Raw genomic sequence first — 57,102 nt, forward strand, 5'->3', positions numbered from 1 at the left:
CGCCTTGTCGTCTGCCGTCGGCTCCACACCGAGAATCTTGTAATAGTCTTTGAAGTCCATCGCGGGAATCACCATCCGTTATCGAAATCGCGCCACCTGCCACAGCATGCACTTATTTGCAGCACAGGGCTTGACCGATCTCAAGGTTGTGACCGGGCAGCGCATCAGAAGTTTATCGGCAGCAGGCGGGACGACTTGCAGTCGTTGCGCGGCTGTCCGGTTGATGCAGGGTAGTTTGGGGGTGATGCGGCATCTTTCAAGGCGCTAAATGGCAAGATTTAGCGGATAGTCGGCCTTCGATTCTGTGCCGCACTGACATACACTGCGCGGCCGTTTTTTAACCGGAACTTGAAAGACATGAACAACGCATCTCCAGCCCGTGCCGTTGGTATCGATTTTGGCACGTCCAACTCTACTGTCGGCTGGCTGCGCCCCGGCGTGGAAACGCTGATCGCGCTGGAGGACGACAAGATCACCCTGCCCTCGGTGGTGTTCTTCAACATGGAAGAACGCCGCCCGGTGTACGGCCGGCTGGCGCTGCACGAGTACCTGGAAGGCTACGAAGGCCGCCTGATGCGCTCGCTCAAGAGCTTGCTGGGCTCCAAGCTGATCAAGCACGACACCAGCGTTCTCGGCACGGCGATGCCGTTCAAGGACCTGCTGGGGCTGTTCATCGGTCAATTGAAGAAGCGCGCCGAGACAGCCGCCGGTCGGGAATTCGAAGAAGTGGTGCTGGGTCGTCCGGTGTTTTTTGTCGATGACGACGAAATGGCTGACCAGGAAGCAGAAAACACCCTGGTAGACGTGGCCCGCGCCATCGGCTTCAAGGAAGTGTCGTTCCAGTACGAACCGATTGCGGCGGCGTTCGACTACGAGTCGACCATCGAAAAAGAAGAGCTGGTGCTGATCGTCGACATCGGCGGTGGTACCTCCGACTTCTCGCTGGTGCGCCTGTCACCGGAGCGTCGCACCCACGACAACCGCCACGACGACATCCTCGCCACCGGCGGCGTACACATCGGCGGGACCGACTTCGACAAGCAGCTGAGCCTGCAAGGCCTGATGCCGCTGTTCGGCTACGGCAGCCGGATGAAGAGTGGCGCCTACATGCCCACCAGCCACCACATGAACCTGGCGACCTGGCACACCATCAACTCGGTGTATTCGCAGAAGTCGACTCTGGCCCTGGGCAGCATGCGCTACGACATCGAAGACACCGGCGGCATCGATCGCCTGTTCAAGCTCATCGAACAGCGCGCCGGGCACTGGCTGGCGATGGAAGTGGAAGAAACCAAGATCCAGCTGACCCACGCCGACAGCCGTCACGTGCCGCTGGACCGTATCGAAGCCGGCCTGAGCGTCGAACTGAGCCGCGCCCTGTTCGAATCGGCCATCGACAACCTGCTGGAGCGCGTGCGCAACAGCGTCACCCAGTTGCTGGCTGACGCCAATGTGCGGGTGGATCAGGTGGATACGGTGTTTTTCACCGGGGGTTCGAGCGGGATTCCGGCATTGCGCAACAGCGTCTCGGCGATGCTGCCGAATGCGCGGCATGTGGAAGGGAACATCTTTGGCAGTATCGGCAGCGGTCTGGCGATCGAGGCTGCAAAACGCTATGGCCCGCTGGGCTGATCCGATCCTCTGTGGCGAGGGGGCTTGCTCCCGTTGGACTGCGTAGCAGTCCCATTTTTAGGGCCGCTTCGCGCCCCAGCGGGAGCAAGCTCCCTCGCCACAATCAGATCAACCGCCCATCAAACCATCCCCACCTGCTTCAACTCGCTTTTCAAATACGCGTAATAAATCGGCCCAGCCACCACCCCCGGCAGGCCGAACGCGGCCTCGAACACCAGCATTGCCAACAGCAACTCCCACGACTTGGCACTGATCTGCCCGCCGACGATGCGCGCGTTGAGGAAGTATTCGAGCTTGTGGATGACAATCAGGTAACCCAGCGCCGCCATGGCCACCCAGATCGACAGCGACAGGCCGACGATGGTGATCAGGGTGTTCGACATCAGGTTGCCGATCACCGGCAACAGGCCAAGCAGGAACGTCAGGACGATCAGGGTTTTGGTCAGCGGCAAACTGATGCCGAACATCGGCAGCACCACCGCCAGGAAGATCCCGGTGAAGAAGGTGTTGAGCAGGGAAATCTTGATCTGCGCGAACACGATGTTGCGAAAGGCCTGGACCAGCAGATGCAAACGATCGAACAGCGCGGCGGCCAGGGGCTTGCGCTTGGTCAGGTCGGGAATACGCTGCAAAGCGATGATCGCCCCCAGCACCATGCCGATCAACAGCGTCACGAACATGTGCGCCGCGTCCTTGCCCACCAATTGCAAATCGCTCAGGTGCTTGCTGACCCATTCGCCAATCGCCACGCGAAACTCGGCGGCGCTGGCCGGCAGATAGGCGTCGATGAACGGCGGAAGCTGACCCCGGGCGCGATCGACCACGCCCATGAATTTGTCCAGGGAAGCCCCGGGATTTTCCGCTTCGTGCAACAGGAAACTGATGGCGCCGGCGAAGATCAGCGTCAGCACACTGACAATCAACGTCCCCAGCAGTGCCACCGCCAGCCAGCGCGCTCGCCGGCCTTCGATCAGCCGCTGCAATTGCGGAGTGAGCATGTTGACCAGTTCGAACACCAGCAACCCGGCCAGCAGGCTGGGCAGCAAACGCAGCGGGATCACCAGCAGCAGTCCGCCAAAGATAATGACCCAGCTGATGATCAGCAAAACTTGACGCTGAGAAAACGTTGGCATACTGCCTCAAAACGAACGGCGTAAAAGGATTGGCAGTCTGCCAGCGATCCGGTGTCAGCACTAGGGATTGTGTGGGGCGAACGTGGTCGGGGGTTGATCTGCTTTTTGCAGCGCCGGTTCCGGCTCCATCGCGGGCAAGCCCGCGCCCACGAGTCTGCGGTTGATCAGGGAAATCGAGTTCAACAGAGAAACCTGTGGGAGCGGGCTTGCCCGCGATGAGGCTTCACAGCCCCCACAAATCCCGCTGAATGTTTATTTCTTCTTCAGACAATCACTCATGAACGCCTTGCGCTCATCGCCCTTCAAGGCTTTGGTGGCCGCATCGGCGTTGCAGGTTTTCATTTTCTCTTGCTGCGGGGTCAAGGCAGTGCCGGCATCGTTGGCGGCCGGGGTGGCTTTGAGACAATTGCTCATGAAGGCCTTGCGCTCATCGCCCTTGAGGGTTTTTGCGGTCGCCTCAGCGTTGCAGGTGGTCATTTTGTTCTGCTGGTCAGTTGCGGCGAAGCCTTGGGAACAGAGCAGCAAACCGACCATCAACAAAGGGGCACGCATGATCTTCATGGAGTTTTCTCCTTATCGCCGCACCGAGCGATGCGGCATTCACCCAGAGTGTAGTCAAGCGTTGTTACACCTTCCTCCGGGTGGTCATTGGCCGGTTGCGCGAGCCGCTCCCTCAAGCGTCTGGTGTTCTGCGTGCGGCTGAGGAGCGGCGCATGGATCGCCGATAATAGTCAGGCGAACAACCCGCTTGACGCTGGAACATCGCAATAAATGCCGAAGCCGTGCTGTAGCCCATGTCGAAAGCAACTTCCTGAATACTGCGATGACTGTCCAGCGCTTCAATCGCGGCCAGAAATCGCAGCCGCTGGCGCCACTCACCAAAGCTCATGCCCAACTCGCGGACAAACTGCCGCGCCAGTGTCCGTTCGCTGACGTGAACCTGCGCCGCCCAATGCGCCAAAGGCCGGTTGTCACCCGGTTCGGCTTGCAGGGCTTCGCAGATGCCCAGCAGTCCCGGCGTGCAGGCATAGGGCAGGTAACATTCATGCACCGGCGCCTGTTGCAACTGGTCCACCAGGACCTGGGCCAGGCGTTTATCCGCGGCGAGCTCGGGAATCTTTACGTCACGGGCGGCGAAGTCCTTGAGGATCGACTTGAGGATGTCACTGATGGCGAGCGTGCAGGCCTGTTGCGGTAGATCATCACAGACCGCCGGCGCCAGGCAGACCGCACGGTAATTGATCGGCTGATGGCTGTAGAAACTGTGCTCGACTTCGGGCGGCACCCACACCGCGTATTGCGGCGGCGAGAGGAAACGGCTGCCGTCGACATCCATGTGTAAGACCCCGTGGGCCGCATATTCCAGCGTGCCCCAGGGATGCCGGTGCGCCGAAGCGTATTCATGGGTGCCGAAGTCGGCATAACGGAAGTACACCGGGGCCGGCAGTTCGCTGAAATCCAGCAGGTCGATGTGTTTACTGGTCATGCTGTCCGGAATCAAGGGCGGGTTGTCTGGATCGGAGTATAGGCTTGCATCCAGACAGTGGATAATTGCGCTTCATTAACGTTCTGGTTTTTCTCGATGCAATACGCTTATCCCCTGCTGGCCATTTTTATCTGGGCCGGCAACACCGTGATCACCAAAATGTCGGCCGGGGCGATTTTCCCCGCCGAGATCGGTTTCTATCGCTGGCTGCTGGCCGGTTTGCTGTTCACGCCTTTCATGCTCAAGCCTGTGATTGCCCATTGGCCGCAGATTCGCCCGAACCTGGGCAAGATTTTCATCCTCGGCGTGCTCGGCATGGCGGTTTATCAGAGCCTGGCGTATTTCGCCGCGGCCCTGACCTCGGCCACCAACATGGGCATCATTCTGTCGTTGATGCCGTTGATGTCCCTCGCCATGGCGATCATCAGTCTCGGCCAGCGCCTGACCGCCGGCGCACTGGCCGGGGCGGTACTGTCGTTCGCCGGGGTGTTGGTGGTCGTGTCCTCCGGCAGCCTCGGCTTGCTGCTGGAACATGGCGTGAACCTGGGCGACGCGATGATGCTGGTCGCCACGCTGGCCTACGCGGTATACAGCACCTTGCTGAAGAAATGGCAGCTGAAATTGCCGCCGCTGGTGTTGTTGTATTTGCAGGTGCTGGTGGCGGTGGTGGTGCTGTTTCCGCTGTTTCTTGCCTCGCCGAAAATCGGTCCGACCTTGCACAATATTCCGCTGGTGCTGTACGCCTGCCTGTTGGCTTCGATGGTCGCGCCATTGGCGTGGATGCAGGCGGTGGTGCGCCTGGGGCCGAGCCGGACGGTGATGTTTTTCAATTTGCTGCCGGTGATGACTGCGCTGATCGCGGCCGTGGTGCTGCATGAGCAACTGGCGCTGTATCACCTGGTGGGCGGGGTGCTGACGTTGGGCGGGGTGATTGTTTCGGAACGTTGGACGACGGTGTTGGGGCGCGCGTAATACTTTTGTGGCGAGGGCGCTTGCTCCCTCGCCACAGGCGGCCTAGAGCCCTGCTGCATTCAGCCGGGCCGCATGCTCGACGAACAATCTGATCGGCTCGGCGCCCTTACCCACCAGCCCCAGTGACTGGTTGACGATGTCGAAATGATCCAGCGGATACTCATCGCCAATCACCGTTCCCAGGTGCGAGCTGTAGCGGCCAACCATTCCGTCGCAATGCCCGGCCTCACGCACGAAGGTTTTGGCGAACAGCCGGCAACTGCGATTGGTGCCATCGAGCAGGTTGCGCCCGCGATCGGTCTTGCCCGGTTGCAGGGTCCCGGACCAGGAGTAGTAACGCACCCCGTTCACCTCCTCCGGACCGTGCCCGCCCCACGTTTCGGGCAGGCCCTGTGGATAACGCTGGTTGAACAGCGCGACGCCCTCAGTGGTGAGTGAATGGTGGGAGCCATGAATGTCCACCGGCAATTTCGGCCCGCGATAACCGGTGTCCAGCCAGCACATCACGGCGCTGATGATGCGCAGCAAAAAGGTCAGCAAGCGGCCTTTGGTACTGTCATGGGGATAGTGTCGGTGCAGGTAGTCCGCCAGTTCCGAACCATGGTTCGGCCCCGCGACCGACGTCACCGAGGCGACCAGGTCCGGGCGCTTGGCCGCCGCGTAACGGGCGGTCAGCGAGCCCTGGCTGTGGCCGATCAAGTTGACTTTCTGCGCCCCTGTCTCGCGCAGAATCTCTTCGATCCGCACCAACAGCTGCTCACCCCGCACTTCATTGGAGTTGAGCGGCGAAACCTGGATAGCGAAAACGGTCGCACCACCACGGCGCAACGCATCGACGATGCCGTACCAATACGGATAAAGCACCAGACGGATAAACCCGAGCATTCCCGGGACCAGCACCATTGGGTAGCGCGGGGCAGAACCTTGCGACATGGGCGGACATCCTTGTGATCGAGAGGTGACGCAAGGCGTGATGCAAGACATCCGCCAAGCATCGCCAGCGAAGATGACAACTCGACGACCAGTCTATGACATCCGCCCTACTTCAGCCCAACCACGCCCGCGACAATCAGCCCCACTGACAACAACTTGACCGCCGTCAGGCTTTCACCCAGTAGTGCAAAGCCGAGAAACACCGTGCCCAGCGAACCGATGGCCGTCCAGATCGGGTAGGCAATGCTCACCGGCAACTCACGCATGGCCAGGGTCAAGAAGTAGATCCCGCCCACCGCGGCCACCACGGTGATCAGCGATGGCCAGGGCCGGGTGAAGCCTTCGGCGTACTTCATGCCCATGGCGAACGTGACTTCGAACCCGGCGGCGATCAGTAAAAACAGCCAGGCCATCTAGAATGCCCTGGCCAGCGCGAGCAAGCGCTGTTCGGCCTCGGCGGCGGACACCGCGAAAGTGCGCGCCTCGGACTCTTCGCCCTCGGCCGCAACCACCGTGACGTCCGTGATGCCAATGAAACCCAGCGCCGTGCGCAGCAAGGGATCGGCGTGATTCATCGCTTCCAGTTCGCCGCCCGGACCAAAACCGAAGCCGCCGCGACTGGTGACGATCAAGGCCTTTTTACCCTGCACTAGCGGCTCGTATTGGGCGATACCGTTGTCGAGGGTGTGATTGAAGGTCAGGCCGAGCCGCACGATCTGATCGATCCAGGCCTTCAAGCCACTGGGCACGCTGAAGTTGTGCATCGGCGTAGAAATCACCAGTAGATCGTGGCCGAGCAATTCCCCGACCAGCTCATCGCTGAACGCCAGGTCCGCCTGCATCGACAATGGCCGGGCGTTGGGTTCGGGATAAAACGCGGCAGCCACAAATGCTTCGTTGACCGGCGGAATGAGCGCCCGCCCGACTTCACGACGGGTCAGCTGCACCTGCGGATTACGCGCCTGCAACGCCGACAGGAACACCTCGGCCAAGCGCCGCGAGTGGGAACGCTCACCCCGTGGGCTGGCATGAACAGCAAGAATTTTACTCATCTGAATCTCCTCAAGGGCTAGACTGAATACACTTGTGGCTTGCAGCTTGAAGCTCTCAGCTGCTTTCATTCAAATGAGCAAAAATCAGTCCGGATGAATCCATTTCATCCATGGAGCATTCAATGTTTGCCTCGTTGCCGCTGACCGCCCTGCGCGCCTTTGAATCCGCCTCGCGCCTGCTGAGCTTCAAGGCCGCCGCCGAAGAACTGTCGGTGACACCGACGGCGGTGTCTCATCAGATCCGCTCGCTGGAAACCTGGCTCGGCGTGCCGCTGTTCGAGCGCCTGCCCCGCAGAGTGCGCCTGACGGAATGCGGCGAACGGCTGTTCCACAGCCTGCACGGGGCTTTTCTCGATGTGGCGCAAAGCGTCGACACCCTGCGACCGCAGCGCAGCGGCACCAGTCTGACGATCTCCACCACCGCCGCCTTCGCCGCCCTGTGGCTGGTGCCACGGCTGGGCCGCTTTTACGCTCGGCACCCGAACATCAACGTTCGCCTCGACACCCATTGCGACGTCATCGACCTGCATCAGGACGCCAGCGTCGACCTGGTGGTGCGCTACAGCCTTGATGACTACCCGAACCTGTACGGTTTGTGCCTGTTCGATGAGTTCTTTGGCGTCTATGGCTCGCCCGAGCAAGTGGCGCTGGCGTCAACCCGCGTACCGACGCTGATCAGCGTGCACTGGCACAACTCCAAGCTCTATGCCCATGGCTGGGAGGCCTGGTGCGCACAATCCGGCGAGACATGGCTGAGCGGCCAGCCCGCCGTGCGTGAATACGACGAAGAGCATTACGCCCTGCAAGCGGCCATCGCCGGGCAAGGCCTGGTGCTGGCGAGCAATATTCTGGTGTCGGAAAGTGTCGCCAACCGGTTGCTGTTGCCTTATCGGGGCGATGTGCAAGTAGATGGCGCCGGTTACAGCGCCCTGTGCGTACCCGGTCGCGAGCGGCATCCGCCGGTGCGGGCGTTTTTTGCCTGGTTGCGTGAAGAGGCGTTGGCGTCGGGGCATGCGCTGGCATGAAAGGCCGCTATCGCGAGCAGGCTGGCTCCCACATGGGTTCTGCGAACACAGATCCCCTGTGGGAGCGAGCCTGCTCGGGCGGCGTTCCGACGATGAGGCCCTGACAGGCGCCCGATTATTTTGTTGGCTTGACGGTGACCGGTGCCTTGCCCGATTTCATCTGCTCCAGCAACGGCGCGCATTGATTCGGCTCGCCGCCGCTCGGCGCCACCAGCGCCAGCAGCCCCGCCGCCGGAGCAGCGATCACGCCCAGCGCAACCATTCCGGCGCCGCGCAACATCAGCGGCACCGCTTTCACGCCTGCGTCGGGCTTGATGAACTTGCCACGCACGTACAGCGGTGAACGCAGCGAGATCAAACGCCAGCCTTTGGATTCCGGGGTAATGGTCAAGTCCAGTTGCTCGGTGGCCATGTTCGCCGTGCCATCGATATAGATGATCGCGTTCTCGGTATCGAAGACGAACAATCGCGTCGTCGCCAGACCGTTCTTGATGTCGAAGTCGGACGCGGCGCAATTGATCTTCACTTCCTTGTCACCGAAGATTTTGCCCACCACATAGTTGCCCACGTTCAACCCCGCGAGCTCCATCAACTCGCGGCTGATGGCGCCGTCGTTGATCAGCATTTTCAGGTTGCCGTTGGCACTGCCCAGCAGTTTGGCCACTGAGTTGCCGCGACCGGTGATGTCGGCATCGCCGTTGAGCTCACCGAAACTGGTTTTCATCGGCTCGAAGGTCGGGAACAACTGCTTGAGCTTGAAGCCGCGCGCGGTGAGTTTCGCCCGGCCTTCCAAGGGCTCGGTGCGACCGTTGAGGCGGATCTGCGCATCCAGCTTGCCGCCCGCGACGCCAAAACGCAGCGGTTCAAGACTAAGGACACCGTCGGTCAGCACCAGATGGGTGTAGAGATCATTGAACGGCAATTTCTCGCTGTGCACGATGCGCTTGCCGGTGAACTCGACGTCGGCGTCCATATCGCGCCAGCGTTCAGTCTTGAACGCTTCGACCGGCAACACCTTGTCCGTCGGTTGCTTGCTTTCGCCACCACGGGCCTTTTGCTCGGTATTGGAATCGGCACCGATCAACGGGGCGAGGTCGGCAAACAGCAATTGATTGGAAAGCAGTGAGCCACTGAGTTTTGGCCGAGGCTGGCCGGCGACGTAAGTCAGGTTGCCGTGAATGTCACTTTCGCCAATCTTGCCGTTGAATTCTTCATAGCGGAACACCGCACCGCCAGGCTCGTTCAGCTTGGCGATCAGGTGTCCGTCGGTGGCATACGGCGGGGTATCCGGCAGGGTCACGCCCGTCAGCGGGTAGAGATTACCCAGGCTGGTGCCGGCCAGTTTGAGGCGCAGGTCCAGGGCGCCAAGGTTCATCGGGTCGGTCAGGGTGCCCGCCAGCTCGACACGGGTATCACCGATTTTCGCCTGTGCCTGCAGGGGAAACGGCCGGTTCGCATCCTGCAATGCCAGCAGTCCGCCGATTTTGCCCTGGCCCGCGAGTTTCTGGCCGTGATATTGGCCTTTGACCTTCAGGCCAAACGCATAGTCCATGGGGGCTGCACCCTCGTCCGAGGCTTTTTTCGCGGCGTTGTCGCCGACGATGTCGCTGAAGGGAATCGGCTTGCCCAACGGGTCGATCAGCAGGTCGAGCTGCGTCTTCAGGTTTTGATCGTCAAGAGTGACATGGCCCTTGTCGAAGCCTATCGCACCGATGTCCACAACCCACGGCGAAGGTTCGGCGTTCGGGTCTTTAGGGTCGAACTTGAACACCCAGTTGGCACGCCCATCAGCCAAGCGCTGCAGCTCGGCATTGGGTTCAGTGAGATCGATGCGCGGGATGACCACACGCTGCCCCAATAAGGCCAACGGCGAAATGCGCAATTCGACTCGCTTGAGGCTGGCCATCTGCGGCGTTTTCGACCAGTCCGGGTTGCCAAGGGTCAGGTCTTCGGCCACCACATGCGGCCATGGCACCCAGGCCCGCCAGCCGCCTTCGTCAAGCTCGCGACGCCAGACCACCGCCAGGTTGCCGTTGATGGCGAATGGCCGATGCAATTCTTCGGAGACTTTGGCATTGAGGGGTGGCTTGATCCGGTTCCAGTCGAAAAACACGATGATCAGCACCAGCACCGCCAGCAATACAACGAGGGTGGCCATGGTCCAGGCGATAATTCTACGGGGGCGCGTCATTGCACAAAACTCCTGATACGACTGAACGCCCCGACGGCGACGCCCATAAGAAACGCCAGGCCAAACCGGCCCGCTATGAAATCTACGACTGAAAAACGGCCGGCAGGTTTAATCGAATAACCGATTTTGCCGCAGTCCAACCCCCGATTGCCGCCCTCTACCCTCCTGCCACGTTACCGGCCCCGCACTTTTGCGTGGCGCGAGTGAGTCGAAAATACCCACCTCGGTGCAAAAGCAACGGCCGCAAAGCCCCGATTTACAAGGCCTGCAGAGAACAATCAATTCCGTTGATTATTAACATTGCGTTTATGAACTTTTATATCGACTTATCGAGAGTAGCATTGCCCTCGTACCCAATTTATCGCCCCCCTACGGAGCACCCCATCATGAAACGCCAATTACTGCTTAGTCTTACCCTCTCCATGCTGGCCAGCACTGCTTTTGCCCTGCCAGCCGCAGAACAGGCTACTCCACAAGCCAAAGACCACCATTCGGTATTCAGCCAAACCGTCGCTGCCGATGGTTCCGACCGCACTCCAGGTCAAACCCTGGCTGAAGGCGGTAACGACCGCCTGAAAGAAAAAAACCTGATCACTGAAGACGGCTACGACCAAACCCCACAAGGTCAAGCTGTTGCTGCTGACGGTTCCGATCGCACCCCAGGCCAAACCCTCGCTGCTGACGGTTCCGACCGCACCCCGGGCCAAACCCTCGCTGCTGACGGTTCCGATCGTACCCCAGGCCAAACACTGGCTGCTGACGGTTCCGACCGCACCCCTGGCCAGACACTGGCTGAAGGCGGTGGTGACCGTGTGATCGAACGCAACAGCGCTATGAGCTGAGCCCATGGCGGCCCTGAAAAAAAGCCCAATCACCGGATTGGGCTTTTGACTTTCTGGATGTAGCACTTGTAGAAGTCGAATAACTTCCCCGTTCGATCTCCCTATCCCCGTTCGACGCCAGCGAAGCCGATTTGCTAGAGTGCGCCGCTGTCCTACTTCAGAAAACACCCTTGCGATGCTGCCCCGCGCCGAACAGAAGCAACAAACCCGCAACGCCTTGATGGACGCTGCCCGTCATTTGATGGAAGGCGGCCGGGGATTCGGCAGCCTGAGCCTGCGCGAAGTGGCGAAAACAGCCGGGATCGTGCCCACCGGTTTCTATCGGCATTTCGCCGACATGGACGAACTGGGCCTGGTGCTGGTCAGCGAAGTGGGTCAGACCTTCCGCGAAACCATTCGCCTGGTGCGGCACAACGAGTTCGTCATGGGCGGCATTATTGATGCGTCGGTGCGGATCTTTCTCGATGTGGTCAGCGCCAACCGTTCGCAATTTCTGTTTCTGGCCCGCGAGCAGTACGGTGGCTCGCTGCCGGTGCGCCAGGCGATTGGTCGCCTGCGCGAAAACATCAGCTCGGACCTGGCGGCGGACCTGTCGCTGATGCCCAAGCTGCAACACCTCGACATCGCCGGTTTGAGCGTCATGGCCGACCTGATCGTCAAAAGCGTGTTTGCCACCCTGCCGGACATTATCGACCCACCGGCCGAGGCACTGCCTGAACACCTGACGCCCCAGGCGAAGATCACCCAGCAATTGCGCTTCATCTTTATCGGCCTGAAACATTGGCAGGGTCTCGGCAGCACCGAGTGATGCCCTAAAAGATCGCAGACTGCGATCTTTTTTTGCGCCGCAAATTGGTGCATTCCAAAACCGCAACGCACCAACATCACCCAAAACCTATGCCCCACGCGCGCCAGTCCTACCTTTCCGACAGGCATTTCCTACACTTCCCCCGATTGGCAAGCCCCTTGCTCTAGCCTCAGCATTGTCCATTGCTGGAAGCTTTCCGATGCTGGTGATTCATCGCAGAATCGACCCTCAACCCGTTTGGGCCGCCGAGTTGCACCTGACGTTCGAAGCCAGGAGCAAAAGCCGTTTGCGCTGTTTCAGTGCCGAGGGTGAAGACGTCGGGTTGTTTTTGGAGCGCGGGCAATCGCCGTTGTACGACGGCGAGTGTCTACAGGCCGAAGACGGCCGCATCGTCCGCGTCTGTGCCCGCCCCGAACAGCTGCTACACGTCACCTGCGCCAATGCCTTCGAACTGACCCGCGCCGCGTATCACTTGGGCAATCGCCACGTGGCCCTGCAGGTCGGTGACGGCTGGCTGCGCCTGCTCGACGATTACGTGCTCAAGGCCATGCTCGAACAACTGGGCGCCCACGCCGAAAGCATCGAAGCCCCGTTCCAGCCGGAACACGGTGCCTACGGTGGCGGCCATCACCACTCGCGTCACGGCGATGAAGATTTCAATTACCCGCCCAAGCTGCATCAGTTCGGCGTGCGCCTGTGAATCCCGCATGGGCGTTGCTGCGTTTGGCCAGTCCGCAATTGCCGATTGGCGGCTACAGCTATTCCCAAGGGCTGGAAATGGCGGTGGAGAATGGCCGCGTCCACGATTCTGACAGCGCGCGACGCTGGATCAGCGATCAATTGCTGCTCAACCTCGCCCGCTTCGAGGCCCCGCTGCTGCTCGCCCATTGCGCAGCCGCCGCCGAGGAAAACTGGTGCGAACTGCTGCAACGTTGCGAAGAACACCGCGCCAGCCGCGAAACCCGCGAACTGCATCAGGAAAGCCGGCAGATGGGTTATTCCCTGCAACAGCTGCTTAACGGCCTGCCAGAACTCGATGCAGCCGCCCGCGCCTTCCTTGAGCAACGCCCCGAACCCCACCTGGCCTTGGGCTGGGCGCTGGCCGCCCGTGCCTGGCAAATCAGCCCGCAGGACGCGCTGGCCGCCTGGCTCTGGAGCTGGCTGGAAAACCAACTGGCGGTGCTGATGAAAACCCTGCCGCTGGGCCAGCAAGCCGCCCAGCGCCTGACCAGCGAACTGCTGCCGCTGCTGCAACAAGCCCAGCAGGACGCCAGCCAGATCAACCCCGAACACTTTGGCAGCGCCGCGTTTGGCCTGTCCCTGGCGTGTATGGCCCACGAGCGCCAGTACAGCCGTCTGTTCCGTTCCTAGGGCCTGTTATTTTGGAGAACCACATGAACACACAACCTTTGCGCGTCGGCATCGGCGGCCCGGTCGGCTCCGGCAAGACCGCCCTGACCCTGGCCCTGTGCCTGGCCCTGCGCGACCGTTACAACCTGGCCGTTGTGACCAACGACATCTATACCCGCGAAGACGCCGATTTCCTGGTGCGCAACGAAGCGCTGGCACCGGAGCGGATCATTGGCGTGGAGACCGGCGGTTGCCCGCACACGGCGATTCGCGAAGACGCCTCGATCAATCTCGAAGCCGTGGACCAGCTCAACCGCCGCTTTCCGGGGCTGGACCTGATTCTGGTGGAGTCCGGTGGCGACAATCTATCGGCCACTTTCAGCCCGGAACTGTCGGACCTGACCATCTACGTGATCGACGTTTCCGCTGGCGACAAGCTGCCACGCAAGGGCGGGCCGGGTATCTGCAAGTCCGACCTGCTGGTGATCAACAAGATCGACCTGGCACCACTGGTGGGCGCATCGCTGACCCTGATGGACAGCGACACCACACGCATGCGCAACGGCAAGCCATTCGTCTTCAGCAACCAGAAAACCGGCCAAGGCCTGGAAGACATCATTGCCTTCATCGAACGCCAAGGCTTGCTGACGGCAGCCTGATCGACATTTATCAACAAGGAAGCTTATCCATGACACTGAAACGCATCCTGGCCGCCGCGGCCCTGCTGCTGACCCCGACCCTCGCTTTCGCCCACCCCGGCCACGGCGACAATGGCTTGATCGCCGGCATCAGCCACCCCATCGGCGGCCTCGACCACTTGCTGGCGATGCTCGCTGTCGGCCTGTGGGCGGCACAACAAAAAGGCGCCGCGCGCTGGGCGCTGCCGTGCACCTTCGTCGGGACCATGTTGCTCGGCGGCCTGTTGGGCTTTGAAGGGCTGAACCTGCCGGCACTGGAAAGCGGGATTGCCGCATCGGTGTTGGCGCTGGGCCTGGCGGTTGCGCTGGCGGTGCGTCCGCCGTTGAGCCTGGCGGTGGCTGCCACAGCGATGTTTGCCTTGTTCCATGGTGTGGCCCATGGCCTGGAGCTGCCAGACATGTCCAGCCCGTGGGCGTATGCCGTCGGGTTCGTGGCGGCGACTGCCGCGTTGCATGCGGCGGGTTATGCGTTGGTGCGGGTGTTGCCTCAGGCGGCGGCGCCGTTGGTGCGACTGGCAGGTGCGGCGTCGGCGGCGACCGGGGTCTGGTTGTTGGCCAGCTGATTTCTTTAGCGCCCGTTAAGGCTTCATCGCTGGCCAGCCAGCTCCCACAAGGGTTTGCACTTAACCTGTGGGAGCTGGCTGGCCAGCGATGGCGGCCTGACAAACAACACAGCTCTCAGGCCTGATAACATGTCGCGCAATCGCCCCTGCCGTGACGACGCCAGCCAATGCCGCATGTTCCCCGCTCCGCCTCCCAGCCTGAATTGACCAACCTGTTCGCCTCGGTGCAACAGCACTTCCAGGGCGTCATCGTGCCGCTCTGGCAAGGTCCCGGCTGGAATGCCGACATGGCATTGCCCTACGAAGCGCTGGACGCCGGGCACCAGCCGCTGCCACCGCAACGCTATCGGGCCATGGCCTGCGCGCGCCAGCTGTATCTGTTCGCCAGCCTGATCGGCCAGGTACCGGGCGCCGAAGAACGCGCGGCGGCGCTGTTCCGTTCCTTGCAACGGCACTTTCACGACGCCGAGCATGGCGGCTGGTTCTACAGCATCGATCCGCAGGGAGCGCCGCTGGATCAACGCAAAGACCTCTACACCCACGCCTTCATCCTGTTCGCCTGCGCCCATTACTGGGACAAGGTTCGCGAGCCACTGGTGGAATCGGTGCTCAACGCCGCGCTGGAAGTGATCGCCCGGCGTTTTTCCACAGGTGATGGCTTGTACGAAGCCAGCCTCGACAGAGACTGGTCGTCACTGGGCAGCGGCCCCCTGCAAAACCCGTTGATGCATTTGGCCGAAGCCTTCCTCGCGACCTTGTCGGTACGTGAAGACATTGCCGTGGAACGCGGGCTCGTCGAGTTATGCACAGCCATGCAGAAACGCTTTATCGATGCGCAACACGGCGTGTTGATGGAAAAGCCCTTGGGCGCTGTGGATAACTGGTTTGAGCCGGGGCACCAGTTCGAATGGTATTTCCTGCTGGAATCATCGGCGCTGCTGCGCGGCTCGAAATTGCATGCCTCACTGGAACGGGCCTTCGCCTTTACCGAGCAATTGGGCGTCGATCAAGCATCCGGTGCGGTGCGAGCCATGCTCGACCTCGGCCCTGACGGCGGCTCGCGAGATGCCACCCAGCGCATCTGGGCTCAGGCCGAATACCTGCGGGCGCTGACACTGCGTCCACACAGCGAAGCGGCGGTGTTGCGCCAGTTGCAGGCCTTGCAACAGCATTTCCTGCATGCCGGTGGCTGGCATGAGTGCCGCGACGCTCACGGCGCGGTCAGCCGTCGGGACATGCCGTCAACCACGCCTTATCACCTGGCGACCTGTTATTGCGGGTTGGCTGATTATCTGCGTTGACTTCCAGATAGCTATCGCGGGCCAGCCCGCTCCCACGGTGATTTCTTGCGTATGCACACCGCAAATCCTGTGGGAGCGGGCTTGCTCGCGATGGGCCGTTATGCGGTCTTAAGACTTGCGTTCGATAGCAAACCCGGCCCAGGTCTGGCTCACCGGCATCAGCTCCAGGCTGTTGATATTGATGTGCGCCGGGGCATTGAGGACCCAGAAAATGGTGTCGGCAATGTCTTGTGGCTGGATCGGCTCGGCACCAGCGTAGGTCGCGTTGTAACGCTCCTGATCACCGGCAAAACGCACCAGCGAAAACTCGCTTTCACACAGGCCCGGCTCAATGTTGCTGACCCGCACGCCCGTGCCTTGCAGGTCGCAGCGCAGGTTCAGGGAGAACTGTTTAACGAACGCCTTGGTGGCGCCATACACGTGGCTGCCCGGGTACGGATAGTTACCGGCGATGGAACCCAGGTTGATGATGCCCGCACCGCGACCGTGAGCGATCAGGCGCGGCAGCAGCAGGCGAGTGCTGTACATCAGGCCTTTGACGTTGGTGTCGACCATGGTGTCCCAATCATCGAGATCGCACTTGGGCGCCGGGTCAACACCCAGCGCCAGGCCGGCATTGTTGATCAGCCCGCGCAGTGTGGCGAAGGACGGCGGCAGGTTGGCAATGGCCTCTTCCATCGCCTTGCGATCCCGAACATCGAGCACCAGGCCGTGCACTTCGGTCTGCTTCGACAGCTCGGCGCACAGCGCATTGAGGCGTTCTTCACGACGGCCGGTCAGCACCAGTTTCCAGCCAGCCTCGGCAAAACGACGGGCACAGGCTTCACCAAAACCGGAAGTCGCGCCGGTAATAAACAGGGTGTTGGACATCGTGTTCTCCTTGCTTCGGCTGATCGCCAGCCATTGGAATAGAAAATCAGCAGCCAGCATGCCCGGCCACGCCCCTACCGGCAACCACGTCCCCCAGCGGCAGTTCCCACAGGGGTACATTCTGCTCAAAAATTGATCAGCACCGGGAAAGCCATACAGATCGTGGCTTGCAGCCATGTGCGCGCACGTTATCCACAGGCCGGTCCACAGTCTTTGGGGGCAAGTGGAAAAGCTGCAAGCCGCTATCCACAAGGCTTTGCGCCGGGTTTTGAAACTTTTTTGCTTGACCCTCAAGCACCTGCTGTGTAGCCCTTGGCCATTTTCATGACTGACAGGTCAAACCGGCGATGGCGCCAAGCCAGTAACCACGGCCTTCAGCCGAGTCTTTCCAGAGTTTAATCACAGACTTATCCACAGGCTTGTGCAAGCCAAATACTGTGGATTTCACCAGCAACAAAAAGGTTGACAACGCGCTCTTTCAGCCAAGTAAAAACGCCTGATCAAAAAACAACCACACCGCTGCAAGCCACGGTTTAAAAGGCTTTCAGGCAGCTACTCCCACGTTATTCACAGCCAGCTCCACAGTAACCGGGGACAAGTCAAAACTGTGACAAAACAACTATTTGCAGCGGCTTTATGTCGCGGCTTGGTAGCTTCTGAATATTGTTTTCCACAATTTCCTTTACCTCAGATCGCCGCTCTTGCAGGAGCAACCTTCGGCAATTCCTGAAGGGCTAATGCGGGCCATAAAAAACGCCCTGATTTTGTCAGGGCGTTTTTTATTGCAGGCTACCAGTCAGTGCCCGCCGAGATAAGCGCTACGCACATCCTCGTTGACCAGCAACTCCTTGCCGGTGCCCGACATGCGAATTTCGCCGTTGACCATCACATAGGCACGATCGGACAAGCGAAGGGCATGGTTGGCATTCTGCTCGACCAGGAAGATGGTCATGCCGGTTTGCGCCAGTTCCCGCAAGGTGGCGAAGATCTGCTTGACCACGATGGGTGCCAGGCCAAGGCTAGGCTCGTCGAGCAACAGCAGTTTCGGCCGGCTCATCAGCGCGCGGGCGATGGCGAGCATTTGCTGCTCACCGCCGGACATGGTCATTGCACGCTGGGTACGCCGCTCTTCAAGTCGCGGGAACAACTTGAACATACGCTGCATGTCTTCCTTGGCGTACTTGTCGCCAATCGGAATCGTGCCCATCAGCAGGTTTTCCTCGACGGTCATGTCGGGGAACACCCGCCGCCCTTCCGGCGATTGCGCGATGCCGTTGGAGGCGATGTAGTGCGACGACTTGTGGGTTATGTCCACGCCCTGATAGAGGATCTTCCCGTCCGCCGCACGCGGCTGACCGAAGATCGACATCAGCAGGGTCGACTTGCCCGCGCCGTTGGAGCCGATGAGGCTCACGGTTTCCCCTTCATTGATGTGCAGCGAGACTTTCTTCAGGGCCTGGATCGGCCCGTAAAACACGTCCAGTTCCTGGAGTTCGAGGATGGGTTGGGTCATACCACTTCCTCTTCATCGGCGCCCAGGTAGGCGGCAATCACTTTCGGGTCGTTGCGGATGTCGTCGGGGCCGCCCTCGGCGATGACGATGCCGTGGTCCAGCACCACAATGTGGTCGGAAATACTCATAACCATGCCCATGTCGTGTTCGATCAGCACCACGGTCAGATCGTGCTCGTCGCGCAGCAGCCGGATCATCGCGCTCAGCGCTTCGGTTTCCTGAGGGTTGAGGCCGGCAGCCGGTTCGTCGAGGCAGATGATCTGCGGACGGGTGCACATGGCCCGGGCAATCTCCAGACGGCGTTGCTGGCCGTAGGACAACTCACCGGCGAGGCGGTTGGCGCAGTCCACGAGATCCACCACTTCCAGCCAGTAGAACGCATGGTCCAGCGCATCGCTTTCGGCCTTGCGATAACCCTTGGTGTTGAGAATGCCGGCCAACAGGCTGCGGTTGACCCACATGTGCTGGGCCACCAGCAGGTTTTCCAGCACCGACATTTCCTTGAACAGGCGAATGTTCTGGAAAGTCCGCGCCAGCCCGGCACGGTTCACCAGGTGGGTGCCGCCAAACATCTTGTAGTACAGGCGACTGGCAAAGGATTTCGGCGAGACGAAATCGGTCAGTTTGAACGACTCGCCCAGTAACTTGATGACGTTGGTCTGCTCGCCACGCACATTGAGTTCGATCTTGCCGCCGGAGGCCTTGTAGAACCCGGTCAGGCAGTTGAACACCGTGGTCTTGCCCGCGCCGTTGGGGCCGATCAGGGCGAAGATCGAATTGCGTTTGACCTTCAGGCTGACATCGCTCAACGCCTTGATGCCGCCAAAGTGCATCATCAGCTTTTCGACACTGAGTACGACTTCGCTCATGGCGCTACTCCTTTACGCGGGGTCACACCGGTACGACTGATCCGAATCAGGCCGCGGGGGCGCCAGATCATCATCAACACCATCAGGATGCCGAACAGCAGGACGCGGTATTCGGCGAAGCCACGCAGCAACTCCGGGGCGACGGTCAACACGAAGGCGGCAATCACTACCCCGATGGTCGAGCCCATGCCGCCGAGTACCACGATGGCGAGGATCAGCGCCGATTCGAAAAAGGTGAACGAGGTCGGGTTGACGAAGCCCTGGTAGGTGGCGAAGAACACACCCGCCAGACCGGCCGTCGATGCACCGATGGTGAACGCCGAAAGCTTGACCAGCACGTGGTTCAGGCCCATGGAACGGCAGGCGATCTCGTCTTCACGCAGCGCTTCCCAGGCACGACCGACCGGCATCTTCACCAGACGATGCTTGATGTACAGCACAGCCAGCACGACCAGGAACAACACCGCGTAGATGACGTAGTACTTCACGTCGGGGTTGTAGGCGATGCCGAAAAACTCATGGAACGGTACGCCACCGTCTTTGGCTCGCTTGCCAAATTCCAGGCCGAAGAACGTCGGCAGTGGTGCCGGCATGCCGTTCGGGCCGCCGGTCAGGGACAGCCAGTTATTAAGGATCAGGCGGATTATTTCACCGAAGCCCAGGGTCACGATTGCCAGGTAGTCACCGTGCAGGCGCAACACCGGAAAGCCGAGGATGCAACCGGCCAGCCCCGCCGTGATCGCTGCCAGCGGCAACACCGTCCAGAAACCCAGGCCCAGATACTGATAACCGAGTGCCAGGCCATAGGCGCCGATGGCGTAGAACGCCACGTAACCCAGGTCGAGCAGGCCGGCCAGGCCGACCACGATGTTCAGCCCCAGGCCCAGCAGCACGTAGATCAGCCCGAGGATGACCACGCCCAGCAGGTAGGAGTTGGAGAAAAACGGGAACACCACGGCGATGACGATCACCAGCGGGATGATCCAGCGCAGGCGCGACTTGTAGTCAGGCGCCAGTACATGAACCCCGGAACCGGAGGATTCAAACCCTTCAAGGATTTTCAGGCCCTTGGGGGTTTGCAGGAACATGCTCAGGGCGAATCGACCCGCCATGACAATGGCGACAATCCAGGCCACCCGGGTGGTTTCCAGGTTGAAGCCGTAGCCATCGAGAACGACGCCGACAATCGGCCCGAACACAATCAGGGCAATGAGGCCGGCAAGAATCGCGTCAACCAGACTTTTTTTGATATCAATGGTTTTTTTAGTGGTTGAAGACATCGCTTACACCTTCGACACAAGAGGACGGCCGAGCAGGCCTTGGGGCCGAAAGACCAGAACGAGAACCAGCAGAGAGAAACTGAAAACGTCTTTGTAGTCCGAGTTCACCAGGCCGGAAAACAGCGACTCGGAAATCCCGAGGATGATCCCGCCGAGCATGGCGCCAGGCAGCGAGCCAATCCCGCCGAGCACCGCAGCGGTGAATGCCTTGATCCCGATGATGAAGCCGGCATAGAAGTCGAATGTGCCGTAGTTCATGGTGATCAGCACGCCGGCCAGGGCCGCCATCGCTGCACCGATGATGAACACGTAGGAAATCACCCGGTCGGTGTTGATCCCCAGAATCGAAGCCATCTTGCGGTCTTGCTGGGTCGCACGGCACATGCGGCCGAGCTTGGTGTACTTGATGATGTAGGTCAGCGCGGCCATGCCGACAAACGCGGCGACCAGAATGAAGACCTTGGTGTAGGTCAACTGCACGAAACCTGTACCGACCTCGACACGCCAGGCTCCCGTGAGCAACGTCGGAACACCTTGTTGCTTGGCGCCCTGGGCAATCTGTGCATAGTTTTGCAGGATCAGCGAAATACCGATGGCGCTGATCAGCGGTGCCAGTCGGGTGGAGTTACGCAGGGGTTTGTAGGCGACACGCTCGATGACCCAGCCATACACCGCCGTGACGACGATGGTGAAGATCAACGTGCCGAGCATCAGCAGCGGGAAGGATTCGATACCGAAGTAAGCCAGCAGAGCCAGACTGATTGCCGCGAGGTAAGCGGAAATCATGTAAACCTCGCCGTGGGCGAAGTTGATCATGCCGATGATGCCATAGACCATTGTGTAGCCGATGGCGATCAGGCCATAGACCGACCCGAGGGTCAGGCCGTTGACCAGTTGCTGCAGGAAAATACCATCCATAACGCAATCTCACGCAATGAGAACCTGCACACCGGTGGGGGTGCGATTCTTCTAAGGAAAATACAGATTTACGTCGGAGCAATGTCAATCACGATCAGGCAAGCCACTACCCATCTGCAGGAGCTGGCTTGCCAGCGATAGCGGTGTATCAGCCAACATTGATGTCGACTGATCTGGCCCCATCGCGGGCAAGCCCGCTCCTACAAGTGGTCAACGTGGTTCAGGTGATCGAGTCAGCCCTTACTTCTGTTTTTCCAACTGGTGGTATTTGCCGTCCTTGTCCCACTGGTAAACCACGTAGTCGGACACTTTCAGGTCGCCCTTGCTGTCCCAGGCCTTCTCGCCCATGACGGTCTTGACCGGGTTTTTCTTCAGCCAGGCAGCCGCTTCTTCGCCCTTGTTGGACTTGGCGCCGTTGAAAGCGGCAGCCAGGGTTTGCACCGAAGCGTAGGCGTACAGGGTGTAGCCTTCTGGCTCGGTACCGGCCTTGCGGAATGCGTCTACCACGGCCTTGCTGTCTGGCAGCAGGCGTGGGTCGGCACCGAAGGTCATCAGCACGCCGTCAACGAATTGCGGACCGCCAGCGGTGGTCACCAGTTCGTCGGTCACGATGCCGTCGTCGGACATGAACTTGACGTCTTTCAGACCTTGCTCACGCAGTTGGCGAACCAGAGGACCGGCTTCCGGGTGCAGACCACCGAAGTAAACTACGTCGGCGCCGGCGCCACGGATTTTGGTCACGATGGTGCTGAAGTCTTTCTCGCCGCGGGTCAGGCCTTCATACAGCACTGGCGTTACGCCGCGCTTGACCAGTTGCGCCTTGGTGGCGTCGGCCAGGCCTTGGCCGTAGGTGTCCTTGTCGTGCAGCACGACGACTTTCTTGCCCTTGAGCACGTCGACGATGTAGTCGCCGGCCACGATGCCTTGCTGGTCGTCACGACCGCACATACGGAACATGGCGCTCAGGCCGCGCTCGGTAACCTGCGGGTTGGTGGAGCCTGGAGTGATGGCGATGATGCCCGCTTCGTCGTAGATCTCGGAGGCCGGGATGGTCGACGAGGAGCAGAAGTGACCGACCACGCCGGCCACTTTCTGGTTGGTCAGGTCCTTGGCGACCGTCACGGCCTGTTTCGGTTCGCAGGCGTCATCGCCCTTGACCAGTACGATTTTCTCGCCGTTTACGCCGCCCGCTGCGTTGACCGCATCGGCGGCTGCCTGTGCACCCTTCATGTACTGCTCGCCAAATGCCGCGTTGGCGCCCGTCATTGGACCCGCTACGCCGATCTTGATGTCAGCCTGAGCAAACGCAGAAACACCCAACGCAGTTGCCACTGCGAGGGCCAGAAAGCCTTTCTTGTAAAACGTCTGGGACATGAGGTGGTGCTCCATGGTTTTTTTTAATTGGCACTGCGACTTCACTGAATGCTCAGAGCAAGGGCCGTGCCATCGGTTTTTTATTCTGAAAAAAGTCGCTGCTTTATTGTTATTTCGACTGTTTCGGGCCCATTTTCATTGGGCGTGCAACCGTCTAAACCGCAGAAGGTGAAACCATTATTTTTTTGAGGCGCAACCCACCAGCGCCATCATTGCAACCGCGACACTAAACGGCGTGCAACCAGCCTGTAACAACGCGCGTCACCGAACTGCACACTGCTGGTGCGGTACTGCTACAACCCGCACCATTACAGGCTAGCCGTTGCGCCGAAAAGCGCCGCTCCCAGCAACAAATTTCAACAATCAGATCACAATGCGCAAGCACTGGCCCGCGTGATACAGCGAAAAACCCGCCTCATACAGACAACTGCGCAACCCTGCCCCGGCCAATGGCTGCATGGGCGCAAAGGGAATCGGTAGCGCCTGAGGATTTCCGTTACACAAGTAATCGGCAAACGCTTTGCCGACCACCGTTCCCGTGGTCACGCCCCGACCGTTGTAGCCGGTGACTGCCACTAAACCGGGCGCCGGTTCGAACAGGCGCATCAAATGATCGGGGGTAAATGCGATGCAACCGGTCCAGGTGCACTCCCATTCCACCGGTTTGAGGTAGGGAAAATAATGCTGCTGCACCCGGTCGGCCCAGGCCTTGAGAAACCAGGCTGGCTTCTGATTGCCGTTCCCCAGACTGCCAAGCAGCAAGCGCCCGTCCTTGTCTCGACGAATGCTGCTGAGCACTTGCCGGGTGTCCCAGGACCCCTGGCCACCGGGCAAAATCTGCTGCGCTGCGTCTTCGGTCAGCGGCACCGACGCCACTTGGTAGTAATAACCGGGGAAGAAATTGCGCCGCAGTTCGGTCCAGGCGCCTTCGGTGTAAGCGTTGGAAGCGATCACCACTTGCTCGGCCAGTACCGAGCCCTGCGCGGTTTGCACCGACCAGCGCTGGCCCTGACGTTCGAGTCGGGTCACCGGGGAATGATCGAATAATTGACCGCCGAGGCCGATGGCCGCCTTGGCCAGCCCCGTGGTGTAAGCCATCGGATTGATCGTGCCAGCACGGCGATCGAGCAACGCGGCAGCAATTTTCCGGGTGCCCGTGGCTTGTTCACAGGCTTGGCCGGTAAGCAATTCAACCGGCGCGCCACGGCGTTTCCATTGTTCTTCACGACTGCGCAGATCTGCTTCGCCACGGGCGTTGTGCGCCATGTGCAGCGTGCCTTCGCGACGCAGCTGGCAATCGATGTTGTACTTATCCACAAGGCTGAAAACCAGGGACGGCGCCGCCCCCAGCATGCGGTTGAGCTGGCTGCCGACCTCTTCGCCGAAGCCGGCCTCGATTTCGTCCGGTGGAATCCACATTCCGGCGTTGACCAGTCCGACGTTGCGACCCGACCCGCCATGGCCGGCGCGATGGGCTTCAAGCACACAAACGGTCTTGCCTTGTTCCAGCAAATGCACCGCCGCCGACAGCCCGGTAAACCCGGCGCCGATGACGCAGACATCGACCTTTACTTCCCCCTTGAGCGCCGCGTTGTCGGGCCTTTGCGGCGTCAGTTTTTCCCACAGACACTCTTCGCGTAACGGCATTGCCAGACTCCAACAGAAACCTAACCAACACACAGTTCAAATGTGGGAGCGAGCCTGCTCGCGAAGGCGGCGACACATCCAACATCAATGTGACTCAAAGACCGCTTTCGCGAGCAGGCTCGCTCCCACAGGGGATCCCTGTACGACCGAGCATCAGTCGAACGTAATCCCCTGCGCCAACGGCAACTCCAGCGAGTAGTTCACGGTGTTGGTCTGACGGCGCATGTAGCCGCGCCATGCATCGGAACCGGACTCACGACCGCCACCGGTTTCTTTCTCGCCACCAAACGCGCCACCGATTTCCGCGCCGCTCGGGCCGATGTTGACATTGGCGATGCCACAGTCGCTGCCCACCGCCGACATGAACTGCTCGGCTTCACGCACGTCGGTGGTGAAAATGCACGAGGACAGGCCTTGCGGTACAGCGTTATTCAGACGCAGGGCTTCGTTGAAATCGCTGTAACCGATCACGTACAGAATCGGCGCGAAGGTTTCATGGCAGACCACCTCGCTCTGCTCCGGCATTTCGACGATGGCCGGCGATACGTAGTAGGCATTCGGGAACTTGTCTTCGAGCTGACGCTTGCCGCCGAACACCTTGCCGCCTTCGCTCAACGCCTGCTCCAGCGCGTCCTGCATGTTCTCGAAGCTGTTTTTGTCGATCAGCGGGCCGATCAGGTTGCCTTCCAGTGGGTGGCCGATGCGCACTTTGGAGTAGGCGGCTTTGAGGCGGGTGACGATTTCTTCTTTGACCGACTCATGGGCAATCAGGCGACGCAACGTGGTGCAACGCTGACCGGCGGTGCCGACGGCGCTGAACAGAATGGCGCGAACGGCCATGTCCAGGTCGGCGCTTGGGCCGAGGATCATCGCGTTGTTGCCGCCCAGTTCCAGAATGCTGCGGGCGAAACGTGCGGCGATTTTCGGCGCCACTTCGCGGCCCATGCGGGTGCTGCCGGTGGCGCTGACCAGCGCGACACGCGGATCATCGACCAGGGCTTCGCCAGCATCGCGACCGCCAATAATCACCTGGCTCAGGTGCGGGGGGGCGTCGCTGAAGTTCTTCAGCACGCGATCGAACAGCGCCTGGCAAGCCAGCGCGGTCAGCGGGGTTTTCTCCGACGGTTTCCAGATCACCGGGTTACCGCAGACCAGTGCCAGCGTGGCGTTCCAGGCCCAGACGGCGACCGGGAAGTTGAACGCGCTGATCACGCCGACGACACCCAGCGGATGCCAGGTTTCGCGCATGTGGTGGCCAGGACGCTCGGAAGCGATGGTCAAACCGTACAACTGACGGGACAGGCCGACGGCGAAATCGCAGATGTCGATCATCTCCTGGACTTCACCCAAGCCTTCCTGGGTGATCTTGCCCGCTTCCCAGGACACCAGCTCACCGAGATCGGCCTTGTATTCACGCAGAATGTCGCCCAGTTGACGCACCAGCTCGCCACGGCGCGGCGCCGGAACCTTGCGCCACAACTCGAACGCATGATCTGCGCGACTGATGTGCTGCTCGACTTCAGCGGCACCTTCCCAGTTAACGGCGGCAATGCGACTGCCGTCGACAGGCGAATGCACAGGCACCTTGCCGTTCTGGTACAGGGCCGGGTTCACACCAAGACGATCAAGCAATGCGGCAACCATGGGTCACTCCTCAAGCAAAAAACGGAACGTGTGCAGCCGGACAATCGCGGCTGATCAGACTTGTAGTTTTAGCTCCCCGGAGGTTACTCAACAAACGACCATTAAGAGAGATATCATTCCGTTTATTCATGCTGTGCATTGCCGGCAATAAAGAGACAAGAACAAAAGGACCGCCCATGCTGAACAAACGCTATTTGCCATCGATCGCTGCCCTGCAGTGTTTCGAAGCCGTGACCCGGCATTTGAGCTTCACTCGGGCCGCCGAAGAACTGAACCTGACCCAGAGCGCCGTCAGCAAGCAAGTGGCGCAACTGGAAGAACTGTTGCAGCACCTGCTGTTCCGTCGCGTACGTCGACGCCTGCAAATGACCCCGGCGGGGGATTTGTACCTGGTGGAGGTCCGGAAAATTCTCACGCAGGTCGAGATGTCGACCCATTACCTGCGTTCCTACGGCGGCGAGACAGAAGTCCTGCGCGTCTCGACGCCGTCGACCTTCGGCGCGCGCTGGCTGGTCCCACGCCTGAAAGGCTGGCGCCTGCGTCATCCCTCGATCCATCTGGACCTGTGCAACGAACAGGAAGCCGACGATTTGCTGCAAGGTCGCAGCGACCTGGCGTTCTATTTCGGCCAGGGTTCGCGCCCTGGCACCGAATGCCTGAAGCTGTTCAGTGAAGAGCTGGTTCCGGTGTGTGCCCCCGGTAGCTTGCCCGACACGCCATTCACCGACCCGACGCAACTCACCGAGCTGGTCCTGCTGCAAAACGCGTCCCGGCCTCAGGCGTGGCATGACTGGTTCGACAGCCAGGGCTATCACACCGAACACAGCTACCACGGCCCGCGTTTCGAAACCTTTTATATGTGCATCCGTGCGGCGCAAGTCGGCTGCGGCGTAGCGTTGCTGCCGCGTTTTCTGGTGGAAGAGGAACTGGCGGACGGCAAGCTGGTCATTCCCTGGCAGCATGCAATGCCCAGCACCGATGCCTATTACCTGGCGTACCCGGAGCATTCGGCGGAAGTGCCCAAGGTGCGCGATTTCGTGAAGTGGATGCTGGAGCAAATTGATAGTCCGGGCACTCCACACGCTTAGGCCCAGACAAAAATCCTTGGCCACAGGAGATCCGGTGTCCAAGAAATTGCTGGCAATACCCACCACCGATATGCGCCACTAGCCTTATTCCCTGTGGAGACCCCCCGTTATGAGCGAGAGTGTGTTTGCCGATCGCATCGTGCAGAACCTGCTCGACACCGACTTCTACAAACTGACGATGATGCAGGCGGTGCTGCACAACTACCCGAACGTCGAAGTCGAATGGGAGTTCCGTTGCCGTAACAGTGAAGATCTACGTCCGTACCTGGCGGAGATTCGTTACCAGATCGAGCGTTTGTCAGAGTTGAGCCTGAGCGCCGATCAGTTGGGTTTCCTCGAGCGCATCAGCTTCCTGAAGCCGGACTTTTTGCGCTTTCTCGGGCTGTTTCGGTTCAACCTGCGTTACGTCCACACCGGCATCGAGCATGGCGAACTGTTCATCCGCCTGCGTGGCCCGTGGCTGCATGTGATTTTGTTCGAAGTCCCTCTGCTCGCAATCGTCAGCGAAGTGCGCAACCGCTTTCGCTACCGTGAGATCGTCCTCGAACAGGCCCGCGAGCAGCTCTATCGCAAGTTCGACTGGCTGACGGCCAACGCCAGCAGCGACGAACTGTCAGAGCTGCAGGTCGCCGATTTCGGCACGCGTCGACGCTTCTCGTACCGCGTGCAGGAAGAAGTGGTCAATGTGCTCAAGCACGACTTCCCTGGCCGTTTCGTCGGCACCAGCAACGTGCACCTGTCTCGGGAACTGGACATGAAACCGCTGGGCACCATGGCCCACGAATGGATCATGGCGCACCAGCAACTCGGGCCACGGTTGATCGACAGCCAGATTGCCGCCCTTGATTGCTGGGTCCGTGAGTACCGGGGCCTGCTGGGGATCGCGCTGACCGACTGCATCACCATAGATGCCTTCCTCGGTGATTTCGACCTGTTCTTCGCCAAGCTTTTCGACGGTTTGCGCCACGACTCGGGTGATCCGGTGGTTTGGGCGGAAAAAGCCATCGCCCACTATCACAAGCTTGGCATCGACCCGATGAGCAAGACGCTGACCTTCTCCGACAGCCTGACACTGCCCAAGTCTCTGGAGATATTCCGGGCACTGCGAGGTCGGATCAATGTCAGCTTCGGCATCGGCACCAACCTGACCTGTGACATTCCCGGTGTCGAACCGATGAGCATCGTGCTTAAAATGACCGCCTGCAACGGCCAGCCGGTGGCGAAGATCTCCGACGAGCCAGGCAAGACTCACTGTAAAGACCCGAATTTCGTCGCCTATTTGCGACACGTTTTCCAGGTTCCTGCCTCATCCAGTCTATCTAGCAAGGAGTGAATTCATGCAAGCCGTACAGCGTGAGATTGCTGAGCAGCTCAAGGTTCAACCGCCGTTCGCCGATGACGCCGCCCTCGAGGCAGAAGTCGCCCGGCGCATTACCTTCATTCAGGATTGCCTGATCAATTCCGGGCTCAAGGCCCTGGTGCTGGGCATCAGTGGCGGCGTCGACTCGCTGACCGCCGGCCTGCTGGCCCAGCGTGCCATGCGCGAACTGCGCCAGCGTACCGGTGACGGCGGCTACAAGTTCATTGCCGTGCGTTTGCCGTACGAAACCCAGTTTGATGAACACGATGCCCAGGCTTCGGTGGACTTCATCAAGCCGGACGAGCGCCACACCGTGAACATCGGTCCGGCGGTCAAATCCCTGGCCAATGAAGTGGCGGCGTTCGAAGGCAAGCACGCGGTGTCGGTGGACTTCGTGCTCGGCAACACCAAGGCCCGCATGCGCATGGTCGCCCAGTACACCATCGCCGGTGCGGCCCACGGTTTGGTGATCGGCACCGACCATGCAGCGGAAGCGGTAATTTCTACCCCCCTACACTAAACTGCACAACCCCCTCTGTACCCCCCGCCCTACCCACTTCCCCTTACCTTATCTCCACACCCATAATGCACATCGCTGGTTCCCCAACTGATTGAAATGGAAACCGAAGGTGATGCGCTGATGAAGATGGTGGCAGTCAAGGGAGAGCTCCTAGACCTAAGAAATTCTGTCCTGACCCAAGGCGAGTACCGGGAGCAGTTCCTGTCCCAACCCGAAGCTCAACAACTAGAAGTGAAGGTCACCGGGTGCGTGTTGATAGGGAGTGGAGAGCAACTCCAACCCCTGACCTCGGATTATCTCTGCCGAAACTACAGGAACAACTTGCTGGCTGATGCCACCACCAAGTCCTACGCGTACCGCATCGGGTACCTTCTGGATGACCTGAAGACCCAGGTGGAGTTTGAGAGCAGTGACCGAGACGAAGCGCTGTTAAGTGTCACTCTAAGTAGGCTTGAGAGTTACCTGGCAGGCATGAACGCCGCAGGCCTCGCGCCCAAGACGATTCAAGGAAGAGACGCAGCCCACCATCACCTGTTCACAACGTATCTATGCAAGCAGTTTGATGAGAGCCCGGCGCTGCGTGAGGACAATCCCTACAAAACAGGCCTGATCTGGACTGGCAAAGCCAACACTCTTGGTATCGTTCAACCCTGCAGCATGGATGAGCTGGAGCAGCTGATCCTGCACGCTGAATCAGAGCGGGAGCGTTGCCTGATCCAGGCGGTATACGACACCGGAATGCGGGAGTCAGAAGTTCCTCGAGTTACGCTGCAGGCTGTGAGAGATGCGCTCGACTTTCAGAAGCTCCAATTCATCACTGCAGGATTGCCTCATGCAAGACCGCTGAAGGCGGCGTACTGCCCGCTCAATATAAAAGGGAGCAAGGGGAGGAAGAATCAGATCAAGCCTCGGACTACGCTGGTCAGCCGGACGACGCTGGAGCGCATTGAGGACTATCACAAGACCCCTCTTTACCGGCGCTTTGCTAAGCGATACCCGACTCCAGAAGAAACGCCTGCGTTCTTCAACGCACATGGTGAGCCCTACAAAACCAAGAGCATCGAGAAGCTCTTTGACCGCGTCACCAAGCGGGCTATGAAAGCGAGGAAGATCAGACGGATCATCTCGCCGCACAAGCTGCGCCACGGCGGCGCATACGCGATTCTTCAAAGCCCTGACCTTGGCAATGATTACGTAGATCGTCTCGTTATGCTTATGAAGTCATATGGGCACAACCGGGAGGCGACATCTGAGGGTTACACGCTGATTCCTCATGATATGTATCAAAAGCTCGCCGATCCAAATTCCTTGGAAAAAACCAAAGCTAGCGAGATGGAACTACTTCGTGAAAGGACTACTAAGCGAATTCGCTCGGGTGATAAAAAATGAAGCATGAAGCATCCGAAGACGAACTCTATGAGACCACCCCCAAAACGGCAAACCGTGAGAGGCGCCCACAAGCTGATATCACGAAGGAGATCGACTCGTGGGCCACAAAGATTAAATCCAGCCGGCTGAATCTGCTTGATGTGCAACTCAGTCAAAAAGGCGAGCCGGCTATCGCAGCTAGTTACTTAGCAACCGAACTTAAGACATCATATAGTGTCTATAAAACGAGATTTGCAATCCTGAACTCGGTCATCCAAAGGATGATCGATGAGCGAATTATTATCCCTGGGCATAATTCTATCGCCAATGAGTGGCGCCGTAAGCTACTGCGCTGGTACGAAAGTATGACTGACACCGAGAAGCAAGCCATTCCGGTGGTCGCAAACACCATATCAGTACGCAGATGCCTGCAAAATGTACCAGGGATGGGAAATCTCAAGTGGGCACGTTTGAATATCCCACTTGTAGAGCAAACCTTCGACGACATTTTGTCAGACCTAGAAAAGCGCGGTGTCGTAAACGTCAATTACAAAACTGTTGCTGAACGAAAACTTGAGGCTGACGAAAAAAAAGAGCTTTTCCCAAGAGGAGATACTTGGGAAACGCAGTTGAATACGCTGAGATCTATTCCGCTCTCCCATGTCGATGATCTAGTACCAGTTGACCCTCAGCGCCCGTTCGTTCAAATTTTCCACATGTTCGCTGCTGCCTCAATGACTACAATGTCGTCGTCCGGACAACTTAACTTCGTGGAAGGCTTTAAATTTGTTAGTCAACACCTTAAAGAAGTTGGCTACACCGGTAGCGAGAATGCATTCGAGTGCATTACGCCAAACTATTTGCCTCGACTGCGGAACTACTTGACTGAGCAACTAAGTATCGAGGCAATTTCATCGCACTATGCTCAGGTCGTCGTGTCATGTACTCGCAAGTTGATGAAGCGCTTGCTGAAGACTAAAGGTATCGGCTTCAGCAGCTTTGTGGATATACAAGGGTTCAAAACTAGCAGAGCAACCGATGAGTATCGCCCCTATTCCTCTACGGAGCGAGATAGAATCAGAGATGCCTGTGAGTTAGAAATCCAGGAATCCAATCAACTCGCAGCGAATTATAAGCGATTCAATGGCGGCTGCGACCCCGTCAATGCGAAAGGTCATATTCAGAACGGCCTTGGCACACTAGAAAATGCCAGATGGATTTTTGAAAACAAACTCAACTGCCAACGCCTTAGCCGTGCATTTGCTGACCAAAATAACTTCTACGAGAAAGCTTTTTGCAAAATCTTGGATTATTCAGAATCTGGCATCATCGAGACTTATAAGAACTGGGGCGTCATTTATGAATATACCTCTAGGCTACTTGCTCCCTATGTGATTCGGTTGGCACAAATAACAGGGCTCAATGCCGACTCTTTGAAATCTTTGGATGTGGATGATTTCATCAAATGCCATGAAATCACTAGACGGCCCTACCTGCGCTACTGGAAGGAGCGATCAAGCGGTGAAAAACTCTATCATCTTGACCTCATGAATGCTGACGTTAATTGGCTCAGCGTGGCTCAGAGCGTTCAAGTCGAGAAAATATTCAATGATGTGATCTACTTAACTCGCAACATTCGTGACCGCGCCCCCCCTTCCGTTAGGGATAAGCTTTTCATTTATGAATCGTTGAAGGGTTCCGAATATCGCGAGATCAAATCAATAGATAAATCCAACATTATCAATCAAGTAATGAGTCGATTTGCTGAAGATCATAACTTAAAGAAGGACAATGGTGATGATTTGGCAATTTCTGCTTCGAGGTTAAGACCTAGCTTAGTCGCAGAACTGGTAGACCAAGGCGTTTCTCTGCGTGAGATTCAAATGATTCTCGGCCATCGAAGCATCAACACCACAATCAAATACCTTGATCAGCTGGAATTCAGCAAAACTGCACAGAAGGTAGTCGATGAGGCCTTACAAAAGATTCATAAGGAATATGTGCTGGCCGAATCAAGCAACGTAGATATTCCCACGAGCAACATAGATATCCAAAACGAACGAAATTCTCCAGCAGTCCCCATCAGGACGGGGCTGGTCGAGTGTCGAAATGTCTATGATCCCCCTCCAGAAATTAGGAGTTCGCCAGCTTATAAGGAAGGAAACCCTTGCTCGCTTTTGAACAAGTGCCTTTCGTGCCGCAACTCCATTATCACGGCATCCAACCTGCCTGACCTGTTTGCTATGCGAAGAGATTATCGAGCAATGATGGAGACCAGTGCAGTCGCGCAGACGCCGTATGGACGCATCATCGTGCAGAATCTGGAAACCCTGGATTCAATCTTAACGCCGTCGGCCCAAGGCTTCGATAGCGAGCAACTGGATCATGCCGAGCGTCTATCTGAACACATCCTCACGAGTACTCTAGTAGAAGGAATGACCCTTTGACGCCTACGCTCGACAACCTCATCTACCAGATCAAGCCGGCTAGGGATCAGTTTTTGCGCCTTCTCAGTGCTCAAAACGCGCTTGCTGCGGGCCATAGGAGCTATAGCCAAGTCAGTCAGAGTGAGGTCAGCCCTGACTACGACCCTGTTGCTATCTTCAATGCGCTAATGAATCTTCCCGTGAGTAACCTCAGCATGATTAGGGACTTGGCATGGGACTTCAATGATGAACCACATCCGCTTGCGAGGAATATTCAGGGCGCAAAATCCAGGATTGATTTTGAGATCTACACGAGCCTTAACTCGACGATTCTCTTCGAGTTAAAAATCGCGTTCGCTTGCGCACTTCAAATGCCGGGAGCGATTCGGACTGGAAGAAAGCTTAAAATCTGCAAACCGCATACTATCATCGACATTTTCAAATCAGTCATCCCATTTATTGATAAAATGTGTGCGCGAAAACGTCTTGAACAGGGTGATGAGTTCTTCGAGCTTACGTACTACAGCCTCGCTGACTTCAGTGAAAATGACTACGCTGTAGAAGCAGAAGTATATGACCGAGCTTTTCGCGGCGTTACGAATTTAGGGTTCACTTTCCTACGCTCACCATTTTTGGTCGAAAACTTGTTTGCAAAGCCTCTGCCTTTTATAGAAATGTCTTCACTGAAATGGCCACAGAACAGCATTATCAGCCCTAGAGTCCGGGAAAAGCAAAAATATTTCGACAACCATATCTTCGAAAAATGTTCACGCAAAGCAACTTACGCAGTTGTAGATTTCTTGAAAGCTTTAAAAGAACCAGTCTATGATAAAGATGGACTGAAGCGATTGAAGGTTAGCGGTTACAAAGCTGCAGCAGAGGCAAAGCTAACCAAGAAAAATTTTGACATCTATGTAGCCATTCGCCTTACCTCTCGAGGGTATTCAGGAAAAGAGATTGAATCTTTCCTTTATTACAATGACCCGAGATACTGGTCTCCCCAAAGACATGGCATGTTCAAGGACAAGGAAGCCATATGCAAACTCACCAATGCAAAGATGGATGATGACTTCTATCAGTACATCACCCACATCAGCAACAGTGCATATTACATAATTGCTCAATACACTGGCATGAGGCCATCCGAACTCTCAGGCATCATGGCGGAAGGATGCCTGATGACAAATGAGTTTGGTCACAATTTAATTCTGAGCACGGTTCTTAAAAATCGCGAAGTCTATGGAAAACTTTTTGGCGACAAATGGGCAGCGATTCCGATTGTCATGGATGCGGTAAGGACACTGCAAATACTAAACCGATTCAAACAGAACCCATACTTACTAGCCAATATGAATACTGTGGCCCCTAAACAAAAGGAAAATGCAAATTCGATCGGAAATTTCGACCACGTATTGTGGGCATTCCTATCAGAAACCTTAGATATCGAAGAACTTGAAAAACTTGATGTTTCCGCTTATACCCTACGGCACTCCTTGGCGCATCAAATGTTTCGTGCTTCCGTAGGGCTGCCTTTCATTTCCTATCAGTTGAAACACTTTGGAAATATTGTGAGTGGCATTGGGCAAAATCGCGTAAGTGCCGTCACGATTGACTATGGCAACATCGGCTCAGCACTCACCTCTGACACGGGGCGCGAGGTCGCAAACGCTATTCGGCACGACGCCGAAAAAGAATTTGTCATGAATGCCTGCGATCCCGATGGAGGCTACGTGGGTGAAAATGCCGGAGTCCATCGGGAGCGATTGAAGAAGTACTTTCAAGGCTACCTTGAGGCAGGCTACACCAAAGACGAAATCTTTGATCGGATGGTAGAGCTCAATTTTGCGATCATCAACGTGGGTCAAGGCTATTGCTACGGCAATGCCAACGAGGACTTCGACGCATCGCTCCCCTGTATCGGTTCGCTTCGGTGCAACCCCTATCGGTGTAAAAACGCTGTGGTCACAAAGGCCAATGCGCCCAAGTGGCGTGAGATCTACGTGCAAAATACGATTGCCGTCAGAAAGCTGGAGTTAGAGGCCAAGTCGATCGATCAGCTTATTTATGGTGAATTTGCGACCTCGATTGCTCAAATGAAGGCTGCAATCGCTGAGGCTAAGGCGGTACTGCAAGGGTTGGGCGAGGAGTTGATGGTATGAGTTCTGCTCCATACAATGAAAAGAACGAAGAACTATTTGAGGCAATAACGCAGCAACTCAATGAAGCACTGCGCAGACTAGAAAGGGATTCATCACTATCCGCGTCCGTTTCATCGCTGGCCAAGCTATCAGGAGTACATCGAAACACGATTTACAATCGCAAGTGGCCACAAGAGAAACTTATCGAAATCAAACAAAAGCGCATTCAGCAGAAGAAAGATGACGTCACTTCCAAGGCCACGCAAAAAACACCAGAGGAATTGTTGGAGCTCAGTAGACTTGAAGTTATATATTGGTTCACGCAACTGCAGGACGCTCGAAATAGCAATAGCTCGCTGAGCAAGAGGCTCAAAACAACCGAAACGAGCCGAGACTTTTATATGAAGTTATCACGGGATCACTTGGAAACCATCAACAAGCAAACATATGAAATCAGTAAGCTTCGGGACGTGCTCGCCTTGCAGGAAGAAGAACTATCGTTCCTGAAGCGAAATCTGCCTTCAAGTCAATGATTTCGCAACTCTATACACTCCCCAGCCTTCAAATGGAATCGAGCCGGGGAATCGTTCCAGCGCCGGGAACTGATGCTAGCCTTTCTCCCCAGTTTGACAAAATCCTCAATGTAAATCTGAGAGTCAAACCAGAAAAAGCTGCTGGCTAATACCCAGTATGGGTAGCCACTAAGAAAGGTTGCCGGATATAGAACGAGGTTGGTAATCCACGGGCTAAGCGATGAAGCCGATTGATAATCGGCTCTTGTTGCCTGGCTACGCGCTCTAAGATGCCAGCGTAGAGATGCGCTTCTTCAGGAATGTCAGCACTGTGTGAAGGTTCTCTAATCCCTGGGGGGAGAATATCTCTACCGACGTATCCGCCCTGTAGTAATGCTCCGCTAGTATCAGCCCGTAGTGATCCTTGCTTGGTGTCGACTCCAAACCCAGGCTGCGCTGAGCCACCTCTAGGCTGTCTTGGCCCACCAGTGCTTCGAGCGCCATTCCGTCGAACGAGGCATCAATGTCAGACAAGGTGATGACGACTTGATCGGACAAGATCCATTTTTGTCTGTAGCGATCTCGGGCTTTGCGCCCTTCCTTATCATCGTCGAGCAAAACGATGAATTGCTCGCCGCGCCCCATGAGCAAGCTGATCAGATTACCTGACGCGCTTGAGCCGACAGCTGGAATCAGGTTGAACCCCAGCTTGCCTCCACTCCGTAATGCTGCTGCTTTGAGTGCATAGTAGTCCGAGATCCCTTCCAAGATCACGCAAGGTGAAGTCCCTACGATTTCAGGTACGACATACTGCAGTCGGTCAACCACTGGTTGGAAATAGTGTGTACGGGTAGGGAAGGAGTTCAAGTATTGCTTGTACTTGATCGCGTTCACTTCAGCAGGTGTGAAGTCGAGATCATAGTCCTCATCATCACCTTGACCTGCCGGACGGTTCTCGATGATGTAAGCCCCAGACAGCCACTTCGGGTTCACCATGTGGTGGCTATGGGTTGAGTAGATGATCTTATCGCCGCTGGCCGCCATCTTCTCGAAGTAACCCAGTAGCTCTGCCTGCGCGCGGGAATGCAGGTTTGCAGCAGGCTCGTCAAAGACGTAGATTTTATGCTGGTTTTCACGTTCAAGCTTGAAGCCCGTGAGCAGCAAAAATGTGAAGAACCATCTGAAGCCAATCGATCGCTCGGCGATCTTGTAAGTCGTATCGCGGTTACTCACGACAAACGACACGACTGCAGTGGGGTTATCAACGCCGCCGACTGTCCACTTTAGGTCGACCCGTTTTGCTGTGGCATTGCGTGAAAGAACGCGCCGCCAACCGCCAATCACTTCAGCAGAAAGCGCGTTAGAGACCTGTTGAAAGACATTATCAATCTGGCCTTTTGCTGCGCTTCGCTGAAATTTCTCATACCAATCAGCACCGTTAGCCGCCCGATACGCCTCGATTGGTCTGCTCACATCCCGGTCAACATCGTAGCCAGCGAATTTTATGATGCGCTCGACAATCTCCCGATAATGCCTCTTCTCGTACCCCTCATGATCATTGGATGCGAGCGAAATCTGCTCAGGCACATTGATCAAAAACGTCGGGAAATACGCGACCTTAGGTATCGACGCCTCAATCAAATCAGCAGTTCGCTTCCATAGGTTTTCGTATTCGTCGTCGGGTTGGGCGTAAACCTCAAATTCGCCTTCTCCAACCGGCCTTACCCTGAAATCGAACCCTAGGCTAGCAATCCTGGATTTTGGCTCGCTGTTTTCAAAACTGAACTCCCTTGCGATCTTGAAGGGCTTTGCTAGTGCCTCGGTGTCTACTTCCAATCCAGCACGACCCACCAAGGCCCTGATCGACTCCAGATCATGCGCTTCAAGCTCAACGGTCGCAGCGATCGATACGGTGCCAGTAAAAGCGCCTTTCTTGCTAGCGGGGATGAAGGTGAACTGATCTTTGTTTTCTGGACTGAAGAAGTAGAGCCTTGAAACTGAGCGGTCGCTGCTCACAAATTGCGAGATGGCTTCCAATATCGTGGTTTTGCCACTTTCATTTAGTCCAATGAGTGTGACGACTGGGTTGTCCAATCGTCCTGCCAGCTCAACTCGTGTACTAACAATCCCTTTGTAATTTTTTATCTCAAAATCGAGGATTTTCGACATCAGCGCACACGACCTTGTGTTGGCACGAATCGGAGCACAGCCAAGGGCTAAATCTGGCCGATATGAACCTGTGAATAGTGCCCTGCCGATCTGATGCGGCCTATTGGCAAATTGGATCCGACAGGGGTAGAGTGCTGGCACTCTAGCATCAAGTCGACCGCTGTCAACTGGCCTAGATTTGACGCCAGGCCATTGTTGCGTTGGTTCACATAGGGAAGATGGGGAACGTAATGTCAGGTTCTGACGGAAGGCTTTTTAGAGATTACACAGCCGGTGCTCCAACCGAGACCGCCTGCGATACGCTGTACCTGCAGACCCAGCTTGCTTCTCCAAAGCCCGAGGTCGTGAGCGAGATCGAAATTGGGGATACGCTTGGAATTGGCCTTAGTGAAATCGACGGCAACGTCGTCGCCTGCGCATTTTGGAACAGGCATATTGCCGGCGGCATTGCATCTCCCAAGGTTATTCGACTGATCGCCTGCATCCAAAGTGGTACGAACTATTCAGCAATAGTTACGGCAAAAATGGGTGCTCAGATCTCCATCAAAATCTCGCCGATCAAGGAGGAGTGATTTTGATCAGACTGACTGGCGGTGTGTATTACGAGCAGTGCATGTGTCCCATATGGCAAGAGCTGTTTGGCTCAGGCGGTCGAGCTGCCACGGCGATAGCGCGCCTAGGCGGGCACGTGGCCCTGGATACATACGCGGATTGCACGGCGGAGGCGATTCTTCGCCAAAGAGCGGTGCTGGAAGGCTTTGGTGTCGCATCCCATACTATTAGTCAGAGCCTGAATTTCCGGTATACCCATGGACTCGCCAAGCCGTCGATCCAGCCGGTACCAGAGACCTCTTCGACGACCCTTCAAATCACTGCCGAAAATGTGGTTCGCTTCGGACTGCTCGAAGGTGACTGCGTCGTCGATGCCCGTAATGCCGTTTACGACCCACAGAGCTCTCGGCACCCTGTCCCCTTTCACAAGAATGGCTCCAAGGCCGAGCGGCTTGCGCTTGTCCTGAACAGAAGTGAAGCCGAAGCACTGCATGGCAGTGATGAGTTGAGCGCAGCCGATTTGGCGCGAGCACTATCGAAGTCGCAGAACGCCGAGATCGTCATCATCAAGATGGGCCCTGCCGGCGCCCTGCTGTTCCATGACGGCCAATCGCACCACATCCCCTCCTTCGTGACGTCGCAGGTATGGAAGATCGGTTCAGGCGATGTGTTCGTCGCGAGCTTCGCGCACTTCTGGCTCGAAGAGGGACTTACGCCGCTCAAGGCCGCCATGCAGGCCTCACGCGCCACGGCTTATTATTGCGAGACGAAGGGCTTTGCCTCCAAAGCGGAACTGGAGACCTATCACCCTGCCGCCGCCAGCCTGCCGAACAAATCCAGAACAGGTAGGCCTCCCTTGGTCTACCTCGCCGGCCCCTTCTTCTCGCTGGCACAGCTCTGGCTTGTTGAGGAAGCCCGCGCCCGGCTTTTGGAAATGGGGTTGAACGTATTTTCCCCTGTCCATGACGTTGGCCACGGGCCTGCGGATGAAGTCGTGCAGAAAGATATCGATGCGATCCACGAGTGCGACCTTATGCTCGCGATCGGGGATGGCCTCGACGCCGGGACGATCTATGAGATCGGCTACGCGCGCGCACTTAAGAAGCCTGTCATCATGTACGTAGAGAATGAGTCGGAAGAGGATCAGAAGATGATGGCCGGCTCCGGCTGCACACTGACCAAGGACTTCGTCACCGCAATTTACCAAACGGCATGGAAGGCAGCTGACCTATGAAGCGCGCCCTTCTTTTGTCAGGCGGTATGGATTCACTCGCGGTGGCCTGGTGGCTGCGCCCTGAAATCGGCATCACGCTGAACTATGGGCAACTCGCCGCTCAGGCTGAGATCTGCGCCTCAAAAGCCATCTGCGAGCAGCTCCAGATTGAGCACCATGTCATTTCCATCGACTGCCGATCGGTCGGCTCCGGCGACATGGCCGGAGGTAAGGCTGATGCCCATGCGCCTGCCAGTGACTGGTGGCCATACCGAAACCAGATGCTCGTCACCCTAGCGGCTATGAAAGCCATCAGCCTCGGCGTGAACAAGCTCTACCTGGGTACCGTAAAATCCGATGGTTCCCACCGCGATGGCACTCCGGAGTTTATCGCTGCCATCAATCAGCTGATGGTCATCCAGGAGGGTGAGATGACCGTTGAGGCGCCTGCGATCGAGTTGAGCACCACCGATTTGGTAAGAACTGCTGGCGTGCCCTCTTCCATCCTGGCCTGGGCTCACAGCTGCCACAAATCGAGCGTGCCGTGCGGTAACTGCAGAGGCTGCAACAAGTACTTCGAAGTTTGGCACGAGATCGAACATGGAATGGATCAACCTCGGTAGACCGACGGTAAGAGCTGAACCTCGCTATTATCAGCCCTTCACTTGGCCTGATGGAACATTCCATGCGCTGCCCGAGATAGAGGATGTCGGCGACAAAGGCATCTTCAACCTACTCGACCATAGGCGCACCAGGCGAACGTTCACTGCCTTGAGTGAAGGCCAACTGGGTCAGTTGCTGTGGCGCTGTGCACGAACGCAGGCCATTGCCGAGTCGGACTATGGCTTCGACCTAGAATTGCGACCAACGCCATCTGCCGGCGCCATGCACCCCATCCATATTTTGGTTCACCTGCCGGGTGCGTCGAACTGGAGCCGATACGATAGTCGTCGGCACGGTCTTGTCGAGTTACCGGGATCAGCTGAAGCCTTCGCTGGCTTGGAAGAGCAGTGCCATGAAGCCCTGCCTGCAGTGCAGGCAACGCGGTTGCTCCTGGTGGCTGAGCCCGGTAAGACCTGTGCCAAATACCAGAACGGCGAAAGCCTGATCTGGCGAGACGCTGGAGCACTCTTGGCGGTCATGGCCGTGATTGCTGAAGCCTTAGACTATTCGTTTTGCCCGCTGGGGGTTACGGGGGAACCGTGGGCTGGTTGTCTCGCGCCTGCCGGTGTGCTCTCTGGCGTCGGTATCGCACTCGTTGGTGGGCCGACGTTGAGGCGCTAAGCGGCTTTCAAACCAGTCTGGTTCAGCAGACCGTGGACTACGGTAGGGGCAGACATCATCTGGTACCACATAAGCGCGTCGAGCTTGGATGGCCGAACGTCAATCGCTTTGCTCAGCGCAAGAAACTCAGCTTCCAGCTGCAGGTAGTGACGTTCCACGGTGAGACCAGGCGAGAAAAAGCCAGCCAGCGCGCCCGCGCGCAGGATGTGAATGTCCAGGATGGCGACGTCATCAGCATCAAGCCAATTGCGGGCAATCCACGAAGCGGTCTTGTAGCCAATGCCAGGCAGCTCCAACAGGTAGTCCCGAAGCGCGCGACCAGAATGAAGTGGTATGCCCCCTTCTGCCAAGGCTGCAAGCGCCGCGTGAAGGTAACGCGCCTTCTGTTTGGCGAAGCGGTAGCGTACTGAGCGGCTACCGATTTTCATCGGAATGGTCAGCCACTCTTGGAGCTGCTCCTCAGTGGGTACTTCAGCTCCAAAGGCACCGAGGTTTCTCAGGTGGGCGAAAGCCGCCAGCCCGACGTTCGCTGGAATGCCATGGCCACCAAGCAGGCATGCCCCGACCTCTTCCGCCAGGGTGGCGCCGAGTTTATAGTTGAGCGGTTCAGGCTCTTGCTCGTTTGCCCAGACCTGATAGGCCCAGTACGCCGGGGTCGGGAACGCCTCGATCAAGCCCCATGAAATACCAGGGAGCACTTCGCTCATAGCATCAGGGAAATCGCGGCTGTAGATCTTGGAGTCTACGAACACAACACCGTTCTGCATTACCGGGCCTCCTGTAAGGAGCCATAGGTTTGCGTGATCCAGTGCAGGAAGTCGCTGCGTTCAACCGGATCCATCGCAGTGACACGGTCACGGAGCCGGGATTGGCGCCGGGCAATGGTCTGCCGCTCGCGGAACGTGTCGCCTAAGTAACGACTGTCGTGAAGCTCTTCTGGGGCAGCGTAGTTCATCCAGACGCATTCCTCCCTGACATCCGTGTGCGTCTTCGCCATAAACGTCACCTTCCTCCACCCTTGGAGCATGTCGTTGTACAGGGCACTGTCATAGCCGGAAATCATCACCTTGCATGGCACGTTGCGCAGCGTAGTAAGCAGCTGTTCATGCTGGCCCTGATCATATTCGTAACGGTAGATCTTGGCGCGACGACGAGTCTGCGTGAGATACGGAGGATCAGCATAGATCAACTCGCCACCGTCGTATGAAAAGCTGCTCAGGTAGCTCGAAGCATCACCCTGGATGAGCTCAAGGCGTTCAACCTGGTGATCAACCCAGGCGCCGTGAACGGCGGGATCTACGTCCACGCCGATGTTTCGGGCGGCAGGTTTCTTATGACGCAAGACAGCGCCCGCACCTAAGTGCGTCTCAATGTAGGTCTGATGCGGAGGCATCAGGTTGATCAAGCGCTGGTAGCACTTGCCTTTTCCGCCTGGATATTTCATACGCCCATCATCGTCAGATGTGACGATGATGTCAATGGAGGGTTTGAGCGATTACGGTCTGAGGGCATTCGATTGGGGCGCTCCAAGGAGCGCCCACTGACAGCTTCACGGAATTTTCTCTTCCACGAATTTATCTTCTGGAAAGAATGATGCAATCTTGGTGATTGCATTATTCAGGAAGCCCTGCGGATTTACGTAGTCAAAGCTGTAGCGCCCGGAGCCGTGATTAACGCCCCAAACGCCTTTCTTTTTACCCTTGGGTCGCCACCACATTTCCCCAGCGATGCGGGCCGCTTGCAAGCCGGTCATGCTTGGGTGACCCCGCTTTGGATCTTTCAAGTCCTCAGCGATGAACAAGCTGCCGTCTTTTCCGATCGCCCAAATCAGGTTTTTGGTCTTCGGATTTATGATGACCTGAGGGAATCGCCGCACAAGGGTTCGTTCCTTAGCCAACGGATCGAACCGCTCAATAGCGGTATGGTTTGCACCTTTACCCTCAGCGGTGATCTCACTTTTTTCCAAGCGCTTCGGAGCGCGTAGCTTTCCATAGGTCGTGTTCAGGTAATTGGCGTAGTCTTGGTCTCGCTTGGCCAAAACCTTCAAGAACGAGCTATAAAAGTGCTCGACATCGACGTACTGAGCATTCGCCTTCTGATCCCTGAACCATCTAAGGAACAGATCAGCGAACAACAAGTCGTGCTCATAAATGGCAGATACCGCGTCGCCCAAAGGCGTATCAGTGGCATCGAGCAAAACCTTCAATACCTTTCGCTCCCCCCAATAGAGGTCAATGCTCCACTGCAGGCGAGCCATAGGGGTAGTGAGGAAGCTCAACTTATGAGCATTCCAGCGTTCAATGGCTGCGGCGTTAGCAACAGGTGACTCGTCGCCAGCTTCGAGCTTGTCCCCTTCGGCATAACCAATCGGTCGACCTGTTATCTCGTCCCGAATCTGCGAGATGGATACGAGCTTTATAGTGTGCGAGCACTTCTCTAGCTTGAGCGAGGAGTTCTGGCAAATCCCCTCCATCCAACGTTCTAGCTCGTTTAGAAGGATTGCCGCAGTGCCATGCGCGTATTTGAAGTCGAGACGGGCCTTTTTGTCAGCCGGGACGATACCGAGATCTGGTACCAATATTTCGTGCGGCGGCAGCCAGGTCTGTTTCTTTTCGTCCCACTGACTGAACTCCAAGGCCCAGCGATTACTGAGTAACTCCCTTACCTCGTCAGACGCTACAGATCCAATGTCTGCTTGTGCCTTGATGAACTCTTCAGCAGGCGCAATCTTCGCGCGAGCGTAAGGGCCGAGACGATCGTCGTGGACGTAAAGCCACTCTTTTCCGTCTCGGAAGTCGTATCCCACCAGCGTTACAGCATGACCACCTTTCAAGCACACCGGCTGACCGGTGGAGGTTTTCATCTCGTTTTTCAGCTCTTCGCGAGCGGCTTCATCGAGGCCTTCAATCTCCTCCAACGCCTCCAACGCATCAGCCTCCTGGATCTGCTTGTCAGCAGCCGTGGAGTTTTCCGGGCCGTAAACAACACCGGCTAGGATAATCGGCAAGTCACTGTCGACATGCGTAGAGGCATAGCTGTGGAACCACTTTTGGGTTTCCGTCGTGATTGTTGTTGAGTGGTAACGAAGGCCCTGAACGTCGAGTGATCGCTGAATCTGTTTATGAGTGAGGTGCTTGTTTGGAAAGCCGTTGTGAGAGCCGTCCACAAAATTCAGGGCAGCCGTGGTGATCTCACTGCACGATGGTACGTTTTTCACATCCCGACCTGGAAGCGCGTGCAAGGCGGCCCAAATCGCAGTGGTCGCGCAGGCGGAAACAACCTTGTCCTGCTCTTGGAAAGCGATCGAATTCACATGCAGCTTGATGCCAAATAGATTGACGTCGTACCGCTTGGCAATCTTCTTTTTGGTACCCGGCCCGGTACCTCGATCACCCGCGATGCGTAGACACGTTTTCCCGATGAAGGTCTTTTCGAGTGGCTTGATCACGACAAAACCCAGGTAGTTGTCTTGCAACCAGGCACGGCTGAGGTCTTGTCGGGCGCTGTCGATCATCATGCCATCGAGCGACTTATGGTCAAGTTTACAGCTGAAGAAGTGTAGACGCCCACAGACCTGACCATCGTTGCGGAAGCGCTTCAAGTAGTAGCGTGAGTAGTCTTCGAGGAAATCTCGATCGGTGTACCTAGGCTCAAGCAGAATAGACTTGGCGCCGAGAGAGCAAAGATAGTTGTAGAGGTACTTCACCTGCTCTTTATCGAAGATCTGCAGGTATTCGTAGCCAAAGCATTCGCGAATCAGGGCACTGAGTGTTTCGGCCTGAAATTCCGTGACAAGGTATGGGGTCATTGTTCTATGCGCAAAAAAAAGCAGCCACGGAGGGCTGCTTTTAGGACGGAAAAAAGTCAGAGACTGCAGGTACGAGCCAACATCTCATCGGTCACGGTTTGGGCTTTGGCCTGCTTGGCAAGAATTTTGGTCATCACGAACGTACGGGCTCGCGCCTTACGTAGGCGTTCCTCTTCCGTCGCGCCCATGTGTTTCCTGGCCTTATCATACAAAAGCTCAACGCTCATTCTCTGTCCCCTTTTTCCCACATTCCTAGTGGTAACGGTCTTGCTACGGTAGTCACTGACGAGGGTGACGCGGGTGCCACTTACGATGATTCTCGAAGGGGGCGGATTATACGAATCCGCTTGCCCGGTCGTCAGCTTCCTCAAAACCTTGCCGACGGATGGCATCCTTCACTGCTTCGACACAACGTTTTCGTTAACGTTCATCAAACCAAGGCTCTGCTCATGCAGGTACCTTGCGGCGTTTGGTACGGATCTCAGAAGCATTTAGCCTCTGGCTTTGCGTCGTGTTGATTCGGATCTCAATGCTGCTTAGGACAGCAGCTAAAGAGCGAGATCCAACGACGAAATTACGGTATGGATTAAGTATGGCACAAAGGAATTACGTTAAGCGATAGGTCTTTGTGACACGTCACACGCTTTCCGGTTCGCTTCACGCATCCATTCCCCAATCAGTTTCACTTTCTTCTTTCGCGATTCGATGATCAAAATCTCTTTGCTGTGAGCCTAGCTGAGGCTTTGAGATTTGCCTCCAATTCAATGCTCAAGCGAGCGTAAATCGATGCGAAAAGCCGTGCGTGCTTGCATTGAGCCACTACGCCGAGCAAAATTCGCCATCGAAACGGATGTCAGAAGGTAACCAGCGTGTCGCTCTCAGGGATTTTCAGCTCTGCTCATCAACGCAGAAGCTTTCTGCTGGCCAGCGGTGGCCTGTTACTTCTTTGCTTTTTGGCCACTCTGTGGATCGCCAATCGCCCTGAGCAATCTCCGTCGATGGAGACCTTCAACAGCTTTTTAAACTCGGTCGTTGCAAGTGGTGCATTCGCCATTCTTTCGACGCTCTACATCTCATTTTTTGTCGATCCGAACGAGGTGCAGAAAGCAGCAGTCGTCCTGCCTCAAGATATTTCGCAGAACCTTGAGAGGATCGTCGCCGATTCGGTTGACTATCAAATCAGCGTACGAACAGGTCGACACTTTCGTGCTAAGACACTTCCCAGACTCCTTGAGCAAGCCAAAAAACACAGGCAACCAATTCGCGTCGACGCTATCCTGCTGGACTTCAGGGACGAAGCCATTTGTGAGCAGTATGCCCGGTTCCGGCGAAGCGCTACGTTCGACGGCCCCCTGTGGAGCGTTGAGTACGTCCAGTCTGAGGTTTTGGCAACCATCCTCGCTATCGCACGCGCCAAGAATGAGTATCCACTGTTGCTCAACGTACAGCTGTATTTGAGCAAGCGCTTGTCTACGTTCCGAATTGAAGGCTCGTCTCAAGAGCTCATCGTCACGCGCGAAGATCCGAAAGATTTTGCCTACAGGTATCATCGCTCTCACCGTGACTATGCGGCATACGCTCATGAGCTAGGACTGATTCGCACAGAAGCTTCCAACGTTGACGTTCCCACCAACGTTGCGCCCACCGAAGTGCTTCAAACGATGTTCGGACTTGGCACTATTCCAGCGACGGTGATAACTGCGGCTGAGCAAGCGGTAGGCGGTCGTTCTCCTTATGCCTAGTAACCTGCCCTTCCTTAACCGGGAGCAACTGGGCACCACATCGACGTCCAACATAAAGGAAGCACTAAGAGCCTGGATCATTGAGACCAAGCCTCATTGCCTCAAGCATCCGCACGGGTTCTACGTCATGTTGTTGAACCGCTCGGACGACGAAGAGTGGCGCCTGCACCTTTGGCCCAGCAGCCACCGCCAAATCAGTGGAATGCCCGCTGGCATCCATCTGCACGATACCCATGTGAGTAGTCGCATTCTTGCCGGCAAACTGACGAACATTCAGTACGCCAGCACTCTGCTAGATGCAGGTACGACATCAGGTCATCCTGTGTACGAAGTGATCTACAAAGGGGATCGTTACGTTCGTCGAACGGCGAACACCCTACGCAAAACGAATGTGAGAGAGGCTGTGAGTGAAACTGAACGGCGCTGTCTACGAGTCGGTGAGTCTTACCGTATCGAGCGCTACACCCTTCATGAAGCCGTCGTTGACCCAGACGTCGCTACATGCACCCTGGTTTGCATGCATGATCGTGCAGAGGGGGTAGTTAAGCTGATTGGAGTCGATGGTTACCCAGATGAGCTTTCGTTCGTCCGCACAGAGCATGACGGGGCGATTTTCCTGGATTACCTATAATCCCCATGCCTGCGAGCGGAGATCACCGCCGCATAAGCATCATCGCTTTCATAAATGCTGAACCGTCCAGCCTTGGTCAATCAGCTTTCGGCAATTCTCCTCGAATAGCGCATCCTCTCCCAACGAGCGCTTGCTAATAGCCAGGCAAATCAAGTGCGTCGGTCGAGTCATTGCCACATACATCGCAAGAAGCCGCTGGGTAATACGAACACCAAGCTTTTTGCGCCCATGGCAACACTCACCCACCATCCATGGCACCAAGCTGCCGAGAAACGGCTCGTGACGGAAGGTTTCCAACACCAGCGTCGCGGTGTGCGTCTGCCCCTTGTTTGAGTGGATGGAGCCGAGCTTGATGTCGACCGTCCCGTGATCATGAATACTCCGGTAAGTATTCACTGCCAGCGCGGCCCCTCCCTCCCGAACAATCTCTTGGCTCTCGTCCACCCAGGCCAAGTATTCCCGAGTCGTGTCGGATCGCGCGCTGAGGCCAGAGAGCGCCAAAGCGAGGTTGCAAAAACGCTGGGACAGAGTCAGCCAACGGCCTTGGCTGATGAAGTCCGACTTGAAGAGAACCTCAACTATCAGTTGCTGATATTGCTCCAGATCTTTCGGGTCGGTGAAGAGTTGCTGAACCTGAACGTGCTGTCGGGCCCCCACCTTGATCTTTGTGGAAGTGTTCGACAGGTTCACAAGGTGGAGCAATGCGCGCGCTATCTCCTCTACTCCGTGATGCGCTGTATCACCCTTAGCAAGGTGACGACGGGCTAGGCGCACCCGTTCCACAAGGGTCGAAGGCCTATAGCTAGAACGGCCAGCGTTGCGATCATACGACTCCCAGTAATGCCCAACGGTCTTTGGATAATGCGTAGCGTCTTTATCCTCAGGATTGATGTCCTTATGCGTATAGCCCAACGCAGTGATCAGTGCTTTCTGCAGAAGCGCGCGAGGAAGGTGATCCAGGACAAGCCGACCGTAGGCATTAAGCACTCCGCTACAGTCGCCATCCGGAAAGACGAATATCGTGTGAGGTGCCTGGAAATTGCTCTCCCTCCTGCGTAGCCCACGAAGCCTGTCCTCGACTGGGTAGAAGGCAAATGGATCTGCGAGTGATGCGATGGATGCGTCGAAGCGAAAGCTGCTTGCGATATCAACCGAGCGGGCCGTATCTGGAAAATCGCTACCCTTGGAGTGAACATCAGAATCAAAGATCGCCTGGTTAGGATCACCCACCCGAGTCACGCATATGCCTGGATTGTCCCTGGGGAAAATCGTGCTCAGGTACTTGTTCTGCATAGCCGAAGTGTCCTGCATCTCATCGACAATTACACAGGGAAAGCGATGCATGAGCCCTTGAGCGACGCCTGGTCGTTCTGCCAGTTGAGCCTTACCCAGGACGAAGATCTCGTCATAGCAGAAGTATCCACGCTTGGCTGCCTCTCCCATGGCTAAGGCCATGATCCTATAGGTGGGAGCCTCCTCCCCTGCCGGAAACTTGTTGCCTTTGAGCGGATCGGTGAAGTCAGTGCTGGTCAGTCTCAACTTCTCAGGACTGAACTTATTGAACTCAAACAGTGACTTGATCTTCGACCTGTCCTGATAAGTCATGCAGCTGAAGCGCATCCGATGTGTCAGCTCATCATCGATGGCTGTGAATCGGTGCCCGGCGGAAAGCAGCCACGGTGTGGCAAGAAATCGGCAGACAAACCCATGGATCGTGTCGATGTAATGGGGATAGCTCAACAGGCGCCTTCCCACCTCTGTGTCGCCCAGGCGATTTTCAATCTCATGACGTGCGACATTGGTGTGCGATAGCACGCAGATCCCTCGGGTTCTGCTTGTCCATTTGCGTGCGAGAATCGCCAGCTTGGCGACCACCAGAGTCGTCTTGCCACTGCCGGGACACGCAGACACATCCAACGTCTCGCGCGACCTCAGAAAGTTCAGCCGAGGCGCATTAAGCTCCTTGAGCCCCATGAGCTCGACAACCCAGTCGATGTCTTCACCCGTGATCTCGGGCACCAGATCCCGAAACGCGATCACCGAGGATCCTCCGCCTGTTCCAGAACCGTTTCCAACCGGGAGGTTACATAGGTAATCGCCTCGGTTATGTAAATTGGCAGCGCTTCCTGAATTTGCTCAAGGGGAAGCGCCTTGTAACCGAGACGGCCCTCAAGCAAGTCCACCAAATACTGCGCTGTGATCGCCTTGGATGCCTTCTTCTGGTGGAACAGGGCGTAGATGTGTGAACACAGATGCTCGTGGGACTCACTTGACTCAGTTAGTGCCTGGAACTCATCGCAGGCATCATGAATAACCTTCGTAGGCGTCTCTCGCTCCTCGTTGAGAGCATCATCATTTTCAGCAAGCCGGGCGGCGATCAGAACCTGCTGTGCAAGCCCCGCAAACGCGAGGTCATACTCAAGCGTCCAATGATCGGCAACGAAGGTTTGAACATTCTGCCCGTCGTTGACCCTGAGTTTCTGACGTCGTTCGGCCAGGCCGGCCATTTGACTTTGCTCGTCATTACCATAATGCCTGACCGCCTTCCAGCGACGGAATTTACCTGTCCATCTTGGATCATCGTCATCGTCCACATGCCCGAGGATGACTGGGGCGCAGTTCGGCATCACGTCCATGTCCGCCAAGCAGGCAACCGGCAGATGCAATGTCCCTTTATCCGGGTTCGCCCTCTGTAGGATGCGGGAATACCGACCCAAGCCCGTGCTGCCCACGTTCACCACTGATACACCGTGTTTGGTGAAATCCTTGCCCAGGATCTTGGCGATTGCCGGTAGCAGGATTGCTTCACCATCCCCCTCCACGACGAGCACTCCTCGTGCAAAAAAAAGGTTCGCCTTGGTAACGTCCAGAAACCGGGCCAGAAACCGGTAGTCACCAGCATCGAGCTTTGTGTGCTGCTTGCCCAGAGAGTAGGCCTTATGGCGATGCATCAGTACCAGGTTGTCCAGGGCGATCTTGGAGCTAAGGTTGGGGCTGTGGGTCGTCAAAATGACCTGCACAGAGCGTGCCGAATTTGCAGGCACCGGATCAGCTATTTGAGGATCAGCGGTTTGAGATTCCTTTGCAACGAGAACGGGCGCGTCTGAGGGGGGTACTGCCGCTATCGGAAAGTTGTGCTGCTCAGGAGTATCGGCCCCGTAAGGGATGTTCGGCGCTCCCAAGCCTTCAGCTGTCACCGATGGGGTGTAATCAGGGCCCGCAGCAGCGCTCAAAAACTCCATTAGGCGCAGCTGCCTCTGCGGATGCAGGTGAGCTTCAGGTTCTTCGATGAGCAGCAAGGGAAGCCCATCAGGCTCGCGACCCAAGAGTAGTAGCTCACAGGCCATGAACAGCAGGTTGTTGGAACCGAGCCCGTAGGCTCCCCGAGTTTCACCAGAGTCCTGATCGAGTAAACTGAGCTCAAGACGTTCAAGGATCTGCCGCAGGCGTGCCGACTCCGACCCGCCTTCTACGAAATTGATCCGGCCATGCAGCTCATCTCCCTCAAGACCCAGGTGAGACAGGTAATCGTTGTTGACGGAGTTCTGGGCCTTTCTCACCCCTTCGTGCGAGTTGACCAGGTGCCGGAGGTACTCCGCGAGGCCCGCAAGGCTCAGAGAGGCAGGATCTAGATCCTCTTGCGATCGCTCACTGGTAAAGTCACTACCATTCTTAATGTCGGGAAAATTCTTCAGCACCTGCGACAGGCGAGAACCGCGACCGGACGACATTTCACGCTGTGCATCACGAAGCGGTCTCAGATACGCTGCTGCGAGCAACTGCCTAACATTGACGTCCAGGCTGGGGCCCCCACCGTTATGGCCACTACGCACCGCGATATCAACCCAGCGCCGCGCGAGCGTATCGTCATTGAGTCGACGAGCTGTCCAATGGACGTAAACGACAGCCTGCTCGCCGATAAAGGTGACGTACTCTGAAAGCGCACCCTGATCCGCAACCGACAGATCGGAGAACTTCGCAACAATCGTGATCTGATGCGCTTGCGATCCTTCCCCAGAAACGTGGAAATCTTCTGGCTGCAAGCGCACGTAATCACCGTCCCGGGTCTGGAGCACTAATCTGAGCGCATCGATGACGGAGGACTTACCTGCGTCGTTCTCACCCACAAGGGCGGTGACGCCTCTGTTGAACTCGATGAACAAACCCTGAGAGTCGGGGCCAAACTGCCGGAAGTTCTGAACCTTGAGTGCTGACAAATACATCCATGTTTTCCTGTCACAAACGGATTCTGGGTACGACGTTCAGCCAATACTACCGGATAGAGCTAATGCATCTCTCAATACAGAAGGTCTAATTTCCGAACGCGCGCTTGGAACTCACCATCTCTTGGCCCTCGAGGTCAGCCAGCTGCTGGCGGTCGTCGCGCTGGGCAAACGCACCATGACGCGAAGCACCATCCAGTCATGGAATGAGATCTACCACGGCCTCATGCCGGTGGAGATAGATGGCTGGCGACTCACCCTCTTCAATGACTGTGACACCCTAGACTACTGCGAGTACTGCAGGTCGCCAGATGGCCGAGTCGGGACACTTGAACTCTGGCAACGCGACGGGCCTGATCCTGTCGACCTAGTGAGTGCATGGGAGTGCGACCAGCTCGAACGTTTGCTCGCCGCGCTCTGAACTGTAACCGGAAAAGCCAGGTCTATCGCCTCTCGACGGGGAGCCTTGGGTATGGTCAAGTGTCTGAAAAAAATCAGATCACCTTCACCTCAGATTCCGAGGCCCAGGCTGCTGGATATCGAAAGGCAGGCAACTACAAGTAGTTGTTGCCTGTTGAAAGTCGGCCTCGCAAAACCGAGGCCGTTTCCAATTCGTACCGATTACCCTGATCCATCTAAGTCATGGCCCTTGGGAGCACCGCTGACTCGCTGCGAGCGTGTGGCTGGAGTTTTAGTTTTTGCTGAGCCCCAAGATCAGGTTAGCCAAACCTATACCAATCTTCAGCAGATCAAGTATCCGGTCAAACCAGAAGCGCTCGCTGGTAACGATACGAGTTGATTCTGGAGAGAGTTTATTTACTGACGATGTGTTGTCGGAGACTTGAGTTACAGGCACACAAACACATTTCAGCTCGCCCTTTTCGGAGCAAGCGGTACAGCCACGATGGTTTTCTGAGGTCATAGGAACGATCCCAATCGAAAAAAAGAGAAGGTGGAAATTTTTCGAAGGGGGATTAACGAAGGCGGTGCTTGTATCCGCTGAGTTCTGGGCCGTCCATGAAGAGTGGAACGCGCAGAGTTGCTCGTAGAGAGCGAGCAAGGAGGGCTTTGAGCTTAGCCAGGGCGGCAAGGCAAAACGCTAAAACGCCGATCCAGTATTTGTACTGGCGGGATAATACGGACGATGGGCCAAAGGCATCGAAGGCATGGTCAATCGCTTCCAGTGCCAAGAACGCACGGTCGAGGCTGCTGCTGATCATCCTGTGATCGTGCAAGCCCTCAGCGAGATCAAGAGCGTCAAGCGCAGCCTTAGCCCGTCGAACTGCATGAGTATCAGCCTGAACACTTTCGCGCTCAAGTCTGTCAAATTCAGCCCTCAGTTCTTCGATGACGGCATCAACCTCATAGGCTTCGGCCGGAGGTCGTACTGTTGATAGTTGATCGTCCATACGGATTCTCATTTATTGACACGCATCCAACATAACGAGCCCGTTTGGGAACTTCAACCAGTTTTCTGTCGGATTAACATATCTACAGCTGAAGCTCATCTGAGAATCCCAGTTGAGCATTTACTCCTTCAGTGCAAAAACTGGGTTCATGTCATCAATGCTCACGTTGACCTTCGGCTTGCGAATCATGCCCCTTAGTCGCTTAACGGAGTAACTCACAGACACTATGGCGAACTGACCATTCTCGAGGTCGACGAATTCGATTTCATCCCCTGGTCGCAGGCCAAGAGTAGTTCGTACCAGGACAGGGATGGTGATTTGGCCTTTAGCGTTCAAGGTGGCTGTAGCCATGAGGGATACCTAAGCGATTGAGCACCTGCATGATAGCCGAGCTGTGCGGTAGGCCACTTAACATCAAGACATGGGGGCGAGCCGGGCTTTGGCCCGAAGAAGCGACAACCAAAGGAGCTTCTTTCGAAATCCACACTCGGCGCATGACAAGCGCTTCAAGCGCGGATAATGTCAGTTCCATGAACGACTCAAATCCTGCTTCATCCGTATCCACGATCCTTTCTCGCAGTGAGACGGATGGCACAGACGCTTCAAAAAATGACCAGGAGCTTTGCGAGTTTCTGACGCTGTTAGAGGACGACATCCTGGGTAACCCTGGGAAGCTGATCGCCCTCGATTCAACTCTCCAGGTTCGCCTCGATTCTTTGATCGGCTGTATCGATGTTGACATCAACTCTCCGCTCTCAGCGGATGATGAATGAATGCTCGGCACTGGCGCAATGGACGGCGCCTGCAGTCAGGATGGAGCGAGAGCTGGATGGCTCGTAACCTGTACAAACTCCAAGTAAGGTTTCCCATGCCATGAGCATCGAAGCAAAACTCCTTCATCTCCAAGCTATCCAAAACCTCCTCGCGCCATACCGCTATCTGTATTGCGTAGACCTTGAGGCAACCTGCGATGAGATTGAGAAATCTGAGCCGCCACGTTCGCTCACAGTCGCCCCCGAGCAGATGGAAACAATTGAGATTGGCCTGGTGGTGATTGATTTGGAGTCACTTGAAATCGTCGACGAATTCCAGCGCTTCGTCAGGCCTCAGATAAATCCTACCCTGACCGAGTTCTGCAAAAAGCTTACGTCCATACAACAACCCGACGTGGATGGTGCCCGAACCTATCGAGAGGTTGGCGAAGAGTTACGAACGTTCACTGCGCGTTATCCAAACGCGGCTTGGGCGTCATGGGGTGACTACGATGCAAGACAGCTTGAGCGCGATGCTGGCTTTGCCGCGTGCCGTTCCCTGCTCGAAGGCCTACAGCACTTCAACGCAAGGAAGTGGCACAAAGGTCTGTACGACAATCAGCCGAAAGGGCTCAAGCAAATTGTAGAGTGGATGGGGTTGGTTTGGCAGGGTACCTATCACCGAGGCATTGACGATGCTCGAAATGTCGCGACCATCGTTATTGAGATGCTCGCCTGACTTTAATCCGGGCGCTGCCCGAAGGAGCGCCATTAACAATCAGCCTAGGTGCTGCTTACGACATAGCTGACGTGCCCCGCATCGTAACTACCTAAGCGGTTGAGAAGGTCTGACTCCCGAGCAAATGCACGACTCCGATCGTGTGAATGGTGCCCTGGCTCATGCGCGGGCTGTTCCACCATCTCACGGATACGCTGTTCAACGAGTGTATCGATCACAGAACCACGAAGGGCTGAATTGGTTCGGCCTAATCCGGTTTAAATACGCAAAAATATCGGAATTTTTTCGACGTTACCTTCCGTACATCCCAGGCACGACGGGGGATACAGGCCTCCATCAAATCCGCAAAACCAGTCGGTGAGCCGGGCCCATTGGCCCGAAGGAGCGACCTCTCCACTTACGTCGCACCACAGCTTAGCTATGAGCATGCGATGACTCAAAACCACGCTTCCGGAGCCGGACACGTCAACCCGCTGTGAAGCTTTATGTTGATTGCCTAAGTGGTTGCTGAACAGAAAAAACAAAGCCCCGGAGGTTCGCGGCTCCAGAGCTTCTATTTTCGCCTCCATCCCTTAATGGTTTGGCGAACGTGGGCCGGGACATTACCAGCGTCGTTTTGATATTTCACTACGACTTTGGATAAACGTGTTCGATCAGCGACGCATCGAGGAAAACGTTATGGCGTGTTTACCATGGACGCCATTTCAACAGGAGGGCTGCAAATGGATCTGAAATTCAGTCACGTAGATGTACTGGTCAAGGATCTCGACGAGGCCTGTGCTTACTACGCGCAGATACTTAACGCCAGGATCTCCAAAACGCTCGTATGGGAACGAGGTGGTCTGCATGTGCGCTACGCGATTGCGCTGATGGGCCAAGAGCGTTTCATGTTGGTACAGCCGTTGGCGGGGAACCTGAAAGAGCTGTTGGATACGTCGGGTGAAGGGATGATTTACCGCCACTGCTACTCGACACCGAACATCGAGAAAGCCTACGACGAATTGATGGCCGCCGGTGTTCAGCCAGAAGACGAAAATGGAAATCCATTGGCTCGTGCGAACCTGCAATCCCCGTCTGGGGCACGCATCATTTGGTTGCCCAAACGTTTCGGACACTTCTCTATTGAGATACTGGAAGACAAGGCGCTGGAAGCATTTATCGAGGCCGCGTTTTCCTAAGAACATTCCGCAGTGGGCATGGGCGTCGTTAGTAGGCCAAATGACGTGAGGACGTCGAGCCGGGCTTAAGCCCGAAGGAACGACAGGCATCGTCGTTTTAGCTTCTTAGAACAAAGAACTCTGGCTTCGCTAGCAGGAGGAATCAATCAGACTTTATAGTCGATTATAGAGCGATTATAGAGCGATTATAGAGCGATTATAGAACGTGCCCGAAGCCATCCGCGTCGTCAGCACCCAATGACCTATTGATCGATTCCACTACCCCATTTTGCCCGACCATTTGCTGAAGGATCTGGGCGACTGAAAGGAGTATGAAATGCTAAACCGTCCCGACAAAGACTCGCTTCGTGCGATGCTCGAATCTCAGGTTCAACAAAAGCTACTGGACGATCCGGACGCGCTAACGACTTATGCAGCGCAGCGAGACCCTGAGCGGAAGCCCTACGTTAGCAAACGCACAGTCCAGGATAAGGCTTTTGACAAAGAGCTTGATCAGATGCGAGCCGATGCTGAAGCCGGAGTAATACGTAAACCAGAAGGTCTGCAGACGGGCGGAGACGGGCCTAATCTTGCACTTGATGATTATCCAGGGTTGAAGCCAGCGGCAACTGCATTAAATGAATGGTGACTCTCTAAGTTAGTGATGGCGGTGGCGTCTCTCCTGCAGCCTGATCACCCCATCCGTAAGGCTTGAGTCGACGTGACCTGGTGGGCTCTGATGCTGCGACTCAACCACTTACCGGCGCTCACGCACAGATCTTTTTGCGCGTCGCCATTTCAATTCTGAGTTCGCTGATCAAATTCGAGATCGCCCGACTGGACGTGAGATCCGCTGCCCGCACTCCGGGGACAAAGAGTTCCACAGCGCCCGAAGATGGTTCAACCATCTTTATCAAAAGCGCTCCTTTCGGGTTCACTGAGCAGGTGCAGGAGCGAGGTAATAAACCGCTTTCAATGATGTGTCTGAGCTCCAAAGCGGAAATCATCGGCCTACGTCCTAATGAGAAATTTCATCTGAGTCTTGTCCATGAAACCTAGGAGTCAAGGAACGCGCCGAAGCAAAATTCACGACGAAATGTTTCGCCTGCTGTGGGAATGAACAACGTAAACCGGGCGAAGCACCAATCCGGATGAGTTTGGATTCAATATTGGTTGCTTGGAAGACTTCAATCCCTATGACTTGGAAAACGTTTCAGTAGCCGATGGAAGTCAATGGGGCGAACCTGCAGACCTGTACGCGTAACGAAAATTTGCTCGGGAAGCCGGGCCCATTGGCCCGAAGCAGCGACCACCCCATTTACGTCGCACCACAGCTTAACTCTGTGTAGGCGATGCCTCACACACACTATGATTTGAACACAACCTGCTCTCCCACCTCCCGCGAAGTCTCTGTCCTCACAGGAATCATTGCGCCCTGCCATAAATTGTCTCAGCTCAGTCCTGCATAATTGTTGTAATCATGGAGTCATACCGGTACTCCTAAAGCACCAGTTTCAGCAGGGAACGCACCATGCATTCAAGATTCAGGGTCATCGAAACCACCAGAATGGATGATGGCATCAAGCAATATCGGGTTGTCGATCTCGTCGAGGGAGGCTCTGCTAGCAAGCACGGTGTGTTCAAGGCCAGGGTAGAGGCAGAGGCCGTTTGCTCGCTCCTGAATGCCGAGCACCCGCGCCAGAGTGGTGTAAGTCGTACCTCCCTGAGTCTTTGATCCACTCGTTTCTGAACGCCATGCGCCTAAGGCTTTGTAGGACTGCTGAACGCTTATAGCGCAGTCATGGGTTCTCGATCTGAATGTACGTTTTGAAGGCGCTCCAGATTCAGTCGCTGACATTCAGCCTCGGCTTCTTCTCGGGCTTGATAGGTAGTCGTCAGACGTAGTTTTT

General features: G+C 56.5%; 54 protein-coding genes and 2 pseudogenes (1 of these 56 only partly in view). 29 read left to right on the forward strand and 27 right to left on the reverse strand.

Annotated elements, in window-relative coordinates; translation table 11 throughout:
- On the reverse strand, window positions 1-60 hold the 5' portion of the coding sequence (locus M5G20_RS18500; protein ID WP_273920271.1) for a DnaJ C-terminal domain-containing protein. It extends 885 nt beyond the left edge of the window; 60 of the gene's 945 nt are visible here — the first part of the coding sequence; its start codon is at window positions 58-60; its stop codon lies beyond the left edge, outside the window.
- A 297-nt stretch (window positions 61-357) separates the two neighbouring features.
- Here M5G20_RS18500 and M5G20_RS18505 point away from each other — a divergent pair, with 297 nt between their 5' ends.
- Window positions 358-1,632 (forward strand): Hsp70 family protein, encoded by a 1,275-nt coding sequence (locus tag M5G20_RS18505; RefSeq protein WP_273920273.1) that lies wholly within the window; start codon window positions 358-360, stop codon window positions 1,630-1,632.
- 119 nt (window positions 1,633-1,751) lie between these two features.
- On the opposite strand, the gene M5G20_RS18510 is transcribed toward M5G20_RS18505, so the two are convergent.
- From M5G20_RS18510 to M5G20_RS18520, 3 genes are all read right to left on the reverse strand, one after another.
- Window positions 1,752-2,765 carry an AI-2E family transporter gene (locus M5G20_RS18510; RefSeq protein ID WP_273920275.1) on the reverse strand — a complete coding sequence of 338 codons (1,014 nt, stop codon included), beginning with the start codon at window positions 2,763-2,765 and terminating at the stop codon, window positions 1,752-1,754.
- Window positions 2,766-3,017: 252 nt separating this feature from the next.
- The gene (locus M5G20_RS18515) at window positions 3,018-3,326 is read right to left on the reverse strand and encodes a PsiF family protein (protein WP_150735748.1); all 309 of its coding nucleotides are present in this window, start codon (window positions 3,324-3,326) and stop codon (window positions 3,018-3,020) included.
- Between the two features lie 112 nt (window positions 3,327-3,438).
- Complete coding sequence (locus M5G20_RS18520; RefSeq protein WP_273920276.1) at window positions 3,439-4,251, reverse strand: AraC family transcriptional regulator; 813 nt, start codon at window positions 4,249-4,251, stop codon at window positions 3,439-3,441.
- A gap of 96 nt (window positions 4,252-4,347) precedes the next feature.
- On the opposite strand from M5G20_RS18520, the gene M5G20_RS18525 reads away from it, so the two are divergent.
- On the forward strand, window positions 4,348-5,223 hold the full coding sequence (locus tag M5G20_RS18525; RefSeq protein WP_150735750.1) for a DMT family transporter: 876 nt from the start codon (window positions 4,348-4,350) through the stop codon (window positions 5,221-5,223).
- Between the two features lie 42 nt (window positions 5,224-5,265).
- Here the strand turns inward: M5G20_RS18525 and M5G20_RS18530 are convergent, their stop codons facing one another.
- The 3 genes from M5G20_RS18530 to M5G20_RS18540 form a co-directional block, all read right to left on the reverse strand.
- Window positions 5,266-6,156, reverse strand: a complete 891-nt coding sequence (locus M5G20_RS18530; protein ID WP_273920277.1) for an esterase/lipase family protein — start codon at window positions 6,154-6,156, stop codon at window positions 5,266-5,268.
- Window positions 6,157-6,263: 107 nt separating this feature from the next.
- Complete coding sequence (locus M5G20_RS18535; protein WP_218440591.1) at window positions 6,264-6,569, reverse strand: DMT family transporter; 306 nt, start codon at window positions 6,567-6,569, stop codon at window positions 6,264-6,266.
- Window positions 6,570-7,208: an FMN-dependent NADH-azoreductase gene (locus M5G20_RS18540; protein ID WP_212625910.1), complete on the reverse strand. Its 639-nt coding sequence runs from the start codon at window positions 7,206-7,208 to the stop codon at window positions 6,570-6,572.
- A 110-nt stretch (window positions 7,209-7,318) separates the two neighbouring features.
- Between M5G20_RS18540 and M5G20_RS18545 the strand changes: the two genes are divergently transcribed.
- The gene (locus M5G20_RS18545; protein WP_273920278.1) at window positions 7,319-8,233 is read left to right on the forward strand and encodes a LysR substrate-binding domain-containing protein; all 915 of its coding nucleotides are present in this window, start codon (window positions 7,319-7,321) and stop codon (window positions 8,231-8,233) included.
- 115 nt (window positions 8,234-8,348) lie between these two features.
- On the opposite strand, the gene M5G20_RS18550 is transcribed toward M5G20_RS18545, so the two are convergent.
- Complete coding sequence (locus M5G20_RS18550; RefSeq protein WP_273920279.1) at window positions 8,349-10,424, reverse strand: AsmA family protein; 2,076 nt, start codon at window positions 10,422-10,424, stop codon at window positions 8,349-8,351.
- 386 nt (window positions 10,425-10,810) lie between these two features.
- Between M5G20_RS18550 and M5G20_RS18555 the strand changes: the two genes are divergently transcribed.
- The 7 genes from M5G20_RS18555 (at window position 10,811) to M5G20_RS18585 (ending at window position 15,986) form a co-directional block, all read left to right on the forward strand.
- Window positions 10,811-11,266 carry a hypothetical protein gene (locus M5G20_RS18555; RefSeq protein WP_273920280.1) on the forward strand — a complete coding sequence of 152 codons (456 nt, stop codon included), beginning with the start codon at window positions 10,811-10,813 and terminating at the stop codon, window positions 11,264-11,266.
- A gap of 175 nt (window positions 11,267-11,441) precedes the next feature.
- Window positions 11,442-12,074 (forward strand): TetR family transcriptional regulator, encoded by a 633-nt coding sequence (locus tag M5G20_RS18560; RefSeq protein ID WP_150705404.1) that lies wholly within the window; start codon window positions 11,442-11,444, stop codon window positions 12,072-12,074.
- 199 nt (window positions 12,075-12,273) lie between these two features.
- A complete protein-coding gene (gene ureE / locus M5G20_RS18565) occupies window positions 12,274-12,774 on the forward strand; it encodes an urease accessory protein UreE (protein WP_273920281.1) in 501 nt (166 codons plus the stop codon).
- Window positions 12,771-13,445, forward strand: coding sequence for an urease accessory protein UreF (locus tag M5G20_RS18570; RefSeq protein WP_273920282.1), 675 nt, complete (start codon window positions 12,771-12,773; stop codon window positions 13,443-13,445). The genes ureE and M5G20_RS18570 overlap by 4 nt, the downstream gene beginning before the upstream one ends.
- Window positions 13,446-13,468: 23 nt before the next feature.
- Window positions 13,469-14,083: an urease accessory protein UreG gene (gene ureG, locus M5G20_RS18575; protein WP_056852405.1), complete on the forward strand. Its 615-nt coding sequence runs from the start codon at window positions 13,469-13,471 to the stop codon at window positions 14,081-14,083.
- Window positions 14,084-14,112: 29 nt separating this feature from the next.
- Window positions 14,113-14,685, forward strand: a complete 573-nt coding sequence (locus tag M5G20_RS18580) for a HupE/UreJ family protein (RefSeq protein ID WP_273920284.1) — start codon at window positions 14,113-14,115, stop codon at window positions 14,683-14,685.
- A 167-nt stretch (window positions 14,686-14,852) separates the two neighbouring features.
- On the forward strand, window positions 14,853-15,986 hold the full coding sequence (locus tag M5G20_RS18585) for an AGE family epimerase/isomerase (RefSeq protein ID WP_273920285.1): 1,134 nt from the start codon (window positions 14,853-14,855) through the stop codon (window positions 15,984-15,986).
- 108 nt (window positions 15,987-16,094) lie between these two features.
- On the opposite strand, the gene M5G20_RS18590 is transcribed toward M5G20_RS18585, so the two are convergent.
- From M5G20_RS18590 to amaB, 8 genes are all read right to left on the reverse strand, one after another.
- Window positions 16,095-16,856, reverse strand: coding sequence for an SDR family oxidoreductase (locus M5G20_RS18590; protein WP_150735761.1), 762 nt, complete (start codon window positions 16,854-16,856; stop codon window positions 16,095-16,097).
- 796 nt (window positions 16,857-17,652) lie between these two features.
- Window positions 17,653-18,369 carry an ABC transporter ATP-binding protein gene (locus M5G20_RS18595; protein ID WP_150735762.1) on the reverse strand — a complete coding sequence of 239 codons (717 nt, stop codon included), beginning with the start codon at window positions 18,367-18,369 and terminating at the stop codon, window positions 17,653-17,655.
- The gene (locus tag M5G20_RS18600; RefSeq protein ID WP_273920286.1) at window positions 18,366-19,238 is read right to left on the reverse strand and encodes an ABC transporter ATP-binding protein; all 873 of its coding nucleotides are present in this window, start codon (window positions 19,236-19,238) and stop codon (window positions 18,366-18,368) included. Before M5G20_RS18600 ends, M5G20_RS18595 begins: the two co-directional genes overlap by 4 nt.
- Entirely contained in the window at window positions 19,235-20,518 is a 1,284-nt protein-coding gene (livM, locus tag M5G20_RS18605; RefSeq protein ID WP_273920287.1) for a high-affinity branched-chain amino acid ABC transporter permease LivM, read from the reverse strand. The genes M5G20_RS18600 and livM overlap by 4 nt, the downstream gene beginning before the upstream one ends.
- 3 nt (window positions 20,519-20,521) lie before the next feature.
- Complete coding sequence (locus M5G20_RS18610; RefSeq protein WP_046819754.1) at window positions 20,522-21,436, reverse strand: ABC transporter permease subunit; 915 nt, start codon at window positions 21,434-21,436, stop codon at window positions 20,522-20,524.
- Window positions 21,437-21,676: 240 nt separating this feature from the next.
- On the reverse strand, window positions 21,677-22,810 hold the full coding sequence (locus tag M5G20_RS18615; RefSeq protein WP_075947764.1) for an ABC transporter substrate-binding protein: 1,134 nt from the start codon (window positions 22,808-22,810) through the stop codon (window positions 21,677-21,679).
- Between the two features lie 363 nt (window positions 22,811-23,173).
- On the reverse strand, window positions 23,174-24,457 hold the full coding sequence (gene amaA / locus M5G20_RS18620) for an L-pipecolate oxidase (RefSeq protein WP_273920290.1): 1,284 nt from the start codon (window positions 24,455-24,457) through the stop codon (window positions 23,174-23,176).
- Window positions 24,458-24,610: 153 nt separating this feature from the next.
- Window positions 24,611-26,101 carry an L-piperidine-6-carboxylate dehydrogenase gene (gene amaB / locus M5G20_RS18625; protein WP_273920291.1) on the reverse strand — a complete coding sequence of 497 codons (1,491 nt, stop codon included), beginning with the start codon at window positions 26,099-26,101 and terminating at the stop codon, window positions 24,611-24,613.
- Window positions 26,102-26,277: 176 nt separating this feature from the next.
- On the opposite strand from amaB, the gene M5G20_RS18630 reads away from it, so the two are divergent.
- From M5G20_RS18630 to M5G20_RS18660, 7 genes and pseudogenes are all read left to right on the forward strand, one after another.
- Window positions 26,278-27,189, forward strand: a complete 912-nt coding sequence (locus tag M5G20_RS18630) for a LysR family transcriptional regulator (protein WP_273920292.1) — start codon at window positions 26,278-26,280, stop codon at window positions 27,187-27,189.
- A 109-nt stretch (window positions 27,190-27,298) separates the two neighbouring features.
- Entirely contained in the window at window positions 27,299-28,522 is a 1,224-nt protein-coding gene (gene pncB / locus M5G20_RS18635; protein WP_273920293.1) for a nicotinate phosphoribosyltransferase, read from the forward strand.
- Window positions 28,523-28,526: 4 nt separating this feature from the next.
- Window positions 28,527-29,051: pseudogene (gene nadE, locus M5G20_RS18640) on the forward strand (NAD(+) synthase); the annotation flags it as partial.
- Window positions 29,052-29,165: 114 nt separating this feature from the next.
- The gene (locus M5G20_RS18645; RefSeq protein ID WP_235431883.1) at window positions 29,166-30,458 is read left to right on the forward strand and encodes a tyrosine-type recombinase/integrase; all 1,293 of its coding nucleotides are present in this window, start codon (window positions 29,166-29,168) and stop codon (window positions 30,456-30,458) included.
- Entirely contained in the window at window positions 30,455-32,884 is a 2,430-nt protein-coding gene (locus tag M5G20_RS18650; RefSeq protein WP_046819758.1) for a tyrosine-type recombinase/integrase, read from the forward strand. The genes M5G20_RS18645 and M5G20_RS18650 overlap by 4 nt, the downstream gene beginning before the upstream one ends.
- Window positions 32,881-35,022 (forward strand): hypothetical protein, encoded by a 2,142-nt coding sequence (locus M5G20_RS18655; protein WP_046819759.1) that lies wholly within the window; start codon window positions 32,881-32,883, stop codon window positions 35,020-35,022. The genes M5G20_RS18650 and M5G20_RS18655 overlap by 4 nt, the downstream gene beginning before the upstream one ends.
- On the forward strand, window positions 35,019-35,534 hold the full coding sequence (locus M5G20_RS18660; RefSeq protein WP_046819760.1) for a hypothetical protein: 516 nt from the start codon (window positions 35,019-35,021) through the stop codon (window positions 35,532-35,534). The genes M5G20_RS18655 and M5G20_RS18660 overlap by 4 nt, the downstream gene beginning before the upstream one ends.
- 264 nt (window positions 35,535-35,798) lie before the next feature.
- On the opposite strand, the gene M5G20_RS18665 is transcribed toward M5G20_RS18660, so the two are convergent.
- Complete coding sequence (locus M5G20_RS18665; RefSeq protein ID WP_046819761.1) at window positions 35,799-37,682, reverse strand: AAA family ATPase; 1,884 nt, start codon at window positions 37,680-37,682, stop codon at window positions 35,799-35,801.
- Window positions 37,683-37,912: 230 nt separating this feature from the next.
- Here M5G20_RS18665 and M5G20_RS18670 point away from each other — a divergent pair, with 230 nt between their 5' ends.
- From M5G20_RS18670 to M5G20_RS18685, 4 genes are all read left to right on the forward strand, one after another.
- Window positions 37,913-38,254 (forward strand): hypothetical protein, encoded by a 342-nt coding sequence (locus tag M5G20_RS18670; RefSeq protein ID WP_046819762.1) that lies wholly within the window; start codon window positions 37,913-37,915, stop codon window positions 38,252-38,254.
- A 116-nt stretch (window positions 38,255-38,370) separates the two neighbouring features.
- Window positions 38,371-39,468, forward strand: a complete 1,098-nt coding sequence (locus M5G20_RS18675; RefSeq protein WP_235431884.1) for a PfkB family carbohydrate kinase — start codon at window positions 38,371-38,373, stop codon at window positions 39,466-39,468.
- The gene (locus tag M5G20_RS18680) at window positions 39,465-40,070 is read left to right on the forward strand and encodes a 7-cyano-7-deazaguanine synthase (RefSeq protein ID WP_046819764.1); all 606 of its coding nucleotides are present in this window, start codon (window positions 39,465-39,467) and stop codon (window positions 40,068-40,070) included. The genes M5G20_RS18675 and M5G20_RS18680 overlap by 4 nt, the downstream gene beginning before the upstream one ends.
- A complete protein-coding gene (locus tag M5G20_RS18685) occupies window positions 40,048-40,731 on the forward strand; it encodes a hypothetical protein (protein ID WP_046819765.1) in 684 nt (227 codons plus the stop codon). The genes M5G20_RS18680 and M5G20_RS18685 overlap by 23 nt, the downstream gene beginning before the upstream one ends.
- On the opposite strand, the gene M5G20_RS18690 is transcribed toward M5G20_RS18685, so the two are convergent.
- The 4 genes from M5G20_RS18690 to M5G20_RS18705 form a co-directional block, all read right to left on the reverse strand.
- Window positions 40,728-41,498 (reverse strand): 8-oxoguanine DNA glycosylase, encoded by a 771-nt coding sequence (locus M5G20_RS18690; protein ID WP_046819766.1) that lies wholly within the window; start codon window positions 41,496-41,498, stop codon window positions 40,728-40,730. The two genes, M5G20_RS18685 and M5G20_RS18690, sit on opposite strands and share 4 nt — an antisense overlap.
- The gene (locus M5G20_RS18695; RefSeq protein ID WP_046819767.1) at window positions 41,498-42,175 is read right to left on the reverse strand and encodes a DNA adenine methylase; all 678 of its coding nucleotides are present in this window, start codon (window positions 42,173-42,175) and stop codon (window positions 41,498-41,500) included. The genes M5G20_RS18690 and M5G20_RS18695 overlap by 1 nt, the downstream gene beginning before the upstream one ends.
- A 105-nt stretch (window positions 42,176-42,280) precedes the next feature.
- Entirely contained in the window at window positions 42,281-44,539 is a 2,259-nt protein-coding gene (locus M5G20_RS18700) for a hypothetical protein (RefSeq protein WP_046819768.1), read from the reverse strand.
- A 56-nt stretch (window positions 44,540-44,595) separates the two neighbouring features.
- A complete protein-coding gene (locus M5G20_RS18705; RefSeq protein ID WP_160309965.1) occupies window positions 44,596-44,766 on the reverse strand; it encodes a hypothetical protein in 171 nt (56 codons plus the stop codon).
- A gap of 642 nt (window positions 44,767-45,408) precedes the next feature.
- Between M5G20_RS18705 and M5G20_RS18710 the strand changes: the two genes are divergently transcribed.
- Both M5G20_RS18710 and M5G20_RS18715 read left to right on the forward strand, forming a co-directional pair.
- Window positions 45,409-46,281, forward strand: a complete 873-nt coding sequence (locus M5G20_RS18710; RefSeq protein ID WP_152670450.1) for a hypothetical protein — start codon at window positions 45,409-45,411, stop codon at window positions 46,279-46,281.
- The gene (locus M5G20_RS18715; protein WP_046819771.1) at window positions 46,274-46,912 is read left to right on the forward strand and encodes a hypothetical protein; all 639 of its coding nucleotides are present in this window, start codon (window positions 46,274-46,276) and stop codon (window positions 46,910-46,912) included. The genes M5G20_RS18710 and M5G20_RS18715 overlap by 8 nt, the downstream gene beginning before the upstream one ends.
- Before the next feature lie 48 nt (window positions 46,913-46,960).
- Here M5G20_RS18715 and M5G20_RS18720 read toward each other — a convergent pair whose 3' ends face one another.
- On the reverse strand, window positions 46,961-48,952 hold the full coding sequence (locus M5G20_RS18720) for a UvrD-helicase domain-containing protein (protein WP_046819772.1): 1,992 nt from the start codon (window positions 48,950-48,952) through the stop codon (window positions 46,961-46,963).
- On the reverse strand, window positions 48,949-51,135 hold the full coding sequence (locus M5G20_RS18725) for an AAA family ATPase (protein WP_046819773.1): 2,187 nt from the start codon (window positions 51,133-51,135) through the stop codon (window positions 48,949-48,951). Before M5G20_RS18725 ends, M5G20_RS18720 begins: the two co-directional genes overlap by 4 nt.
- Here M5G20_RS18725 and M5G20_RS18730 point away from each other — a divergent pair.
- Both M5G20_RS18730 and M5G20_RS18735 read left to right on the forward strand, forming a co-directional pair.
- On the forward strand, window positions 51,116-51,556 hold the full coding sequence (locus tag M5G20_RS18730; protein ID WP_235431892.1) for a DUF7693 family protein: 441 nt from the start codon (window positions 51,116-51,118) through the stop codon (window positions 51,554-51,556). The genes M5G20_RS18725 and M5G20_RS18730 overlap by 20 nt on opposite strands.
- Window positions 51,557-51,561: 5 nt before the next feature.
- Window positions 51,562-51,699, forward strand: a pseudogene (locus M5G20_RS18735) (endonuclease); the annotation flags it as partial.
- Window positions 51,700-51,826: 127 nt separating this feature from the next.
- On the opposite strand, the gene M5G20_RS18740 reads toward M5G20_RS18735, so the two are convergent.
- From M5G20_RS18740 to M5G20_RS18750, 3 genes are all read right to left on the reverse strand, one after another.
- A complete protein-coding gene (locus tag M5G20_RS18740) occupies window positions 51,827-52,057 on the reverse strand; it encodes a hypothetical protein (protein WP_152670451.1) in 231 nt (76 codons plus the stop codon).
- 52 nt (window positions 52,058-52,109) lie between these two features.
- Entirely contained in the window at window positions 52,110-52,544 is a 435-nt protein-coding gene (locus M5G20_RS18745; protein ID WP_046819774.1) for a hypothetical protein, read from the reverse strand.
- Window positions 52,545-52,664: 120 nt separating this feature from the next.
- Window positions 52,665-52,895: an AbrB/MazE/SpoVT family DNA-binding domain-containing protein gene (locus tag M5G20_RS18750; RefSeq protein ID WP_046819775.1), complete on the reverse strand. Its 231-nt coding sequence runs from the start codon at window positions 52,893-52,895 to the stop codon at window positions 52,665-52,667.
- 179 nt (window positions 52,896-53,074) lie between these two features.
- Here M5G20_RS18750 and M5G20_RS18755 point away from each other — a divergent pair, with 179 nt between their 5' ends.
- From M5G20_RS18755 to M5G20_RS18770, 4 genes are all read left to right on the forward strand, one after another.
- Entirely contained in the window at window positions 53,075-53,317 is a 243-nt protein-coding gene (locus tag M5G20_RS18755) for a type II toxin-antitoxin system PrlF family antitoxin (RefSeq protein WP_273920298.1), read from the forward strand.
- Between the two features lie 100 nt (window positions 53,318-53,417).
- A complete protein-coding gene (locus tag M5G20_RS18760; protein WP_046819776.1) occupies window positions 53,418-54,035 on the forward strand; it encodes a 3'-5' exonuclease in 618 nt (205 codons plus the stop codon).
- A 722-nt stretch (window positions 54,036-54,757) separates the two neighbouring features.
- Window positions 54,758-55,213 carry a VOC family protein gene (locus M5G20_RS18765; protein WP_046819777.1) on the forward strand — a complete coding sequence of 152 codons (456 nt, stop codon included), beginning with the start codon at window positions 54,758-54,760 and terminating at the stop codon, window positions 55,211-55,213.
- A 316-nt stretch (window positions 55,214-55,529) separates the two neighbouring features.
- Window positions 55,530-55,841, forward strand: a complete 312-nt coding sequence (locus M5G20_RS18770; RefSeq protein WP_046819778.1) for a hypothetical protein — start codon at window positions 55,530-55,532, stop codon at window positions 55,839-55,841.
- 118 nt (window positions 55,842-55,959) lie between these two features.
- Here M5G20_RS18770 and M5G20_RS18775 read toward each other — a convergent pair whose 3' ends face one another.
- Window positions 55,960-56,199, reverse strand: a complete 240-nt coding sequence (locus M5G20_RS18775; protein WP_080957104.1) for a DUF1652 domain-containing protein — start codon at window positions 56,197-56,199, stop codon at window positions 55,960-55,962.
- Window positions 56,200-57,102: the final 903 nt, after the last annotated feature.

Source organism: Pseudomonas sp. TNT2022 ID1044 (genome assembly GCF_028656895.1).
Taxonomy (GTDB): Bacteria; Pseudomonadota; Gammaproteobacteria; order Pseudomonadales; family Pseudomonadaceae; genus Aquipseudomonas; species Aquipseudomonas reinekei.

Coding starts and splice junctions, on each gene's coding strand:
- M5G20_RS18560 (WP_150705404.1), top strand. CDS start 11,442: ATGCTGCCCCGCGCCGAACAGAAGCAACAAACCCGCAACGCCTTGATG.
- M5G20_RS18520 (WP_273920276.1), bottom strand. CDS start 4,251: ATGACCAGTAAACACATCGACCTGCTGGATTTCAGCGAACTGCCGGCC.
- M5G20_RS18690 (WP_046819766.1), bottom strand. CDS start 41,498: ATGCAGAACGGTGTTGTGTTCGTAGACTCCAAGATCTACAGCCGCGAT.
- M5G20_RS18505 (WP_273920273.1), top strand. CDS start 358: ATGAACAACGCATCTCCAGCCCGTGCCGTTGGTATCGATTTTGGCACG.
- ureG (WP_056852405.1), top strand. CDS start 13,469: ATGAACACACAACCTTTGCGCGTCGGCATCGGCGGCCCGGTCGGCTCC.
- M5G20_RS18555 (WP_273920280.1), top strand. CDS start 10,811: ATGAAACGCCAATTACTGCTTAGTCTTACCCTCTCCATGCTGGCCAGC.
- M5G20_RS18765 (WP_046819777.1), top strand. CDS start 54,758: ATGGATCTGAAATTCAGTCACGTAGATGTACTGGTCAAGGATCTCGAC.
- M5G20_RS18665 (WP_046819761.1), bottom strand. CDS start 37,682: ATGTCGAAAATCCTCGATTTTGAGATAAAAAATTACAAAGGGATTGTT.
- M5G20_RS18685 (WP_046819765.1), top strand. CDS start 40,048: ATGGAATGGATCAACCTCGGTAGACCGACGGTAAGAGCTGAACCTCGC.
- livM (WP_273920287.1), bottom strand. CDS start 20,518: ATGTCTTCAACCACTAAAAAAACCATTGATATCAAAAAAAGTCTGGTT.
- pncB (WP_273920293.1), top strand. CDS start 27,299: ATGAGCGAGAGTGTGTTTGCCGATCGCATCGTGCAGAACCTGCTCGAC.
- M5G20_RS18680 (WP_046819764.1), top strand. CDS start 39,465: ATGAAGCGCGCCCTTCTTTTGTCAGGCGGTATGGATTCACTCGCGGTG.
- M5G20_RS18740 (WP_152670451.1), bottom strand. CDS start 52,057: ATGACCTCAGAAAACCATCGTGGCTGTACCGCTTGCTCCGAAAAGGGC.
- M5G20_RS18585 (WP_273920285.1), top strand. CDS start 14,853: ATGCCGCATGTTCCCCGCTCCGCCTCCCAGCCTGAATTGACCAACCTG.
- M5G20_RS18600 (WP_273920286.1), bottom strand. CDS start 19,238: ATGAGCGAAGTCGTACTCAGTGTCGAAAAGCTGATGATGCACTTTGGC.
- M5G20_RS18595 (WP_150735762.1), bottom strand. CDS start 18,369: ATGACCCAACCCATCCTCGAACTCCAGGAACTGGACGTGTTTTACGGG.
- M5G20_RS18545 (WP_273920278.1), top strand. CDS start 7,319: ATGGAGCATTCAATGTTTGCCTCGTTGCCGCTGACCGCCCTGCGCGCC.
- M5G20_RS18540 (WP_212625910.1), bottom strand. CDS start 7,208: ATGAGTAAAATTCTTGCTGTTCATGCCAGCCCACGGGGTGAGCGTTCC.
- M5G20_RS18775 (WP_080957104.1), bottom strand. CDS start 56,199: ATGATTTCCGCTTTGGAGCTCAGACACATCATTGAAAGCGGTTTATTA.
- M5G20_RS18610 (WP_046819754.1), bottom strand. CDS start 21,436: ATGGATGGTATTTTCCTGCAGCAACTGGTCAACGGCCTGACCCTCGGG.
- M5G20_RS18615 (WP_075947764.1), bottom strand. CDS start 22,810: ATGTCCCAGACGTTTTACAAGAAAGGCTTTCTGGCCCTCGCAGTGGCA.
- M5G20_RS18750 (WP_046819775.1), bottom strand. CDS start 52,895: ATGGCTACAGCCACCTTGAACGCTAAAGGCCAAATCACCATCCCTGTC.
- M5G20_RS18770 (WP_046819778.1), top strand. CDS start 55,530: ATGCTAAACCGTCCCGACAAAGACTCGCTTCGTGCGATGCTCGAATCT.
- amaB (WP_273920291.1), bottom strand. CDS start 26,101: ATGGTTGCCGCATTGCTTGATCGTCTTGGTGTGAACCCGGCCCTGTAC.
- M5G20_RS18725 (WP_046819773.1), bottom strand. CDS start 51,135: ATGTATTTGTCAGCACTCAAGGTTCAGAACTTCCGGCAGTTTGGCCCC.
- M5G20_RS18660 (WP_046819760.1), top strand. CDS start 35,019: ATGAGTTCTGCTCCATACAATGAAAAGAACGAAGAACTATTTGAGGCA.
- M5G20_RS18745 (WP_046819774.1), bottom strand. CDS start 52,544: ATGGACGATCAACTATCAACAGTACGACCTCCGGCCGAAGCCTATGAG.
- M5G20_RS18530 (WP_273920277.1), bottom strand. CDS start 6,156: ATGTCGCAAGGTTCTGCCCCGCGCTACCCAATGGTGCTGGTCCCGGGA.
- M5G20_RS18705 (WP_160309965.1), bottom strand. CDS start 44,766: ATGAGCGTTGAGCTTTTGTATGATAAGGCCAGGAAACACATGGGCGCG.
- M5G20_RS18695 (WP_046819767.1), bottom strand. CDS start 42,175: ATGAAATATCCAGGCGGAAAAGGCAAGTGCTACCAGCGCTTGATCAAC.
- M5G20_RS18590 (WP_150735761.1), bottom strand. CDS start 16,856: ATGTCCAACACCCTGTTTATTACCGGCGCGACTTCCGGTTTTGGTGAA.
- M5G20_RS18550 (WP_273920279.1), bottom strand. CDS start 10,424: ATGACGCGCCCCCGTAGAATTATCGCCTGGACCATGGCCACCCTCGTT.
- M5G20_RS18630 (WP_273920292.1), top strand. CDS start 26,278: ATGCTGAACAAACGCTATTTGCCATCGATCGCTGCCCTGCAGTGTTTC.
- M5G20_RS18525 (WP_150735750.1), top strand. CDS start 4,348: ATGCAATACGCTTATCCCCTGCTGGCCATTTTTATCTGGGCCGGCAAC.
- M5G20_RS18670 (WP_046819762.1), top strand. CDS start 37,913: ATGTCAGGTTCTGACGGAAGGCTTTTTAGAGATTACACAGCCGGTGCT.
- M5G20_RS18650 (WP_046819758.1), top strand. CDS start 30,455: ATGAAGCATGAAGCATCCGAAGACGAACTCTATGAGACCACCCCCAAA.
- ureE (WP_273920281.1), top strand. CDS start 12,274: ATGCTGGTGATTCATCGCAGAATCGACCCTCAACCCGTTTGGGCCGCC.
- M5G20_RS18510 (WP_273920275.1), bottom strand. CDS start 2,765: ATGCCAACGTTTTCTCAGCGTCAAGTTTTGCTGATCATCAGCTGGGTC.
- M5G20_RS18535 (WP_218440591.1), bottom strand. CDS start 6,569: ATGGCCTGGCTGTTTTTACTGATCGCCGCCGGGTTCGAAGTCACGTTC.
- M5G20_RS18700 (WP_046819768.1), bottom strand. CDS start 44,539: ATGACCCCATACCTTGTCACGGAATTTCAGGCCGAAACACTCAGTGCC.
- M5G20_RS18715 (WP_046819771.1), top strand. CDS start 46,274: ATGCCTAGTAACCTGCCCTTCCTTAACCGGGAGCAACTGGGCACCACA.
- M5G20_RS18515 (WP_150735748.1), bottom strand. CDS start 3,326: ATGAAGATCATGCGTGCCCCTTTGTTGATGGTCGGTTTGCTGCTCTGT.
- M5G20_RS18755 (WP_273920298.1), top strand. CDS start 53,075: ATGAACGACTCAAATCCTGCTTCATCCGTATCCACGATCCTTTCTCGC.
- M5G20_RS18580 (WP_273920284.1), top strand. CDS start 14,113: ATGACACTGAAACGCATCCTGGCCGCCGCGGCCCTGCTGCTGACCCCG.
- M5G20_RS18760 (WP_046819776.1), top strand. CDS start 53,418: ATGAGCATCGAAGCAAAACTCCTTCATCTCCAAGCTATCCAAAACCTC.
- amaA (WP_273920290.1), bottom strand. CDS start 24,457: ATGCCGTTACGCGAAGAGTGTCTGTGGGAAAAACTGACGCCGCAAAGG.
- M5G20_RS18645 (WP_235431883.1), top strand. CDS start 29,166: ATGGAAACCGAAGGTGATGCGCTGATGAAGATGGTGGCAGTCAAGGGA.